Here is a 57,671-nt window from a genome sequence, read left to right as displayed (position 1 = left end):
TCAGTCACTAATACCCTAGTTAATGGCGTATACAGGGTTACACCTAAGCACAGTGCTAAATCACTTGATGTAGCTAATTGTGCAAATAGCAATGGTGCTAACATATCGCAATGGTCATGGTTAAATAACGATTGTCAAAAATTCAATATATCAACGGTCGATGGTATTTGGCATAGAATTTCACCAGTTAATGCTCCATCAAAGGGCCTTGATGTAGCCGCTAATTCAACGGTTAATGGTGCAAACATTGCTCTGTACACATATACCGGTAGTTATAATCAACAATTTAGATTCCAAGCCGCTGGTACAGGAAAATGGCGGATAATAAATCGTAATAGTGAACTTTGTTTTGATGTTGAGGGAAATAAAGCAAATGACGGGGCAAATCTATTGCAATGGACTTGCAGCGCTGGATCTGAAAATCAAATGTTTGAACTAACGCGACAGTAAACTTTAAATAATAAAAAACCACCTTCGATTTCTCTAAGGTGGTTTTTTTAATTAAGAAGCCGTTATCTTACAATACCGCGCTCAGAACCTTTAACAAAGTCGATCATCAACTGCACTGCAGGATACTTTGCAGCATCTTCACTAAGCGACTCAATAGCTTCTTCAACACCTAGGCTCTTACGATAAAATGCTTTATATGCACGGCGTACAGCCATAATTTCGTCACTTTCAAAACCACGGCGTTTCATGCCTTCTTTATTGATAGCTGCAGGGCCTGCTGGCATACCAATGGTAGTAACAAATGGTGGTACATCTTTGTTAACACCAGAATACATGCCAATAAATGCATGTGCGCCGATTTTACAAAACTGATGAACTCCCGAATTACCACCTAAGATAACCCAATCGCCTACATGTACATGACCAGCCACACTTGCATTGTTAGCAAAAATTACGTTATCGCCAATTACCGCGTCATGTGCAACGTGTGTATAAGCCATAAACAAATTATTACTACCAATTTTAGTAACGCCTTGGTCTTGAATCGTACCACGGTGAATAGTGGCACATTCACGGATAACGTTGTTATCACCCATGATTAATGTGGTTGGCTCGTTGTTGTATTTTTTGTCTTGGCAGGCTTCGCCTACAGACGCAAATTGAAAAATATGATTGCCAGCGCCAATAGTTGATGGCCCTTTAACAACAACGTGAGACTCAATAATACAGTTATCACCGATAACAACATCATTGCCAATATAACTATACGGACCAACTGAGACATTGTTGCCTAGTTTAGCGCCAGGTTCGATTATTGCTGTAGAATGGATCACTATTAAAACTCTCTTCTAGCACACATAATTTCGGCACTACATACTATTTTGCCGTCGACTCTTGCTTCTGCCGAAAATTTCCAAATGTTGCGACGTTCCTTTAAGAACTCAACATGAAGATGCATTGTATCACCAGGAATTACCGGTTGCTTAAAACGCGCATTATCGACTGCTGCAAACAAGTAAAGCTCGTTTTCGCTACGATTTTCAACCGTTTTAAAACCAAGTAAGCCCGTTGCCTGAGCCATTGCTTCTAAAATTAACACACCTGGAAAAATAGGCTGATTTGGAAAGTGCCCAGTAAAAATAGGTTCGTTTATAGAAACATTTTTAATAGCATGTAAAGATTTACCAGGAGTAAAGTCAATAACACGATCTATTAATAGCATCGGATAACGGTGCGGTAATAAAGCTAAAATTTCTTGAATATCAAGGCTATTTAATTCGTTTGCCAAAATAGCATCCTTATTAGTGTTCAACGTTTATGACTTAGCCAATGCTTCAAGCGCTTTAAGACGAGATTTCATATCTGAAAGGTTACGCAAGTGAGCTATTGATTTACGCCATTCTTTGTTTGTTGTATGGGGCATACCAGATGAGTAAATACCTGGTTCGGTGATTGATTTTGTCACCATACTCATGCCGGTAATTATAACACCATCACATACAGACATGTGACCATTAATTGCAACCATGCCACCAATTTGACAGTTTTTGCCAATGGTAACGCTTCCAGCAAGTACAGTGCAGCCCGCAATTGCGGTGCCTGAATTAACTTCAACGTTGTGCGCTATTTGACATTGATTATCGATAATAACATTGCTATGGATGATGGTGTTGTCCAGTGCGCCACGATCAATTGTTGTGCTAGCACCCACTTCAACTTTGTCACCTATGATCACAGAACCTAGCTGGGGTATTTTAACCCACTGCCCGCGTTCGTTCGCATAACCAAACCCATCGCTACCTATAACACTATTTGCTTGAAACAAACAATCTGTACCAATTTCGACATCGTGATAAATAGTCACACTAGGCCAAAGCTTAGTGCCAGAACCAATTTTAACACGTTCCCCGATAAAACTGTTCGGACCAATTTGCGCATTGTCACCTATCACTGCACCAGCTTCAATGACTGCGTTAGCACCAATAGCCGCGCTGTCACTAACGATCGCTGTTGAATGGACAGTGGCACTTGGATGAATACCCGTCGAGGCTGAGCGTGGAGTGGTATCCATAAATTGCGCTAATTTAGCGTAACTTACATACGGATTAGCAACAATAATTTTACTGCCATTAAAGTACTGTGCATCGGCTTGGCTTACTATTACAGCACTAGCTTGAGTCGTCTCAAGTTGCGATCGATATTTTGAGTTCGCTAAAAATGCAATATGCCCAGAATGGGCATTTGCAAGTGTCGCTATTTTTTTTATTTCTAAAGCGCCATCACCCTGAAGTTCGGCGCCTAGAAGTTCCGCAATTTGCGAAAGCGTATAATTTTGCATGGAGTGATTATTTCTTACTAACAGCGGCTACAACTTTAGATGAAAGATCGGTAACTTCTTTAGGGTTAAAGTAAATTGTCGTGTCTTTTACTTTAACTTCATCAAAGTCGCCATCTTTAGCAATTTCTTCAATTGTTTTAATAATAACACCCTGAACTTTAGCAAGTTCTTGGTTTTGGCGTGCTTTAATTTCTTGCTCTAAAGGACGACCTTGTTCCGCAAGGTTTTTTTGCATACCTTGAATTTTGTCACGTAGTGCATCTTTTTGAACTTGGCTCATCGTTGTGCTTTCACGCTTAAACTTTTCAGCCTCAAAGCGAATATCACCTTGTAACTTTTCAAGTTCTTGACGGCGCTCAGCAAACTCTGTTTGTAAAGACTGTTCGATTTTTGCCATTTGAGGAATTTGTTTATAAATTTCCTGCATATCTACGATACCGACTTTATGTGCAAGTGCACTCGCAGAAGTTCCCATAATAAGTGTTGCTAAAACAGCTACTGCTGTTGATTTAAATAATTTTTTCATAAAAAGCTCCTTTAAAAAGTGTTACTAATATTAAAACTGATGGTTTTCGTATCGTCATCTTCTTCTTTTTGCAATGGATACGCAAAACTTATCAGCATAGGACCCATTGGAGAGATCCACTGTAATGATAAACCGGTTGAAATCCTAAAACGCAGCGGATCTGAATAATCATCTAATTTGGCACGCTCATCAACACCTAAGTTTTGAAAGCGATCTACATTAAATTCAGTATCCCAAACGTTTGCCGCATCAACAAAGAAACTCGTACGGACAGAACTGGTATTTTCTTCATCTAAGAATGGCGTAGGAACAATTAGTTCCATTCCAGCTACCGCTTTAGCATTACCACCAATTCGACCTTGAGGGATTAATACATCAAACTCAGACGCACCGCCTATTGTGCCTGTTGTAGCACCGTCTGTGCCCGGTGTACCCGGAATAGACTGCGGTATACGCGATACAGCACGTGGTAATATTGTATTACGGTCAAAGCCACGAAGTTCCATTTCAGTTATACGAAAGTATTCTTGAAATGGTAATGTTTGATCATAACCATTTGTTGAACCGTAACCGTTACCATAACCAAGCGCTGCACGCGTTGAAAATACCCAACGGTGGTCATTTGATATAGGCCAATAAAAACGTGAATCGTAATTCAGTTTAAAGTACTGAAGATCAGAATTTGGCGTTGTCGCAGTTAGGTTAAGTGTTTGACGTGAGCCCGCTGTTGGAAATAAACCACGGTTAACAGTAACGCGCGACCAACCTACACTTAGCTCATATTTATTAAAATCGAAACCAGCATCTGGGTTTTCCGGATCTAAGAATGTTTCACGCAATACGCGTGTTTGCTCATACTCAGCAATATCCGATAGCTCTTCTTTGATCCAGCGCACACCAAAGTTAATACGATTAATCGCATCAATTGGGAAACCTATATTTGTACCGATACCGTAACTTTTCGATTTGTAGTCAATAAGACTAAAGGCACTCGCATCATAGTTACTGTAAAAAATACTACTACCTTGTGATACACCATCAGGCGTAAAGTAAGGGTCAGTGTACGATAAACTTACACGTTCAGAACCCTTAGAGGTATTAATATTGAATCCAATTTGGTTACCAGTACCTAAAAAGTTAGATTCTGTCACACCAATATTAAATTGTAAGCCTTGGTAAGAACCATATGCCAGACCGGCATTAAAGCTACCGGCTGATTGCTCTTTTACTGTAAAATCAACATCTACTTGGTCATCCACACCAGGGACTGGCACTACATTAAAATCAACTTTTTCCATGTAGGCCAAACGTTGAATTTGTAGTTTTGAACGCTCTAGGTTCTGATTAGATAACCAAGCACCTTCAAGTTGTGTCATTTCGCGGCGCAATACTTCATCAGCCGTATTTTGGTTACCACCAACAATAATACGACGCACATAAACACGTTTACCCGGATTAACCGACAACGTTAATTGCACTTCTTGCTTTTCGTCGTCAATCTCTGGAATAGTACGTACTTCAGCATTTGCGTAGCCAAAACGTGCTAAGTAACTTTTAATAAACTCTTCAGAAGACGTTACTACTGAACCGTTATATAACTCGCCTGCACGAAGTGGAATAACACTTTTTATTAAGTCTTCGCGGCCAAGTAAGTCACCAATAAAATCAAAACCCTTAACTTTGTATTTTACGCCTTCAGTTAAGTTGGCTGTAACATATACTGACTCACGTTCAGGACTTACTGACACTTGTGTTGAATCGATATTAAATCGTAGGTAACCACGGTCTAAATAAAAGCTGCGAATTTTTTCTAAATCGCCTTCAACCGTTTGCTTTTGGTAACGGTCGCTGCCCATAAATTGCCACCACGGTAAATCTTGTTGTGACTCGGCAAGCTTTAATAAGTCTTCATTAGAAAAAAGTTCGTTACCAACCAAGTTTATTTGGCGGATGGAGGCGGCATCACCTTCATCAAACTCTAATTTAAGCTTAACGCGGTTACGTGGTAATTTAGTTACACTAATATCAACTTTAGCGTTGTATTTACCAATACTGTGGAAGAACTCAACTAACCCTTTTTCGATATTATCGATAACAGTTTTATCAAGCGGTTCACCTTGGCGAATATCTTGTTGTTCAAGCGACTCATTAAGTTGCTCGTCTTTTATATCTTTATTGCCTTCAAACTCAATAAAGCTAATCGTAGGACGTTCTGTTACTTTAAAAATAACATTATTGCCATCACGAAGTGCTTTTATGTTGTCAAAGTGACCAGAGCGGTAAAGTGACTTTATTGTTTTTGAAATCGTATAGTCGTCAACATTATCGCCCACATTGATAGGAATATGCGTTAATGCAGCACCCAGTGCTACGCGCTGTAAGCCTTCAACTTTAAGATCTTCAACAATAAAGGAAGTTTGGCCCAGTGCTGCAAAGCTTGCACCCAATAAACTTGAAACTGCCAAATGTTTTTTTATAGCCATTTTATTATCTTTATCCTATACAACTGTATTACCGCTTAGCACCTAAAATTAATGATGCTTTACAATCGTGTTCTAATTAGTAATTGTCACGCTGTAGCTACAAACGTGATACATCATTGAACAAAGCGAAACATGTTAGAAAAATGAGTAGCAAGGCTCCCACTTTAAAACCAAACTCTTGTGTCTTTTCAGAGACTGGCTTTTTACGAAAAAGTTCAATTATGTAATACATTAAGTGTCCACCATCAAGCACTGGCAAGGGTAATAAATTAAATACACCCAAGTTAACGCTAATCAAGGCTAAGAAGCTTAAAAATGCAACTAAGCCATAGCTTACGCTAGTTCCAGCACCGACTGCAATGCCCACGGGACCACTTAAATTTTTAACAGAAACTTGGCCTGTAATTAAATTACCTATCATGTCAAAGCTAAGAGTAATCAAGCGCCATGTTTCTTTTGTTCCTCGGACAATGCTGTCAAGAGGGCCGTATTGTCTAGTCTCTACATACCCTTCTGGCCATTGTTGAACAACCGGTGCTACGCCCAAAAAGCCCTGTTCAATACCGCTATTATCAAGGCGGCTTTGCGGGGTTACTGTAATGCTTTTTATACTATCTTGTCTTTTTACACTAAATTGTAAAGATTTGTTAGCCGATTGCGTAATAAGATTAACTAATTGCTGCCAACTGCTTATTGTTTCGCCATTTACAGCCAAAATAGTGTCATTAACCTTCAAATCTGCTTGTTTTGCTGCTGAATTTTCAGTCACAGCGGCAATAGTCAGTGTTGCCTGAGGTCTAAATGGAACAATACCTAACGAACTCAGTGGCGGAACATCTTGCTGATCAAGTTTCCAACCATCTAAATTAAGCGTTTTAATACGTGGTTGTAGATTTTTATCACGAACCGTAACCTCAACGCTTTCCTCACCTAAGCTCGACATTAGTGCAAATGTAGCATCTTGCCACGTTGTTATATCGTCATCGCCAATTTTAATAATATGCTGGCTTGGCATTATGCCCGCCTGCTCCGCTCGACTCCCTTCAGTAACGCTGCCAACAACTGGCTTAACCGATTGCACACCCACCATATACATGGCAGCAAGTGCAAAAATAGCAAACAAAAAGTTTGCCATAGGACCCGCTGCAACAATAGCAATACGCGCTTGAACCGATTTAGCATTAAACGATAAGTGACGTTGGTTTTGTGGTACTTCATCAACGCGCTCATCAAGCATTTTTACATAACCGCCTAGTGGTATTGCTGCAATTACGTATTCAGTATTATATTTATCGTGCCATTTTATAAGTGGTTTACCAAAACCAATTGAAAAACGCAGCACTTTAACGCCCATTTTGCGCGCAACCCAAAAATGGCCGTACTCATGTATGGCCACTAAAATACCAAGCGCTAAAATAAATGAGCCTAGGTTCCAAAAAAAATCAAACATATTAATGCGCCACTTTTGTTATAAATTGCAAAGCGCTAATCCGCGCTAATTTATCGCACTCTAAAATTTCATCTAAGCTTTGCACATTGGTGTACGTTGCAGCTTCAAGTGTTTGTGCATTTATTTTGTATATATCGGTAAAACCAATTTTACCATTTAAGAACGCGTTTACTGTTATTTCATTCGCTGCATTTACTGTCGTTGTAGCACCTTGCCCTGCACTACATGCATCAACCGCAAGTTGTAAATTAGGATAACGGGCGTAATCAGGCTTGGTAAATGAAAAGTCTGTAATATCAGAGAAATTGAGAGGCTTTACACCCGCATTAATTCGCTCAGGATATGCAAGTGCATGGGCAATAGGAGTGCGCATATCAGGGTTACCCATTTGCGCTAAAATAGAACCGTCGTGGTACTGCACCATTGAATGAATAATGCTTTGCGGATGAATAACTACATCAATATCACTGGTGTCACAATTGAATAACCACTTGGCTTCGATAAACTCCAAGCCTTTGTTCATCATAGTGGCCGAATCTACTGATATTTTTTGACCCATAGACCAATTAGGGTGAGCGACTGCTTCGCTAACAGTGACATCTTTTAACGTATTTATATCACGGGTTAAAAATGGGCCACCAGAACCGGTAAGTAAAATTTTACTTACGCCATGTTGCTGTAAATTTTGATCGCCTTTGGCATTTTGTAACGAAGAAGGTAGACATTGAAAAATAGCATTATGTTCGCTATCAATTGGTAGTAAAGTTGCTTTATGTTGTTTAACTTTGTCAATAAACAACTGGCCAGACATCACAAGTGATTCTTTATTGGCAAGCAGTACTTTTTTACCTGCTTCTACTGCACTTAATGTTGGCAATAAACCAGCTGCACCTACAATTGCCGACATAACAACATCAACATTAGGATAAGCACACACGTCACTCATAGCTTGCTCGCCATGCCTTACTTTAGTTTTACACTGAGTATTAGTTAAATACGATGACAACTGCTCAGCAGCCGTTTGCGAAGCCATAACTGCATATACAGGTTCATGCTCTATGCATAACGCAGCCATTTTTTTTGCATTTTGTCCGGCGGTTAAAGCAAAAACATCAAATAGTTCTTTATTTAGCGATACAACATCTAATGTGCTTAAGCCAATAGACCCTGTTGCACCTAAAATAACCAGTTGTTGCTTTGGGCTCATAAACTCAGCGTCCATGCATAACACATAACAAACATTGGAGCCGCAGCGGTTAAGCTATCAATTCTATCTAAAATCCCACCGTGACCAGGTAAACAATTACCACTGTCTTTTAAGCCAGCTTCGCGTTTAAACATGCTTTCGAGTAAGTCACCTACAGCAGAAAACAACGCAATCAAAGCGGTCATAATGGCGTATACAGGCCAAACAACTAAATCAACATCGGTGAAATGACAAAATATTAAGACAAAAATAACAGCAGCAACGACACCACCGGCGAGCCCTTCAATTGTTTTATTTGGGCTCACTTTAGGCATCAATTTATGCTTACCAAAACTTTTCCCGGTAAAGTAGGCACCCACATCAGCGCTCCACACAATACCTAAAACGACTAAAATCAGCATAGAACCAAAATGAGCCGATTCAGCATACTGCGCACTGCGTAAGGTATTAAGTGCAAGCCACAATGGCACAAGCGTTAGTAAACCAGCGATGCCTCGCATCACAAGGCCTTCATTCCAAGCTTTCGCCATAGCGGGATAACGCCATACTAAATAACTGGCAACAATCCACCAAGCAAATGCAAGTGTAAATAAATAATTTGCATCACCCACTAATTTACCATTTTGCCATAAAGCTTCAATTGGCCAATGTAAGTTGAGCACTGCGAGTAAAGCCGCAACTAAAAGCACAAAAGCACTTCTTTTGAGTTTGTCACACAGGCCCATAAATGCAGACCATTCCCATGCACCTAATAATACTATTGCACCTGCAAAATAACTAAATAAAGTAAGCGGTGTATAAAAAACCAATGCTAATGCTAAAGGCGCTAGCACGAGCGAGGTTAAAATGCGTTGTTTTAACAAAATTGTGACCCTTATTCTATTTAGGTTTGAGCGAGTAATTGTTTTATTTGTTCGCCCGTACAACCAAAACGTCGCTCTCTGGCAACGTAACACGCAATGGCCTCAGCAAATGCTGCTTCATTAAAATCAGGCCAAAGTGTGTCGGTAAAGTAAAGTTCTGCGTAAGCGGCTTGCCATAATAAAAAGTTACTAATACGAACATCGCCACCAGTGCGAATAAGTAAATCAGGTTCTGCCTGATCTGCCATGCTCATATGCTGCGCTAAACGCTCTTCGGTAATATCTTCGGCGTTAAGTGTGCCTTTTTCTACTTGCAACGCAAGTTGCTTAGCTGCATTAGCCATATCCCAACGACCACCATAATTAGCTGCAACATTTAAGTGCAGCCCGGTGTTATTCTCAGTCAACGCTTGTGCGGAATATACTTTACTACGCAAGCTCTCCGAGAATCGTGATAAGTCTCCAATAATGGTCAGTTTTACATTGTTTTTGTGAAGCTTTTTAACTTCTTTTGTTAAAACAAACAAAAAAAGCTCCATTAACGTATTCACTTCATCCTCAGGTCGGCGCCAGTTTTCACTGCTAAAAGCAAATAAAGTTAACGATTGTATCCCTAACTTAGTGCAAAACTGAACAGACTGACGAACGGCATCCACGCCTTTTTTATGCCCGTATACACGAGGTCTATTTCTAGCTTGCGCCCAACGTCCATTACCATCCATTATGATGGCAACATGTTTAGGTAAACATTGCTGTGAAATTGTGTCAGCGTCTAGAACCATAAATATTGAATATTCCATAAAAAAACGCCGCCTAGTATACCCCAGACGGCGTTTCAAAACTAATAATTTTAGTTGCCTAGATTTCCATCAATTCAGTTTCTTTGGCAGCTAATAGCGTATCCATTTCTTTAATAAACTTATCAGTAAGTTTTTGAATCGCATCATCTGATTGACGCGCTTCATCTTCTGATATGTCTTTATCTTTTAATAACGCTTTCACATCGCCATTAGCATCGCGACGAATATTACGAATAGCAACACGACCGCCTTCAACTTCAGCGCGTACAATTTTGATTAAGTCTTTACGACGCTCTTCTGTAAGTGGAGGAAGTGGTACACGAATAACAGTACCTGCTGACATAGGGTTTAAGCCTAAGTCAGACGCCATAATCGCTTTTTCAACAGCTTGCGCCAAAGACTTATCAAATACACCAATAGCAAGTGTACGAGAATCTTCAATTGTCACGTTAGCAACTTGGTTTAAAGGCGTTGGTGCGCCATAGTACGACACCATAATGCCATCTAAGATAGCTGGATGTGCACGGCCAGTACGAATTTTAGATAATTGGCTACCTAGTGCAGTTACACTTTTTTGCATGCGCGCTTGCGCGTCTTTTTGAATATCGTTAATCACGGTTTAATCCTAATTATTTGATTATTTCATCTGAGGCTTGTGAAGAAATAAGTGTTCCTTCTTCTTCACCCATAATTACGCGTTTTAGCGCGCCTGATTTATTCATGTTAAATACGCTCAACGGCATATTGTGATCGCGGGCTAGAGTAAATGCCGCTAAATCCATAACTTTTAATTCTTTATCGATGATTTCATTGTAGCTTAAGTGGCGATAAAGCGTCGCTTCTGGGTTTTTTACAGGGTCATCACTGTACACGCCATCCACTTTCGTTGCTTTAATTACAGTATCCGCTTCAATTTCGATACCGCGTAAACACGCTGCAGAATCAGTCGTGAAGAATGGATTACCCGTACCCGCTGCAAAAATAACAACGCGGCCCGTTTTTAATAAGCTAATTGCTTCAGCCCAGTTATATGCATCACACACACCATTTAATGGGATAGCCGACATTAAACGACAATTTACAAATGCACGATGCAGCGCGTCACGCATTGCAAGGCCATTCATAACTGTTGCAAGCATACCCATATGGTCACCAACAACGCGATTCATACCTGCTTCTGCAAGCGATCCACCGCGTAAAAAGTTACCTCCACCAATAACTAAACCCACTTCTACGTCGAGCTCTACTAGCTCTTTAATTTCTTGTGCCATACGGTCTAAAACTTTAGGATCGATGCCGAAGCCTTCGTCTCCCATTAAAGCTTCACCACTTAATTTGAGAAGAACACGTCTAAAAATAGGTTTACGATTGATAGTCATAGTATTGGGGCCAACTTTTATTGAATTATGGATAAAAAATAACCGCGCTTATGTTAAACATAAAAGCGCGGTTATTTTAAAGAATTTCTAGCTGTGAAGCAAAACCAAATAGTACTTTAATTGCATCTAATTTCCTTTTGCATCACAAATAGTTAATCTTACTGACCTTTAGCTGCAGCAATTTGAGCAGCAACTTCAGCAGCAAAATCTTCTTCTTTCTTCTCGATACCTTCACCAACTTCTACACGTACGAAGCTAGTAACTGTTGCGTTTTTCTCTTTAAGAATATCGCCAACAGATTTTTTAGGTTCCATGATGAAAGCTTGACCAGTAAGAGAAACCTCACCAGTAAATTTCTTCATACGACCAACAACCATCTTCTCAGCGATTTCAGCAGGCTTGCCTTCATTCATCGCGATTTCGATTTGTACTTGCTTTTCTTTTTCAACAACATCAGCAGGCACATCAGAAGGTGTTAAGTATTCAGGGCTAGATGCAGCAACGTGCATTGCAACGTGCTTAAGTGTTTCTTCATCAGCAACACCAGCAACAACAACGCCGATACGATCGCCATGACGGTACTCAACTAGGTTTTCACCAGTTACGTACTGTATACGACGTACGTTGATGTTTTCGCCAATTTTAGTAACTAGCTCAACACGGTCTTCTTCAAACTTAGCTTGTAAGTCTTCGATAGAGATTGTGTCAGCAATTGCAGCGTCAGCAACTTTGTTAGCAAATGCTAAGAAGCTTACGTCTTTTGCAACGAAGTCAGTTTGACAGTTAACTTCTACTAGTACTGCAACACCCGCATTTTGCTTGATGATGATAGTACCTTCAGCAGCAATGTTACCTGCTTTTTTAGCAGCTTTAGCAGCGCCACTTTTACGCATGTTTTCAATCGCTAACTCGATGTCGCCATCAGTCTCAGTTAACGCTTTTTTACAATCCATCATGCCAGCGCCTGTGCGCTCGCGTAATTCTTTAACTAGGGCAGTAGTTACAGCCATTAGTAAATCCTCAAATCTGAAATCTGGTTTAGATAAGCGGGTTACCCGCTCTACAAGAATAGCAAGTCTTCACCTTAAAAAGATGAAGACTTGATGACAGCTAATTACTCAGCTTCAACGAAATCGTCTTTCTCAGCTTGAGCAACGATGTTATTCTCGCGACCTTCAGTGATAGCAGCTGCAACAGCGCTAGTGTAAAGGCTTACAGCACGGATAGCATCATCGTTACCAGGAACGATGAAATCAACGCCGTCTGGATTAGAGTTAGTATCAACGATTGCAACAACTGGAATACCTAGGTTGTTAGCTTCACGGATAGCAATGTGCTCGTGGTCAGCATCGATAACGAAAAGCGCGTCTGGAAGACCGCCCATGTTTTTGATACCACCAAGGCTTTTTTCAAGCTTGTCCATTTCGCGGTTAAGCATTAACGTTTCTTTCTTAGTTAATTTCTCGAAAGTACCGTCTTGGCTTTGTACTTCAAGGTCTTTAAGACGCTTGATTGATTGACGAACTGTTTTCCAGTTAGTCAACATACCACCTAACCAACGGTGATTAACGTAATACTGGTCGCTTGCAATAGCTGCTTCTTTAACTGCTTCGCTTGCTGCGCGCTTAGTACCAACGAAAAGAACTTTACCTTTGTTTGAAGCAGCACCAGTTAAAAACTTAAGTGCGTTATTGAACATTGGTACTGTTTGCTCAAGGTTGATGATATGAACACGGTTACGTGTACCGAAGATGAAAGGCTTCATCTTAGGGTTCCAGTAACGTGCTTGGTGACCAAAGTGAACACCAGCTTGAAGCATATCGCGCATTGAAACATTTGCCATTTTATAGATCCTCTATAGTTGTTTAGGGTTAGGCCTCCACATATCCCATAGCACCAACACCGAAGTAATTAAACTTCAAATGCACCCAAGTGTATGTGACGATACGTGTGTGTGTTAAAATCAAATTGTGTTTGCCTTAAATACAAAAAATCATTTAAGAATTTATTTGTAAAAAGACGGCGCGCTTTATACCATATTAAAATTAAATACTCAACGTCGCGTGCAAAATTTGTTCGACGATAAATGTTAAAAACTCAACTTTGGAGCCTCAATGAGCGCTATTATCAAGACCCCTGAAGAAATAGAGAAAATGCGCGTAGCTGGGCGCTTAGCGGCCGATGTACTTGAAATGATCGGCCCTCATGTAGTGCCAGGTGTTACCACCGATGAGCTAAATACACTTTGTCATGATTATATTGTTAATGTGCAACAAGCAATCCCTGCTCCATTAAATTATCATGGCTTTCCAAAATCAGTTTGTACGTCAGTTAATCACGTTATTTGTCACGGAATTCCAAATGACAAAGCATTAAAAGAAGGCGACAGCGTAAATATTGACGTAACTGTCATTAAAGACGGTTACCACGGCGACACATCTAAAATGTTCCACGTTGGTACACCAAACATTCAAGCTAAGCGTCTTGCAGAAGTAACACAAGAAAGCTTATACCTTGCTATTAAAATGGTAAAACCAGGTGTGCGCTTAGGCGATATTGGCTCAGCGATTCAAAAATATGCAGAAAGCTTTAACTACTCAATCGTACGTGAATATTGCGGTCACGGTATTGGCGCAGGGTTTCATGAAGAACCACAAATAATGCATTATGGTAAAGCCGGCACTGGCGAAGCCTTAAAAGCAGGTATGTGTTTAACTATTGAACCTATGGTTAATGCGGGTAAACGCCAATGTAAGCTTCTTAAAGATGATTGGACTGTAGTAACACGCGACCGTAGTTTGTCTGCACAGTGGGAACATACTTTATTAGTGACCGAAAATGGTGTTGAAATTTTAACGCTACGATCGGATGATACTATCGACAGGATAATAGAACACTAATAAAACCGAAACACTTGATAAGACAAACCTTATCCGTGTGAAAGGTTCAACAAGGAGCCAGCCCACGTGGCATTACCCAACAAAGTAAAAAAGTTGCTTAGCGATGCTGAGCAACTTAGTGATTATCGCGATTGTTCTAGCTATTTTTATAAATGGCTACATAACGAATTTTCTAAGCAACCGGTTGGGAATTTAATTAATGCCCGGGCTGAGTTTATTGACCGCCTATTAATTAAGCTCTTTCATGTTTATGAGTTATCGCACGAACCTGATTTAGCGCTAATTGCTGTGGGCGGATATGGACGCGGCGAACTTCATCCTTATTCCGATATTGATTTTCTACTTTTAGTCACTGAACAACCCAGTGAAGAAATATGCGAAAAAATAGGCCAGTTTGTCACTATGCTGTGGGATCTCAACTTAGAGATTGGCCATAGCGTGCGTACCATTGAGCAAGCTATTGAGCAAAAACGTGAAGACGTCACCTTTGCCACCAGCTTGCTCGAAAGTCGGCTTATTTTTGGCAACCATATCGAGTTCGAAAAACTTAAAACCTTTGTACTAGAAACCCCTGTTTGGGGTTCTAGCGACTTTTTTGTTGCCAAAGTACAAGAGCAAAACTTACGTCACAGAAAGTGCCACGGCACTGCGTATAACCTTGAACCAAACATTAAAGAAAACCCCGGTGGCCTTCGCGACTTACAAACCATCATTTGGGTTGCTAAAAAACACTTTAGAGCCGAAACACTGCAAGAGCTAATTAGCCACGGTTATCTAACTCACGAAGAGTTTCAAGAGCTATCAGAGTGCCTAGAAAACCTATGGAACATTCGTTTTGCTCTTCATTTGGCTGCAGGGCGTTCAGAAAACCGTTTATTGTTTGATCATCAACCCCAAGCCGCCGAAATTTTAGGTTTTGGCAGCGATGGTAAAGCCTCGGTTGAGCGTATGATGAAACGCTTATTTAGAATAATGAGCCGCGTACGCGAGCTTAACCAAATGCTGCTTTCGTATTTTGAGCAAAGCATTTCACCACAAAATAGTGAAAATGTTGTAGAAGTACTCGACAGAAATTTTGAACGTGTTGGCCATCAAATACGCGTAAAAGATCCATCCGTATTTTTTAGACGTGACCAGCTCTTTGTATTGTTTGAGCACATCGCCGACAACCCCGAAATCACCCATATTTACCCAAGTACTATTCGTACTATTCGACAAGTACGCCGTCGTTTATTGGGTGATTTACAAGATTATGCAGCCTGTCGTGAAGCATTTTTACGCTTAGTCAAACACCCTAACGGTATGGGACGCGCATTTACGTTAATGCACAAACACGGCATGCTTGCCGCCTACTTACCACAGTGGCGTAATATATTTGGGCAAATGCAGTTCGATTTGTTTCATGCTTATACCGTAGATGAGCACACTCACAAATTAATCAAAAACATTTACGAATATTTTGATAAAACAGGCATTAGCGAGTTTCCTATTTGCAGTGAAATAGTCACTCGCATGGATAAACCGGAGCTACTTTATTTAGCCGGTATATTTCACGACATCGCTAAAGGCCGAGGGGGCGATCACTCAGAGCTTGGCGCTGTTGATGCTATAGCCTTTGCTAAATTACATGGTTTTTCATCGGCTGATGCAAAATTAGTAGCATGGCTTGTAAGTAACCATTTACTTATGTCGGTTACCGCGCAGCGTAAAGACATTAACGACCCTGCTGTAATAAAAGACTTTGCAACACGTATTAAAACAGAGCGCCAACTCGACTATTTATATTGTTTAACCGTTGCCGACATACGTGCAACCAACGACAACTTATGGAACGATTGGAAAAACACCCTACTGCGTGAATTGTACTTACACACGCAACGCGCGTTGCGCTTAGGGCTCGAAAACCCAATGGATCAACGCGACCAAATTCGCGATAAAAAGCACCAAGCTAAACAACGTCTACTTAACTTGGGCTATCAAGAGGAAAAAATTGATTTAATTTGGAGTCGCTTTAAAGCCAATTACTTTACCGCCTTTAGCGAACAGCAAATATCGTGGCAAAGTGAGCATTTATTAAGTAGCACCGATTTAAGCCAACCCAGTGTAATTGTATCTAACAAAGCCATGCATGGTGGTACACAAGTATTTGTATATAGCCCTTACTCTGGTGCACTATTTGCGAGATTAGTGAGTGTCATTGGCTCTAAAAAAGCACAAATACAGCACGCGCAAGTACTGACCACCAAAGACGGTTACGTCCTGTTTAGCTTTGTCATACTTGAAGTAAGTGGCGACCCAATAGCGAGCGGTCGAGCGCAATCAATTAAACGCGGGCTTGAGCAAGCATTGAGCGATCCGCGTAAAAAAATTCGCTTTAAGAAGAGCCGTTCTCAACGCTTTAAAGATTTTAATATTAAACCTAAAATTGTGTTGCGCCCACATGCACGAAAAGACCGTAGCTTAATAGAAATTCAAGCCGTCGATATACAAGGTTTACTAACCAAAATAGCCGAAGTTTTCCAAGCGCATTTACTGCACATTCACGCTGCCCGTATTACCACGGTGGGTGAACGTGCAGAGGATTTCTTTGTTGTATCTAATAACGAATACCAAGCGCTGACTGATGAAGAGCAAGCAAAAATTCATCAGGCATTACGTAAAAAATTCAACGCCGAAACAGAATAGAGGACACACATGTCAGATTTAAAAACGATGATCGAAAACGCATGGGACAACCGCGATAGCATTAGCCCAAGCACAGTATCAAGCGACGTAAAACAAGCCATTATTGACGCACTTGATTTACTTGATAGCGGCGCAGCACGCGTTGCTGAAAAAATATCGGGTGAATGGGTTGTACACCAGTGGCTTAAAAAAGCAGTATTACTGTCGTTTCGTATTCGCGACAACCAACCAATGAACGACGGCGTAAACCAGTTTTACGACAAAGTACCGCTTAAATTTAGCGACTACACGCCAGAGCAATTTCAGCAAGGCGGTATGCGCGTAGTACCAAACGCTGTAGCACGTAAAGGCAGCTTTGTAGGTAAAAACGTCGTACTTATGCCATCGTACGTAAATATTGGCGCATACGTTGACGACGGCACCATGGTTGATACATGGGCGACTGTAGGCTCATGTGCACAAATTGGTAAGAATGTACATTTATCAGGTGGCGTAGGCATAGGCGGCGTTTTAGAGCCTCTACAAGCTAACCCAACCATCATTGAAGACAACTGTTTTATTGGCGCACGTTCTGAAATTGTTGAAGGCGTAATCGTTGAAGAAGGCGCAGTAATTTCAATGGGTGTTTACATCAGCCAAAGCACTCGTATTTATGACCGCGAAACTGGCGAAATTCACTATGGCCGCGTACCAGCAGGCGCCGTAGTTGTACCAGGCGCACTACCGTCAAAAAATGGCACCCACAGCCTGTACGCTGCAATCATCGTGAAGAAAGTAGATAAGCAAACACGTGAAAAAGTAGGCATCAACGCCCTACTACGCTCAATTGATGAGTAACAGTCGGTTGGGTTGAGTGAAACGAAACCCAACGATACGTTGAAGTGAAGTATTTTAGCTAAACTTTAATTGTATATAGAAAGCTCTAAGCCGTTGGTTTGGAGCTTTTTTGTTTAATGTACGTTTTCTATTATTATATCTATAAAGTTTGAATCGGTTTAAATGGAGAGTTGATCATATGGATACTGAAGAAAGTAACGAGCTAGTCTATCACTACACATCTTTGGATGCTTTTATCTCTATTGTGAATAGCAGAACTTTTAGGTTTGGCGACGCAAGAACAATGAATGACTATACAGAGATAGAGCATAATATTAATCTTCTTTTAAATTTAGAAAAACAAAAACCTGAGTTAATGGAAAAATTAAATATTTCAAATGAAGGGTTTAATAAAGGCATCGAAAATATTCAGTTTTTCAAAAAATATATTGAAAATCACTACATACATATAATGAGCTTTAGTAATAATCCTGATACTTTAAGCCAGTGGCGGGGATATGCAGATAGCGGTAAAGGAATATGCTTTGGTATGAATTTATCTGCATTACGGCACTGCTGTCTAAATAGTATTTACCGCATTGCTGGGAATTGCATTTATATACAAGAACAATTAAACAAAGAAGCTCAAAACTTGTTAAAATTAGCCTCTACTTTTGATAGTAATGATTGTGAATTTGAGGCTAGAAGTAACTTTCTTGATGACTTTATCGCATTTATAACAACAGGTAAAAATGAGGCTTTCATAGACGAAGGTGAAGTAAGGTTAGTTTCTTTCATTGAAAAACTGCCACCACCTCAAGATGTGAAATTCATAAACTCTAATGGCTTTATTAAAAGCTATCTTGAAGTAAGTTTTCCAATAAATATAATTGACACAATTATACTTGGACCGTGTTGTAAATTTACTACTGAAGACCCCGTCTTTAATGATATGTTAGACAATTTATTTTTTAATAAAAAACTCTACGAGTTAGGAGTTGATACTAACCCATATAAGCCTAAAGTTTTAAGTTCAAAGGCAACTTTCAGATAACCATAGGACCTCATTTCACTCAACCCAACCTACGCCGATAAAATTAATACCGAGCTGCTGCTCATTGTTAGCAACAACCTCCCAAAACCAAAAAAGCACTTATAAAATAAGTGCTTTTGGGTTTGCTCAATTAATTTTTAATTACAGCGCGTTAAATACGTCGTCTGTTTTAGCTGCGCAAATAAAATCGTTTTTGTGAAGGCCTTTAATTGAATGACTCCACCATGTAACGGTTACTTTGCCCCACTCGGTTAATAAACCTGGGTGGTGGCCTTCGTCTTCTGCCATGTCGCCTACTTTGTTAGTAAACGCGATAGCCTGTTTGAAGTTTTTAAATTTATAAACACGCTCAAGCTGCATAATGCCGTCGCGTACTTCTGGTACCCAGTCTGGGATTTTAGTAATTAATTGCGCTAACTCTTCGTCAGATACTTTTGGCGCATCTACATGACAGGCTTCGCATTTTTGTGCACTTAATGAAGACATTCTAAATCCTTACTTTTAGCTTTTTTAGCATTAATATTTAACTGGCTAATTTTTCTTTTGGTGGAAATTTTGGGTCGTGCAAACCAAGCTCTTTAGCTCGCTCAACCAAAGTCATAATATCCATTTGCGATATATCAAACAGATCATGAATCGAATTTATGGTGTAGTACTGTGGTTGCATAATATCAATACGGTACGGCGTACGCAGTACATCAAGCACATTCATTGGGCTGATTTCTGGCGTGTTTGAGTATACGTACTGAGTCTCCCCTGGGCTTGATAAAATACCGCCGCCGTAAATACGCAGACCGTCTTCGGTTTGCATTAAACCAAATTCAACCGTAAACCAGTATATACGCGCAAGGTATACACGGTCCTTTTTCTGCGCTGCGTAACCTAATTGCCCGTACTTATGCGTAAACTCGGCAAAGTCAGGGTTAGTTAGCATGGCGCAATGGCCAAATATTTCATGAAAAATATCTGGCTCTTGTAGGTAGTCAAATTCTTCGCGGCTACGAATAAATGTAGCTACCGGAAACTGCTTGTTTGCCAGTAATCTAAAAAACTCATCAAAGTCGATAAGCGCAGGTACTGGTGCAACTTGCCAACCGGTAGTGGCTAGTAACACTTCGTTTAGCTCGCTTAACTGCGGAATACGGTCGTGCGGCAGGTTAATCTTTTTTAACCCTTGCATGTACTCGTTGCAGGCTTTGCCTTCAATGCATGCAAGTTGGCGTGCTACAAGCTCAGACCAAATTTTATTTTCTTCATCACTCCAGTGTATAACACCATTTTCGTCTGGTGTTTTGGATGTGTATTTACTTGCTTTAGCCATAAGTACCTTCTTGGGTGTGAGCCCTAAATCGGTGTCAGTGTGATACTCAAACCTATTGAATATCGAATGACCCCATACTATGCAAAAGTGAAGGAAAGTTTAATAGATAGGCTAACATCAGTATTTAGCGTGATCACCTAGATCGTAAAGTTAAAATTACACTCATGGCAAATTAAAAATACAGACCTTTAAATAAAGGCCTGCAGCTCATTCTTGAGTGTATACAATTAAATACATCTAACCAATTTTAGTAAAAGCTTGGTCTAAATCACTAATAATGTCGTTAACATCTTCAAGCCCAACCGAGAGTCTGATCAGCCCATCACTTATCCCAGCGGCAGCTCGCTCCTCTGGCGTATAAGGCGAGTGAGTCATAGATGCAGGATGCTGAATCAGTGTTTCAGCATCGCCGAGGCTTACTGCAAGTGTACAAAGTTTCATACTATCAATAAATTGTGCGCCATCATGTAGCGTGCCTTTTATTTCAAACGCAATAACACCACCAGCGGCTTTCATTTGGTTACCAATAAACCTATAACCTGGGTGCGATTTAAGCCCCGGGTAATATACGGTGCTTACTTGTGGATGCGCTTCTAGATATTGCGCTATTGTTTGTGCGCTTTGACAATGGCGCTCTATTCTAATAGCGAGTGTTTTTAGGCCTCGATTAATTAGCCATGCATCGTGCGGGCTTATGGTTGCACCAATGTCTTTTAGTACGGTCATTTTAATGTGTGTTATGTGCTCAAGCGATCCACATACAATACCGGCGACTACGTCTCCGTGGCCGTTTAAGTACTTGGTCGCACTGTGCATTATAATGTCGATACCGTATTTTTTGGGTGATTGCAGTAACGGCGTTAAAAAGGTGTTGTCGACCACACTAATTAAATTGTGCTCTTTAGCAACTGCGCCAATGAGTGCCAAATCAATAACCGCCATAGTGGGGTTGATTGGCGTTTCTACAAATATCATTTTTGAATTAGGTTTGATGGCAGCGCGTAGCTCGTCCTCGTTGGTCATATCAACAAAAGTGACTTCGATTCCCCAGCGCGGCAACATATGCGAGAAAAACGCAAAGGTACAACCATATAAAGCACTTGAGGCAACAAGATGATCTCCTTGCGATAAAAAGCTCAGTACTGAGGCAGATACAGCCCCCATACCTGTTGCGGTTGCAGCAGCTGCTTCACTGCTCTCTAGTTGAGCAACTTTTTGTTCAAGCTCTGTGGTTGTAGGGTTTCCTAAGCGCGTATAAATATAGCCAGGTTCGTCGCCTGCAAAACGCGCAGCACCTTGTGCGGCATTTTCAAAATGAAAGGTAGAGGTTTGATACAAAGGAGAAGTGAGTGCGCCGTGCGGGTCGTTTGCTTTTTGTGGTCCGTGAATACACTGGGTGTTTATATGATGCTTGCTCATTGTAGGCTCATTTTTTTGATTATTATGTTTTTGCGATTCAACAATCAAAACGTATGCGCTTACAAACAGCAAGCATGCCGGATGCTCAGATGGCTATTTGTGTAAAAACCATGCAGCGCACGTTTGTACACAAATATTGCCACTGCTAATCTAGTGTGTTGGTTCCGCCTTTTTACGGCTCATAATTTTACCTGCGATGCTTTGCACAGTGCCTTTTAGTAAGCTGCGCTTGTTTTCAAGCCTTGGTAATGGGCGACTAAGCTCCATTGCTTTGTAACCAATACGCGCTGTAAAAATACCAGCACTGACCCCTTGCGCTGCCCGCCCCGAAAGCTTACCTAAAAGCTCAGCACTTAGTGCAGTTGCAGCAAGGTCAGATACAAGCTCTGCACTGCCTACAAACATTACTTGTTTTATCAGCATACGGTACAGTTTTATACGGCTCGCGTAGCCAAAACCAATGCCGTAAATTTTACCAATTTGTTCTATTAACTTAGTACCGCGCCAAAGCACAGCCATCATATCCACCAGCGCAAGTGGGCTTAGGGCAACTAGTAGAGCTGATTCAGTCGCAAAACGATTTATAAGCTTTTTAGCTTTGGTGTCTTGGGTTATTAATAAACTGTTGGCGTACAGCGTCATTATTTCTTTGTCGCTGTGATGCGTCGCTACTTGGTTTTTAAAGGTTTCAAAGTTATCAAGCTCCTGATGTTTATTAAGCTTTTCGAGCCAAGGTAATGCACCGCCTACTTGCTCGCTGTTTAAAAGCCTGTCGGCTTCCACTCGGTGCAATTGGTTACGCTTTAAACTGCGCAGCATTCGGTACTCTCGCCACAATAAGCGCCCAATTAGCAGCACGCCACTTACAACTGCGGTTAAATAAACACTGCCTAAAATAATTGACTGCTCGAAAGCAAATACCAACGAGTACGCAAATTCTAAAAGCACCAGTACTATAAAACTAATAGCAAAAACACCTTTGAGCGTTTGCCACTTTGACTTTTTGTACACAGGCTCCAGATCTATTTCTGGCTCTAGTGCTTCATCTTCAAGTTCTTCGTAATCACTTTGTCCGTGCTGAATAATTTTTGCAGGTGCTAAAACGGGTTCGTTTTGCTCAATGCTTTGCGTATCTATGCGACGCCCTGCTTGAAATGGTTGGTTTGACTCATTCATGTTAATTTGTCTCCTAGCAGGTACTGCATGACATGATCTAATCGAATATGTTTTAGTTGTTTATCGGGGCTCGGCATTGGGGAAAACGATAAAAACTCAAATCCCTGTGCTGGCCACTCATTTTTATTAAGCATCCGCGAGGGAGGTTGCGGCGGTAAATACGTAAGCCAATCAGGTTCGTGTAATGGTTTGCCATAAATGCAGTCAAGCGTTTGGCCTTTGTCGGTAACTTGGCGCGGCTGCGTTGCTGTAATTGACGACATAGCCATGGTTTCTATTTTTACACCATCAAACTTTAAATGATTACTTTGCTCATGCACGAGCGAATCAAGTAGCAGTGCTAAATCTTTATGGTGCTTAGCACTTATATGATCTGACTTATTGGCTGCAAATAATATTTTGTCTATGTTTGGCTTAAATAAACGTTTAAAAAAGCCCGACTCACCGTAATTAAAGTGTGTGAGTAATTGGTTTATTACACTGCTTTGCTCTTGGAGTGTTTCGTGCCCTTCGTTTAGCGCACTAAGTACATCTACAAGTACGATTTGGCGATCGAAGTGTCTAAAATGCTCATTATAAAATGGTTTTACAACTTCTTTTATATAAGCGTTAAAGCGCTTAATTAAATGCGCTAAATTAGAACCCGCAACGACATCGTCACTGTTTATTTCACCCGATACCGGAAAAAACAATAACAATGGCGCGCCTTGTAGGTCGCCAGGCATAAGCATGCGTCCAGGTTGCAACATGGCAAGTTTGGTGTCTTTTTTAAGCCCTACTAACATGCTTTGATAAAGCTGAGCAATATGGGCAAGTGCGTTTTCATCAACGGGAGCGTTTAAGTCAAGTTGCTCAACAGCCATTAAAAAATCACTTGATGTGTTTACGCGCGAAGGCTGAGTTAATAATGGATATTGCTGCTCGCACCATTGAGCATAGCTTTGCTCAAGCATAGGTAAATCAAGGAGCCATTCACCCGGGTAGTCAATAATATCTAAATAAAGCGTTGATTGCGGCGAAAAGTGGCCGCGCAGCCCTGCATTACTTTGATACTTTATTGCCAAGCGCAGCGTATTAATCCGCTCGGTAGATGCAGGCCATGTAGGCATCCCATCGCTTGGAAATAATGAATTTAGTGCGCGCGTATAATTAAACGTAGGAACTTTTAACGCCTCTTGCGGCACAACTTTAGTGGCCACATGGCGGTGCTCGCGCATTACATCAAAAAAAGGTAAGTTTTTATCGTCAGCTTGGGTTGTTAAGTGTTTAACAAGCGCGGTAATAAAGGCTGTTTTACCACTGCCACTTAGGCCTGTTACGGCAAGTTTTACGTGTTGGTCTAAACTGCGATGAAGGGCTTTTTGTGCTTTGCCTTTAATACTTTTAAAGGTCTTTTTTGCAAATGATTGGCTCATAAAGTGTCTTGCACCTAATTTGCCGTAATTTATCACGCTGCAAATAAGGTGCTATTAAATCCTTTAAAGTTTGTTAATTTCACGGCTCACCGTAAACTCGCTTGAAGTTACATGGCGCTCCATATCTTGAAGGCGAGTATCTACACGCGTTAAACGCTCTTTTAAATCTTGCAATGCGCGGCGCGGTGGCTCGCCTTTTTGCCATACTTTAAATTTTACTTCTAGCGGATCGTCAGTTTTAGTTGAGCTTTTTGTTTGCGCCGCTGCGGGCTCTTTTTTATCTAAAATGAACCAGGCTGCAATATACGCTACCACAAATAATGGGCCACCCGTTAGCAGTACCGCACTAACAAATATAATGCGAACTAACCATAACTCCATATTAAAGTAGTCACTTAATCCCGCACATACACCGGCTATTTTACCGCGTTGTGGGTCTCTTAATAATTCGCGTTTGGCACTCATACTTTGCGTCTCCATTGTGGTGACTCTTGATCAAGCAATGCTTCAAGTGTTTCTAATCGTTCAGCCATTTTTTCAGCTTTGTGTGCAAGCTCAAGTAATTGGCGATGTTCGTGTTCACTTAAACCTTGGTTGACTTGTTTTTTGCTGCGGTAGTGTAAAATTAGCCACAGCGGAGCAACAAAAATCATAAACAAAATAAATGGTGCAACTAATATCTCTGGATCAAACATAATCCTCTCCTGACAATCCGTTTTGATGTTTTTAAGCAGTGGGGCACTTTAAGTGCCCCTTTATAAATTATTTATCAGCTAACTTCTTTTTAAGTTCGGCTAGCTCATCATCTATCTTTTCATTTTTTTGTAGGTTAGCAATTTCATCCGCTAACGTCTTTTTACCTAAATCGTACGACTCAATTTGAGATTCTAGTCCATCAATTTTGGTTTCGTAACGTTCAAAGCGGTTAAGTGCTTCTTCTACTTTTGAGCTATCAAGTGTCTTTTTCACTTCAAGGCGCGACTCAGCCGAACGTTGGCGAAGTATAATCGCTTTTTGACGAGATTTAGCATCTGCTAGCTTTTCTTGTAGCGTCGTTACTTCTTGCTGTAATTTCTCAATATGAGACTCTACATGTTCAAGCTCACTCGCTACTGAAGCAACTGCATCTGCCGACTTTTGCTTTTCAAGTAAGGCTGAACGCGCTAAATCGTCGCGGTCTTTACTTAAAGCCAGTTCGGCTTTATCTTGCCAATCACTTACCTGCGCTTTAAGTGTATCTAAGCGGCGTACAATTTCTTTTTTCTCAGCCAATGTTTTAGCTGATGTAGAACGTACTTCAACAAGCGTATCTTCCATTTCTTGAATAATCAGACGAACCATTTTTTCTGGGTCTTCTGCTTTATCTAAAATGGCGTTGATATTAGAATTAACAATATCTGCAAAACGTGAAAAAATTCCCATAACATTTACCTCTGTAATTAAAACTTAGTTAGTCTGCTATAACTAGTATCAATATGCTTGCCAACTTTTTAAAAGTTAAAATACACTTTATTTTCATTACGTTAAACTAAATATACAAATTTCTTTAGTTATCCCTAATTATGAAATACACTAACTGTTAGTAAAAATGACTAAGAGTTAGGAAATATGAGCCAATATCGCCAACAGGATAATTTACTCGGCCAATCAGATAGCTTTCTGTCTGTATTAGATCAGGTATCGCAACTGGCTAATTTAGATAAACCGGTACTTATTATTGGTGAACGCGGCACAGGTAAAGAGCTAATAGCAGCACGCTTACACTTTTTATCAAAACGCTGGGATCAAAACTACGTAAAGCTTAACTGTGCAGCGCTTAACGAGAACCTACTCGAAAGTGAATTATTTGGCCACGAAAGCGGTGCTTTTACGGGGGCAAGCAAACGCCACGAAGGTCGTTTTGAACGCGCTAACAGCGGCACACTGTTTTTAGATGAATTAGCTAATACCTCAGCTATGGTACAAGAAAAACTGCTGCGCGTTATAGAATACGGTGAGTTTGAACGTGTTGGCGGCAAGCAAACTGTAAAAGTAGATACCCGCTTAGTGTGTGCGACAAACGAAGATCTTCCTTATTTGGCCGAGCAAGGTGAATTTAGAAGTGATTTACTCGATCGCCTTGCCTTTGATGTAATTACCCTGCCACCACTGCGCGAACGCCAAGACGATATTATGCTTCTTGCTGAGCAGTTTGCGATGAATATGGCGCGCGATTTAGAGTGGGAACTGTTTAGCGGTTTTACCCGAAGCGCAACAGAAACACTGCTTAGTTATGATTGGCCCGGCAATATTCGTGAACTTAAAAATGTGGTTGAACGTAGTTTGTATCGCCATGGCAGTGAACATATCCCCGTTCACCAGATTATTTTAGACCCATTCGATAGCCCATTTAGACCAAAAGCGCGCATTAAAGCACCTATAGCGGCCCAAACTGTTAATGTCGAGCCTATTGTTGTTGCGCCGCCGATTGCTCAAGCAAGCAGTAATACAGCCGTTGATATTCAATTTCCGTGTAGTTTAAAAGAGCGTTCAAACGACTTTGAAATAAACATGATTAATAAAGCACTCGAACATAGCCAATTTAATCAAAAGAAAACTGCAGAAGTACTTGGTTTAACGTATCATCAATTACGTGGTTATCTTAAAAAATACAATTTGTTGGATCAACAATAGTTAGAGGTTATGCGGGTGCATAAATTATTACTTACTTTACTAGCGGTCACCTTAGTAGGTTGCATTGATAACAAAGAAGAAATCATAGAAGAAAAAAACCAAGGCTTAGTTTATTGCGCTGAAGCTAACCCTGTGTCGTTTAATCCACAAGTTACGACCACCGGTTCTACTATTGATATTATTGCCAACCAGCTATACGACCGCCTAATTAGCATTGACCCTGTTACGGCAGAGTTTCAAAGTGAGCTGGCAACCGATTGGAAAATAAGTAAAGACGGTAAATCTATTACCTTCACATTGCGCAAAGGTGTGAAATTTCATACAACCGCTTATTTTACCCCTACTCGGGATTTTAACGCCGACGACGTTATATTTACCTTTAGCCGACTATTTGATGTCTATAATCCATATCACTTTGTGGGCGATGCCAATTACCCGTATTTTCAAAGTGTGGGGATTGATCAACTTATTCGTAAAATTGTGCGTGTTACTGATCATCAAGTTCGTTTTGAATTGTTTAATCCTGAAAGCAGCTTTTTAGCTAATATGGCCACCGACTTTGCCGTGGTGCTTTCAGAAGAATACGCCATGAAACTTAAGAAAAATAATCAAGAAAACTTATTTGATCAGTACCCTATTGGCACCGGCCCATATATTTATAAAGAATATCGCCGAGATCACCTCGTACGCTTTTACCGAAACCCACTTTATTGGAAGCACCACGTCGCACTTGAACAATTGGTTTACGACATAACGCCTAACGGCACTACGCGTATAGCAAAAATGCTGACTAAAGAGTGCGATGTAACGGCTCATCCAAGTAGTGCGCAATTGAGTATTTTAGCGCAACGCGACGATATAAACGTTGAAAAAGAAACAAATTTAAATATTGGTTACTGGGCTTTTAATACGGAGCGCGCCCCGTTTGACGACTTACGTGTACGCCAAGCACTTGCTCACGCCATTGATATCGATAAAATTATGCAAGCTGTATATTATGGTAATGGTACACGTGCACAATCTATTTTACCGCCAACCTCATGGGCATTTGAGCCACAAGCAAACATGCCAAGTTTTGATCCAGAACTTGCTAAAAAGTTATTAATTGAAGCTGGGTTACCAGATGGTTTTGATATGACTATTTGGGCGATGCCCGTAAGCCGTATTTATAACCCGAATGCGCGAAAAATGGCAGAACTAATGCAAAGTGACTTACGTAAAATAGGCGTTAATGTCAGTATTGTAGAGTATGAATGGAATACGTTTATTCAACGTATTGGCGAGCACAGGCATGATAGTGTATTGCTTGGTTGGGCCGCTGATACACCTGACCCGGATAACTTTTTTAGCCCTCTTTTAAGTTGCACTGCAACCTTTACCGGTAAAAATCCTGCTAACTGGTGCAATCCGCAATTTGATTTATTACTTACAAAAGCGCTCGATACGACTGATTTAAACATGCGAAAAAAATACTACGATGATGCACAAAGCTTAATTGTTGACGAGTTGCCATTGCTGCCTATTGCACATGGCTTACGTTTTCAAGCCAGTAGCGCAGACGTTGAAGGTATAACGCTTGGCCCATTTGGTGCAATTTCACTAGCTAATGCGAGGAAAAAATAATGATCTTAGATTATATTTTACGTCGTTTAGGTTTATTGCTTTTTATGACCCTAATGCTGAGTGTTTTTACATTTTCAATTAGTTATTTGTTCCCAGGCGATCCATTAAGTAATTTAAGTGGTGTACCAAGTAGTAACTTTGCTCAACACAGTGAGCTTGAAGATAAATATTTATATAACAGTAACTATTTTGTTCAATATATAGCCTTTTTAGGACGAATATTCCAAGGCGATTGGGGGCTTTCTTTTGCATCAGGTGACAATGTATTTAGCCATATTGTTGATTTATTACCCGCTACACTGGAACTAAGTGTTTATGCATTAATTGTATCGATTGTCGTTGGCGTACCCGCTGGCATTTTAGGTTCTGCGTACTATAAACGTTGGCCTGATAAACTTATAAATTCAACCACTATGGTTGGTTATTCCATGCCCGTATTTTGGTTAGCACTATTGCTTATTATGGTTTTTTCTCTCAAACTGGGCTGGTTTCCGATGTCGGGAAGAATGGGGTTACTTTATGAGATCCCCGCCAATACAGGCTTTATTTTAATTGATATTGCACTGGCTGGATTTCCATATAAAGGAATGGCATTTTTAGACGCCCTGCGCCATTTAACACTACCCACAATTGTGCTCGCCATGTATCCGACCACCGTATTAGTGCGCTTTACTCGTGAGTCTATGCTTAAAGTTATGGACCAAAGTTTTATTAAAACCGCAAGGGCTAAAGGCCTTAACCGCAGACAACTTATAATTCATCATGCACTGCGTAATGCGCTATTACCGGTAATTAAACAAATTGGTTTGCAATTTAGTACGCTAATAACGCTTGCGATGATTACTGAAGTTATTTTTTCGTGGCCCGGCATTGGCCGCTGGCTTATCGATAGTATTTATCAACGCGATTATCCAGCTATACAAGGCGGCTTAATGGCAGTGTCACTATTTGTTATATTAGCCACTATTATTGCAGAGCTTACTTATACGCTATTCGATCCACTCTCGCGGAATCAAGCCCATGGCAAAGTTTAATATATTTTCTGAAGAGTCGAATAAATCGCCACTTGCACGATTTTGGCGTAAATTTAAAAATAATCACCCTGCGTTAGTTGGCTTGTGGATATTTGTAGCATTTGCTTTACTTGCCGCCAGTGCTCCACTTTTAGCACCGTACGGTGTTAACCAACAGCATAGTGATGCATTACTTATTCCGCCTTCGTGGCGGGAAATGGGTGATGTACGCTTTATTTTAGGTACTGATGACTTAGGTCGCGATGTACTTTCGCGTTTAATGAATGGTGCAACTTACACATTTGGCCTCTCTGTTGTCGCCGCGCTTATTACAACTATTATTGGTGTATTAGTAGGTACATTTGCAGGTATCAGCCGAGGTATTCGCTCAAGTTTTTTAAATCACTTACTTGATATAACGCTCTCTATACCTTCTTTGTTACTGGCTATTATTATCATAGCAATTTTAGGCCCAGGCTTAATGAACACGGTATGGGCAATTATTTTAGCGCTATTACCACAATTTATTCATTCAATCAGAAACCTAATTGTTGATGAACTAAACAAAGATTATATTACCGCGTTTAGGCTCGATGGTGCGTCTAACTGGCATATTATATCACGCGGTATCTTTCCTAATATTTATGAGCACATTGTAGTTATATTTACGATGGCGCTCTCCACTGCAATTTTAGATATTTCTGCATTAGGTTTTTTAAAGCTTGGTGCTCAGCCACCTACCACTGAATGGGGAGCTATTTTAGCCGAAAATTTAGGGCTAATTTATTTGGCACCATGGACTGTTGCGCTGCCAGGCGTACTGTTATTTTTAGCTGTGTTATCGACTAATTTAGTAGGCGATGGCCTGCGACAAGTGTTAAAAGCACGTAAGGCTGATTAAATGCAATTACTTGATGTTCGAAATTTAACCATTGAGCTGCGTACCTCAGAAACGATAATTAGAGCCGTTGACAAGGTAAGCTTTAGCTTAAAAGAAGGCGAAGTACATGCCCTTGTAGGTGAGTCTGGTTCTGGTAAAAGCTTAATTGCAAAAGCAATTGTGGGTGTACTAAACGAACGCTGGAATATTACTGCCGACCGTATGCATTGGCGTGGTGTTGATTTAATGCGCTTAACACCCGAACAACGCCGTAAAACGGTAAGCCAAGATATTGCCATGATCTATCAAGACCCTAGTCGTTGTCTTGACCCTACAGCAAAAATGTTTGATCAAATAGCCGAAACCTTGCCTGAAAACCCAACAAAGGGGTTTTTCTTAAAACGTAACCGCGAGCGAAAAGACAGAGTAAAAGCGCTTATTCATAAAGTGGGCATTAAAAATCATGAAGCCGTGCTGGATAGCTATCCACATGAGCTCTCAGAAGGCGTATGTCAAAAAGTAATGATTGCAATGGCCATAGCCCGCACACCAAAGCTTTTAATCGCTGATGAGCCCACTACGGCACTAGAAAGTACCACTCGCGCACAGGTATTTAGGTTGTTGAAAAGTTTAAACCAACTAAAAAACATGTCGATTTTGATGATTTCTCATGAACTCGAAGAAATTGCACATTGGTCACATGGGATCCATGTTTTATATTGCGGGCAAATGGTTGAAGCTGGCCCAACTCACAAAATTTTTAGTCAGCCTCGCCACCCTTATACACAAGCTTTATTAAAAAGCCTACCTGATTACGAACAAGGCCTAGCTCATAAAGAGCCTTTTTACGCATTAAAAGGCACCATACCTACATTACAGCATTTACCGATAGGTTGCCGATTAGGGCCACGCTGCCCACAGGCTCAAAAAGCCTGCGTAGTTACACCTAAGCTTACAAAGCACAACGGGCACAGCTACGCGTGTCATTTCCCGCTGATTAAGGATATGAGATAATGCAACCAGTATTGAAAGTACAAGCTTTGTCTAAAACATTTAATATTCGTGCAGGCTTATTTAGTCGTAAAAAATTTGCGGTACTTAAAAATATTTCATTTTGCATTGGCAAAGGTGAAACTATTGCTGTTATAGGCGAAACGGGAGCGGGTAAAAGCACACTTGCCAAACTGCTTTCAGGCGCTGACAGCGCAGACTGCGGACAGATCTTATTAGAAGGCAATATTATTGAAGATAACGGTATTCGTGATAATCAGTGTCGCTATATTCGTATGATTTTTCAAGATTCAGCGGCCTCTCTTAATCCAGGTTTAACCATTGGTGATACGCTTGATGACTGCCTACAATACAATACTGACTTTGATAAAGCTGAACGGACTGAAAAAATTAGCGCTACGCTGTCAAAAGTTGGATTATTAGTCGATCACCAACATTACTATCCACACATGTTTAGTGTGGGGCAATTACAGCGTGTAGCACTTGCTCGTGCGTTAATTTTAGATCCAAAGGTTGTTGTACTTGATGAGGCACTATCATCACTAGACCCTTCTGTTCGTGCACAAATAGTTAATCTACTTCTCAAATTACAACAAGAAACAGGCCTGACATATGTGATGATCACTCATCATTTAAGCTTAGTTCGTCATATTAGCGACCAAGTTCTTGTACTTGATAAGGGAGAAGTCGTTGAATATGGCGCCACTGAAGTTGTTTTCCAAACACCTCAATCGAAAATCACCCAACGTTTATTAAGCTGTTAAAACAGCATTTTTTTCGTATCTAACCTGAACTCTGGTTAAGAGATTTACTATCATATTGAATCATGGTGATATTTAAATTTAATTTCTCTAGCCAGAAATTTCCAGTGAAAACAAGGCGAATTTACGCGTCAATAGCTGCTCGAGATAGATTTACTATCCAGCGTTCAGGTTATCTATTCTGCTTTGTAATATAACCTCGTTTATTAAGGTCTCTTGTTAAATACACTGCATTTAACAGTTATACCAATTCGCTTAATTAAGTGATCTATTTTGAAGTAAGAAAATCGTGTCGATAACAAAGCAAAAATTTCGTTATTTAGTTGTTCTATATCAGAAATTTTTAACGCTGTTAACGCCAGATTTAATCCCTCAAACTGATTAAGTATTATTGCGAATTGGTATTAATACTACAAAGAGGATTTATGTTAAAAAAGACACTACTCGCTAGCATTTCATCGCTATTACTTTTATCAACAACGGTTATCGCCGATGTAGCACCTAGTTCAAATGTTAAAAACTGGGTTGGCGGAGTTGACCACTTAGGATTAACCGTGTCAGACCTTGATGCGTCTAAAGTTTTTTTTACTGACGTACTTGGTTTTAAAGTGCTCGGGAGTGACCCAAGTTACCCAGCTTACTTTTTGTCAAACGATAAAATAACGATTACGTTGTGGCGTGTTAAAAATGATGAAAAACGTGTGGAGTTTAATCGAGCAGAAAATGTGGGGTTACACCACTTAGCACTCAGTGTTGAGAGTATTGAAAAGTTAGCGCAGCTACACGATCATTTAAAAACGCAAAATAATATTAAAATAGAGTTTGCACCCGAAAATCTAGGTAAAGGTCCAACAAAACACATGATGATTAGAGAGCCTAGCGGTAATCGCATAGAGTTTATTGCAAGAGGCAAATAATACCAACTATATTGAAGACAATAAAAAAGGCGCTTTAAAAGCGCCTTTTTTTATGAGCTAAATTAATTACTCAACGGGTTGTGCAACCGTTGGTAAGTTAAGCTCAGCATTCGCTTTTAACGCTTCAATAAATACCATGTAGTTTTTATTAGCTTGCGCCATAGTGATACTTTGCTTTGCTTGTGGGTCAATATTAGCTGTAACTTGTGCATCTGTTACCGACTTAAGTGCAACAATTGCAGCATCACCATTATTTAAATCAACTACTTCAAACACTGCAGAACCTGCAGGATGAGCCATTTTAAATGCTTTAGTTACAATTGCTGGCGAAACAGTATAGCTTTGACGTGTTAATTGCGCTTCTTGGCGAAGTGTTAAGCTTTGCTCATTGGCTACATCACTTAAACTCTTACCTGCTTTTACTTCTGCAAATAAGCTACGTGCTTTATCTTTAGCAAGCTCAGATGATTTTTCATTAACTAAACGTGCTTTAATTTGCTCGCTTACTTCACTTAGTGGCTTAGTGGCAGCTGGTTTGTGTTCATTTACACGAACAATAATCGCATGCTCATCGCCAAGCTCAATAACTTCAGAGTTAACTTTATCTTCCAGTAAATCAACTGACGATAACGCAGCAATTACAGATGGCGTATTTAACGGCTCTGGTAATGCGTTAATTGCTAAAAGCGGCGTTGATTTAATCTCTACCTCTGCAACTTCGGCAGCATCGTCTAAGCGATCTGAAATTTCAAATGCTAGTGCACCCATTTCAGTTTGCTTTTCGTAAAAGGCATCTATTTTTTCAGCTTGTTCAAGCTCCGCACGTAAATCAGCTTTAACATCATCATATGCTTTAACTTGTTGCGGCTGAATATCAGTAAGTTTAATTATGTGGTAACCAAACTCTGATGCTACAACCTCTGAAAAGTCACCTTTATTTTTAAGCGCAAATGTCGCGTCTTCAAATGCAGGGTCCATTACATCGCGTTCAATCCATTCAAGGTCGCCGCCCATTTCACCACTAACAATATCATCAGATGATGACTCTGCTAATTCAGCAAAATCTGCACCTTGCTCTAATTGTGCGTGAAGTGCATTGGCTTTTTCTTTTGCTGCATCATCGTCTTCGCTGTTATCGATTAAGATATGTGAAACACGGCGTTTTTCTGGCTCAACGTATTGTGCCTTATTTTGATCGTAATACGCTTTAACATCATCTTCAGTAACTGACTCAACCGTAATATCTGTGGCTTTAAGCTCAATATAATTAACTGAGATAAGTTCTGGCGATAAAAACTGTGATGCATTTAGCTCGTAGTAATCAGATACTTCTTGCTCTGATACTTCAACACTTGCTGCTAGCGCTTCTTTGTTTACAACTAAGTAATCAATGCTGCGCGTTTGCTGCTGTAGAGAAATAGCGCTTTTAAGCTCGCTCTCAAGAGCAAAGTCAGTACCGGCTACGGCAGTAACAAGTTGACTGCGCGTCATATCTTTACGAAGGTATTCACGAAATGCATCTGGTTGAAAATTCATTTGACGAATAACTTGTAGGTAACGGTCGTTATTAAACTGCTCACCTACTTGAAAATACGGTAATTCTAAGATTGTTTTACGTACACTTTCGTCGCTTACGCGAAGGCCTAAATCAGCCGCTAGCTGTGATTGCAATTCTTGTTGTACTAAGCGGTCAACTACACCTTGACGTATTTGTGCCATGTAATTTGGATCTGCAGAAATTTGTGCAAAATATTCACCAAATTGTTGTTCTAATCGACTACGCTCATTTTGGAACGCACGATTAAATTCAGTTTGGCTAATTTTAATTCCATTTACTTCAGCAACAGGTTGTTCCGTGGTTTGACCTAGGTAACTACCAATCCCAGCTAAAGCAAAAGATAAAATCACCGCGCCTAAAATTATTTTGGCTACAGGTCCTTGTGAACCTTCTCTGATTTTCTCAAGCATTTGTTTATCTCTTTTTGATCAAGGTTTTTACCTTGTCACATGTAAAAAAAGCGTATCTTACCAGATACGCTTTTTCACTTGAAGTAATTGGCGGTAAAGTTACTTAATTCATCATTTAGATTGATTAAGTAAATTTACATTCGCCATAACTAAACTGTATGAAAACAGTGATTAGTTTACTGCGTCTTTAAGCGCTTTACCGGCTTTAAAAGCAGGAATATTTGCAGCAGCAATTTGAATAGCTTCACCAGTTTGCGGGTTACGACCTGCACGTGCAGCACGCTCACGTACTGAGAAAGTACCAAAGCCAACAAGTGCAACTGAGTCACCATCTTTTAGCGCACCAGATACAGATTCGATGAATGAATCTAGAGCACGACCTGCAGCCGCTTTAGAAATGTCAGCATCAGCTGCGATTTGATCGATCAATTGAGATTTATTCACAATATCATCCTCTTTCATTGTTATTATCAAGAGCGATGGTTTTTTAAACTAACATCACTTTTTTGAAAATTTTAGAGCAAACTAATTATGCTCACATGATTATATTTTTCTTAAGCCTAGGCCCCGTAAGGGCTAGGCTTGAAAACCAGTGCTTAACTTATCATATCGTTTAGATTTGAAAAGCCCTAAAAAGCACTTTTTTCGGTTTTTTACTGTTTTTTTGGTGTTTCGACTGAAAAACTCTCAACCGGATGCACTAAAGCCAGTTTTAAAACTTCGTCAATCCATGTAACTGGGTGAATATCTAAGCCCGCCAGCACATTGTCTGGGATCTCTTTTAAATCACGTTCATTAATTTTTGGAATGATGACTGTTTTAATCCCACCACGATGCGCCGCGAGTAATTTTTCTTTTAAACCACCAATTGGTAATACTTCACCACGTAGTGTAATTTCGCCGGTCATTGCAACATCCGCACGTACAGGGTTACCCGTTAAACTAGACACTAAACCAGTCACCATAGCAGCACCTGCGCTCGGACCATCTTTAGGTGTTGCACCTTCAGGCACATGCACGTGAATATCACGTTTTTCATAAAAGTCGCTATTAATACGAAATGTATCTGCACGATTACGCACGACCGTCATGGCCGCCTGAATCGACTCTTGCATTACATCGCCCAGTGAACCTGTATAAGTAAGCTTACCTTTACCTGGTACCGCTGCGCATTCAATAGTAAGTAAGTCACCGCCTACTTCAGTCCATGCAAGACCAGTTACTTGGCCAATACGGTCGCCATCTTCCGCTTTACCGTAATCGAAACGCTGTACACCTAAAAAGTCTTCTAAATTATCTTGATTGATAGTCACGGTTTTAGTGTCTTTTTCAATTAAGATATTTTTAACTGCTTTACGACATAGTTTTGAAATTTCACGCTCAAGATTACGTACACCCGCTTCACGTGTGTAGTAGCGAATAATGCCAATAATTGCACTATCAGCAATCTCAATCTCATGCTCTTTCAGGCCATTACGTTTCACTTGTTTAGTAATTAAGTGCTCTTTTGCGATGTTTAGTTTTTCATCTTCGGTGTAACCCGATAAACGAATAACTTCCATACGGTCCAGTAATGGACCAGGAATGTTAAAGCTGTTTGATGTCGCTACAAACATAACGTCAGATAAATCGTAATCTACTTCAAGGTAATGATCGGCAAAATGGCTGTTTTGTTCAGGATCAAGCACTTCTAATAGCGCTGATGCTGGGTCGCCACGCATGTCTGATGACATTTTATCGATTTCATCTAGCAAGAATAATGGATTTTTAACACCCACTTTAGTCATGTTTTGAATTAACTTACCTGGCATTGAACCAATATAAGTACGGCGATGGCCACGAATTTCAGCTTCATCACGCACACCGCCTAGCGCCATACGGATATATTTACGACCTGTAGAGCGTGCGATAGATTGCCCAAGTGATGTTTTACCCACACCCGGAGGGCCAACTAAACATAAGATTGGACCTTTTAGTTTATTAGTACGCTGTTGCACCGCAAGGTACTCCAGAATACGTTCTTTAACTTTATCAAGGCCATGGTGATCACTATCAAGAATTTTTTGCGCGCCTGCTAAGTCTTTTTTAACTTTAGAGCGCTTTTTCCACGGCACATTAATTAATGTATCTATGTATGAACGCACTACGGTCGCTTCTGCTGACATTGGCGACATCATTTTAAGTTTATTAAGCTCTGTGGTCGCTTTATCTTGTGCTTCTGCTGGCATACCAGACTCTTCAATGCGCTTTTTAAGTGCTTCAAATTCATCCGGTACATCATCAAGCTCACCCAGCTCTTTTTGGATGGCTTTCATTTGCTCATTTAGATAATACTCACGCTGAGATTTTTCCATCTGCTTTTTAACGCGAGTACGAATCTTTTTCTCAACTTGCAGTAAGTCTATCTCGCCTTCCATAAGCGCCATTAAATATTCAAGACGCTCTGTAACGCTTGAAATTTCTAGCACTTTTTGCTTTTCAGGTACCTTTAATGGCATATGAGCAGCCATTGTATCGGCTAGCCGCGCAGGATCATCAATACCTGAAACTGACGTTAGTACTTCTGGTGGGATTTTTTTATTTAGCTTTACATAGCCTTCAAATTGGCTAATTGCGCTGCGAATAAATACATCTTGCTCTTGCTCATCAATTAAGTCAGATTCAATAAATTGAGCATTAGCAACAAAAAAGTCTTCGCTATCAACGAAGTCTTCAATTTGTGCACGTTGCGTCCCTTCTACTAAAACTTTAACGGTGCCGTCTGGTAACTTTAATAACTGAAGTACAGTAGCAATAGTACCAATACGATAAATATCATCTTGTTCTGGCTCATCTACAGTTGCATCTTTTTGTGCAACTAAGAAAATTTGTTTATCTTTGTCCATTGCCGCTTCAAGGCATTTTATTGATTTTTCACGGCCTACAAAAAGCGGGATCACCATGTGTGGATACACCACAACATCGCGCAGTGCTAGCACTGGGATTTCGACTCGGTCGGTTCTCTCAAGCGTCATTATAATTTCTCTTCGCACTTCATTTATTTTAAAGATTACTCAAGTATATGGGGATAACCTAATTAAAGTTCAACAATTTTCCCATACTCGATTAAATTAATTATAAAAAAAGGAGCCTAAGGCTCCTTTTTTCATTCAAATAGCTTAAAAACTATTCTGATGCAGCTTTATCTTGTTTATTATTTTCATAAATCAAGATTGGGTCAGATTCACCTTTAATAACGGTTTCATCAATAACCACTTTACTTACATCATCCATTGAAGGAAGCTCATACATTGTATCAAGCAATACACCTTCAACGATTGAACGAAGACCACGCGCACCTGTTTTACGCTCCATTGCTTTGTGGGCAATTGCAGCTAAGGCATCATCGCGGAACTCAAGTTCAACGTCTTCCATGCCAAACAACACTGAAAACTGTTTAGTAATCGCGTTTTTAGGCTCACTCAAGATTTGTACAAGTGCTGCTTCATCAAGCTCAGTTAACGTTGCAACTACTGGCAAACGGCCTATAAATTCAGGGATTAAGCCGTATTTAACTAAATCTTCTGGTTCTACGTCTTTAAATGTTTCACTTAAAGAACGACTCGCCGCAGATTCTTTTACGCTAACGCCAAAACCGATACCGGTATTTTTATGACTACGTTGTTCAATTACTTTATCTAAACCTGAAAACGCACCACCACAAATAAATAAGATTTTAGATGTATCTACTTGTAAAAACTCTTGCTGTGGATGTTTACGACCACCTTGCGGTGGAACTGAGGCAATTGTACCTTCGATCAGTTTAAGTAGCGCCTGTTGAACGCCCTCACCCGATACGTCACGCGTAATTGATGGGTTATCTGATTTACGAGAAATCTTGTCAATTTCATCGATGTATACAATACCACGTTGTGCTTTTTCAACATCGTAATCGCACTTTTGTAAAAGCTTTTGAATGATGTTTTCAACATCTTCACCTACATAACCCGCTTCGGTTAATGTAGTGGCATCGGCCATAGTAAACGGCACATCAAGTAGACGCGCTAACGTTTCTGCAAGTAATGTTTTACCACTACCAGTTGGGCCGATAAGCAAAATATTACTTTTACTTAATTCAATATCTTGCTTAGTCGATTGATTGCGCAGTCGTTTATAGTGGTTATAAACTGCAACAGACAATACTTTTTTAGCATGATCTTGACCAATAACATAATCGTCTAAGTGTTTACGAATTTCTTTTGGTACAGGTAGTTTATCAGACGTGTCATGCTTAGGAGCAATGTCTTTAATTTCTTCCCTGATAATATCGTTACACAACTCTACACATTCATCACAAACGTATACTGATGGGCCTGCAATTAATTTACGTACTTCATGCTGGCTTTTGCCGCAAAAAGAGCAGTATAACAATTTATTACTTTTGTCGCCGTCTGTAGGAGTGTCAGACATTCAGCTACCTCATTTTATTACGTTGGCCACCAAAACTGTTGGTGGCTATTTCAATACGCTTTAACTATACCAAAATTTATTGGTTTTCGCATAGTAACTCTAAGTGGTAAGCAGATAACCTGCTCACCAAGCGCTTACTTTTTATCGCGATTTGTAAACACTGAATCAACCAAGCCGTAATCTACAGCCTGCGAAGCACTCATAAAGTTATCACGATCAGTATCTTTGGAAATCACATCTAACGGTTGGCCTGTATGCTCAGCCATTAAGCGATTTAGTTTGTCTTTAATAGACAGAATTTCTTTCGCATGAATTTCAAAGTCAGATGCTTGACCTTGGAAACCACCTAATGGTTGGTGAATCATCACGCGTGAGTTAGGTAGGCAAAAACGCTTACCTTTAGCACCAGCAGTAAGTAAAAAAGCACCCATGCTTGCAGCCTGACCTACACATATTGTACTTACATCAGGTTTGATGAAGTTCATAGTGTCATATATAGCCATACCTGCAGTTACTGAGCCACCTGGTGAGTTAATGTATAAAAAGATATCTTTATCAGGGTTTTCTGATTCTAAAAATAGCATTTGCGCTAAAATCAGATTTGCCATGTTGTCTTCAACTTGACCTGTTAAAAAGATAATACGCTCTTTTAATAATCTCGAATAAATATCATACGAGCGCTCGCCTTTAGGTGTTTGTTCAACAACCATAGGGACCAATGCATTTAGGGGATCTGTAATACCAGTATTCATACTTATTTAATTCCTTATGCGCTTATACTTATCCTTACTATAAGAAAAGCATAATTATCGTTTTTCGCAAATTAAAGGCCAAAAACTAAAATGGCCCGGGCACGCTGTATAAACAGAGTAGCACGAGCCATTTAATCGTTAGCGAGAGCTTAAGTCAATGACTTATTAAGCACCTTGCTGTGGATTCATGATGTCATCAAATGCTTTTTCAACGTCAGTTACAACTGCTTTAGCTAAAATAGCTTCAACAGCTTGCTCTTCCATTGCTACATTACGCATTTGCTGCATAAGTTGATCATTTGCTTTGTAGTATTCTACTACTTCAGTTGGATCTTCGTATGCAGAAGCAACTGTTGCGATTAATGCTTCAACTTTAGAATCATCAACTTTAATCTCGTTAGCTTTGATCACTTCACCTAATAAAAGGCCAGTTTTAACACGTGTTACAGCTTGCTCATGGAACAATTCAGCTGGAAGCTCAGGCATATTTTTAGCATCACCACCAAAACGTTGAGCCGCTTGCTGACGTAGTGCATCAACTTCTTGATCAACAAGCGCTTTAGGCACTTCAATTTCGTTGTTAGCTAAAAGACCTTTGATTGCTTGGTCTTTAACACTTGCTTTAACCGCTTGGTCTAGTTCACGTGTCATGTTCTTTTTAACTTCTTCTTTAAGCGCGTCTACGCCGCCTTCGGTAACACCGAATTTAGTTGCAAACTCTTCGCTTAATTCTGGTAATTCTTGCGCTTCAACTTTTTTCACTGTGATAGTGAATTGAGCCGCTTTACCTTTTAAGTTTTCAGCGTGGTAATCATCAGGGAACGTTACATCAGCAACTACTTCTTCGCCTGCTTTTTTACCTACGATGTTATCTTCAAAACCTGGGATCATACGACCTTGACCAAGTTCTAATGGGAAGTCTTCAGCTTTGCCGCCTTCAAATACTTCACCGTCGATAGTACCTACGAAATCAACTGTTACACGGTCGTTTTCGCCAGCAGCTGCATCAACATCAGCCCACGCTGCATGTTGCTTACGAAGTGTTTCTAGCATGTTAGCTAAATCTTCGTCAGTTACTGTTACCGCTGGTTTCTCAACAGTAATCTTATCTAAACCTTGAACTTCAACTTCAGGGTAAACTTCAAACGTTGCTGAAAACTCTAAATCTTTACCTGCTTCAAGTGATTTAGGAGCGAATGTAGGCGCGCCAGCTGGATTGATTTTTTCAGAAACGATTGCTTCGTAAAAATTACGTTGCATTACTTCGCCAGCAACTTCTTGACGAACTGCAGGGCCAAAACGCTTGTTAATTACAGATACTGGAACTTTACCAGCACGGAAACCATCTATACGCTGTGTTTTTGACAGTTGTTGTAGGCGTTTTTTTACTTCGGTCTCAACGTTCTCTGAAGGAACGGTGATAGTTATACGGCGCTCAAGGCCTTGGGTCGTCTCAACAGAAACTTGCATGATTTACCTCAATATTCAATTTTGGCGATTGTTCGCCTTCCTTACAAACAAAGTGATCTGCATGAGTCTTGATAAAGTTTAAGCGGTTTTTCACACTTAAAAGCATCCGTCGCTACCATGAGATACCATTGCTGCTTTGCCCTTCGGGCACTATGTTAAACAATAGACGCGGCATTATAACCTAATATTTATGATAGTCGAGTATAGGGCGCAATTATTTGGACTAGATATGGGACTATAGAAGCTAACTGAATAAAAAACAGACTAACTAAGCGTTAGATGAAATGAAATACAAATTATTTAATATAATTATAGGATAACGTGTATTGATTTATAATATTAGAGGATTTTATTTACTAATCTTACTAGATAAGAAATGGTCGGCGATGCAGGATTTGAACCTGCGACCCCTTGGACCCAAACCAAGTGCGCTACCAAACTGCGCTAATCGCCGACATTGAAGAATTAACTTCTTTTTCATACTGAACACTTAAACTGAGAGCTTAAGACCATTTTAAGAAATGGTCGGCGATGCAGGATTTGAACCTGCGACCCCTTGGACCCAAACCAAGTGCGCTACCAAACTGCGCTAATCGCCGATATTCGTTGTAAATGGGGTGACTGATGGGGCTCGAACCCACGACAACCGGAATCACAATCCGGGGCTCTACCAACTGAGCTACAATCACCGCTATATTTACATGTTTTCAAATGGTGCACCCAGAAGGATTCGAACCTTCGACCCACGCCTTAGAAGGGCGTTGCTCTATCCAGCTGAGCTATGGGCGCATCGAAAACTTCGTAGTTTACCAATAAGCTATTCGATTATAATAAATTATAAAAAAATGGTCGGCGATGCAGGATTTGAACCTGCGACCCCTTGGACCCAAACCAAGTGCGCTACCAAACTGCGCTAATCGCCGATACTTACTATTGTTTGCGAGTGACCTCGTTGACAACGGGGTGCATAATAGTGATTTGACGGGGTTAGGTCAAACGTTTTTTTTATTAAATCAATCAAGTGTTCATTTTTAGTGCACAATGGTTAAATATTATAATAGAAGACTGAATTTTAAACTATTTAACCACTCAAGTACTATATAACTTAAAAGCAACTTGGCGCTGCAATGCTTTTCTGCGAAAATAGTAGGCACATTATAAAACGAGTTAAATAAAGACTGTATTTTCTTTATTAGCATTTTTACCCCTATTTTATTATGCATTCGTTTTTAGAGTATCGGTATCTAGTTAATTAACCCCAATTAAAGGTCACCCATGACGGCAAACATCATTGATGGTAAGGCAATCGCAAAACAAGTACGTAGCGCTGTAGCAGAACGCGTAAGTGAGCGTGTAGCAAATGGTTTACGTGCACCAGGACTTGCAGTAGTACTTGTAGGACTTGATCCAGCAAGCCAAGTTTACGTTGGTTCAAAACGTAAAGCCTGTGAAGAAGTAGGTTTTATTTCTAAATCATTTGATTTACCTGCGGACACACAAGAGCAAACTCTTTTAGATTTAATTGACGAGCTAAATAATGATGCCGAAGTTGATGGAATTTTAGTGCAGTTACCACTGCCCAAAGGTCTTGATGCTGAAAAAATTTTAGAACGTATTACCCCACATAAAGATGTTGATGGATTTCATCCATATAACATTGGCCGATTAGCACAACGTATGCCTGCTCTTCGCCCATGTACGCCAAAAGGTATTATTACATTACTTGATTCTACGGGCGTACGTTATAAAGGTATGCATGCAGTTGTCGTTGGCGCATCAAATATTGTGGGTCGTCCAATGTCGTTAGAGCTTTTATTAGCCGGTTGTACAACCACAGTATGCCATAAGTTTACTCAAGACTTAGAAACGCATGTTCGCCGCGCTGACTTATTAGTTGTGGCTGTCGGTAAACCTGAATTTATACCTGGAGATTGGATAAAAGAAGGCGCTATAGTCATCGATGTAGGCATTAACCGTTTAGATACGGGTAAATTAGTCGGTGATGTTCAATACAGTGTGGCTGAACAAAAAGCGCATTTTATTACACCTGTACCAGGTGGCGTTGGCCCGATGACGGTCGCAAGCTTAATTGAAAACACACTTGAAGCGTGTGAGAAATATCACAGCTAAGCTGTTAAAAAATCAAAAAAGGGTTGCCATTTGGCAACCCTTTTTTAGTTGAACGTGAATTACTTTAAACGCTTACGCTTTACGCCACGTTGTTTTACCGGCTGAATCTTCAAGTATTACACCTAACGCATTAAGTGCATCACGAGCTTCATCAGCAGCAGCCCAATCTTTACTAGTACGCGCTTCATTACGTTTTACAATTAATGCTTCAATTGTCGCAACTTCGCCATCATCTTGCCCGCCTTGTAAAAAGGCTTCCGGTGCTTGTTGAGCAACACCCAAAACGTTACCAATACTGCGTAATATAAACGCAAATTGCCCAGCTTGAACTACGTCACTTTCTTTTACGCGGTTTAACTCTTTAGCAAGTTCGAACAACACAGGTAGTGCTTCTGGTGTATTAAAGTCGTCATCCATCGCTTTTCTAAATTTAGCAACAAACTCATTGCCTTCTAAATCGCATTCTACTGGCTCAACATCACGAAGCGCTGTATAAATACGTTCAAGTGATGAACGCGCTTGGTCTAAATTTTCTTGTGAGTAATTTAATTGGCTACGGTAATGACCTGAAATTAAAAAGTAACGAACAGATTCAGCATCGTATGCTTTTAAAACTTCACGCACTGTAAAGAAATTATCTAACGACTTAGACATTTTTTCTTTATTTACTTGTACCATGCCAGTATGTATCCATGTATTTACATACTTGCCGTTGTTTGCACAGCACGACTGGGCAATTTCGTTTTCATGATGTGGAAACTGTAAATCAGACCCCCCACCGTGAATATCAAAATGCTCACCTAAATGCTTTGAGCTCATTGCCGAACATTCAATATGCCAACCAGGACGCCCTTCTCCCCACGGTGATGACCATGATGGTTCACCTGCTTTTGCTTTTTTCCATAACACAAAATCAAGTGGATCGTCTTTATCTTGCGCCACTTCAACGCGAGAACCTGATTGCAACATTGTTAAATCTTGCTGAGAAAGCGCGCCATATTGCTCAAACGTTGATACATCAAACAATACATCGCCATCAGCTGCGACATAGGCATGGCCTTTTTCAATCAAGCGCTTAACCATAACGATAATTTCATCCATATGGCTTGTAACTGTTGGTTCAATATCTGGGCGTAGCATATTTAGGCTATCAAAATCTTCATGCATCGCTTTAGTCATGCGAACAGTTAAGTCGTTTATTGACTCACCATTTTCGTTCGCACGTTTAATTATTTTATCGTCGATATCTGTAATGTTACGAACATATTTTAAATCGTAACCAATATGGCGTAAGTAGCGCACAATAACGTCAAAACCAACAAAAGTACGAGCGTGTCCAATATGGCAGTAATCATAAATGGTGATACCACACACATACATGTCGATTTTTCCTTCGACCATCGGTTTAAATTGCTCTTTTTGTCGCGTGAGTGTGTTGTATATATTTACCATTTACTTTGAGTCCTTGACTATTTACTTGAACAGTTATGTTACCACTTGAAAAGCCCCTGCTCTAGCGCTTTATAACAAACCAAACATCTACTTTGTTAATCTTAGCCAACTACGATAAAATAGCGCCAATATTTAAACCGGATATAGGAAAACACATGGTTGTTCTACACACTAATTTTGGTGACATCACCATTAAAATGTTTGAGCAAGAAGCTCCAAACACAGTTAAAAACTTTTTAGAGTATGCAAATGCTGATTTTTTCAACGGCACTATCTTTCATCGCGTAATCGATGGTTTTATGGTTCAAGGCGGTGGTTTTGTTCCAGGTATGGAACAAAAAGAAGTAAACGACCCAATTCAGAATGAAGCTAATAACGGCCTGTCTAATAAAATAGGCACTTTAGCTATGGCACGTACACCTGATCCTCATTCAGCTACAGCACAGTTTTTCATTAACGTGAACAACAACGACTTTTTAAACCACAGCAGCGAAACATCGCAAGGTTGGGGTTATTGTGTTTTTGCTGAAGTTGTAGAGGGCATGGACGTAGTCAATAAGATTAAAGCAGTTGCAACAGGTAGTACTGGTTTTCACCAAGACGTACCTCTTGAAGATGTGATCATCGAAAGCGTTACTGTTAGCTAATAGTACGTTTACCCACGTAATGTGGAGTATCAGCGGGCATTTACGCAATGTGTATACGCCCGCTTTATTTATATCGAAAAGATTGTTCTATGACTCACCAAACTTACTTTATTGCAGATTTACATCTAAGCGAAAACCGCCCCGACATTAGCGCTGCATTTTTTGACTTTTTAAATACACATATACTAAATAAAGATGTAGATGCACTTTATATTTTAGGTGATTTTTTTGAAGTTTGGGTCGGGGATGACTACATTACTGCACTGAGTGCCGATGTAGCAAAGCACCTTAAAGCAGTCAGTGATAGTGGCACTCCGGTGTATTTCATTCATGGCAATCGTGACTTCATTATGCGCAAGCAATATGCAGACATGGCCGGTATGACATTACTTGCTGAACAAACGGTCATTGATTTATATGGTACGCCAACAGTCATTTTACATGGCGACGAAATGTGCACTCAAGATACTGAGTATCAAAACTTTAGAAAAAAGAGCCGTGGTTGGTGGTGGCCAAAACTAATGCTTGCAATGCCGCTTTGGTATCGTAAAAAAATAGCGCGCAACGCCCGCGAAAAAAGTAAGTTAAGTCAAGCTGATAAACCTATCGAAATTTTAGACGTTGTCGATGACGCTGTACTTGCAACCTTTGCCAAACATAACGTTACTAATATGATTCATGGTCATACTCACCGCCCTAATGTTCATACATATAAAATTAATGAACAAACACTTACTCGCACAGTGCTAGGTGACTGGTATACCCAAGGTTCTTATTTAGTGGTCACCCCCAAATCACAAGAGTTAATCAACACGCCTTTCGCATAATTTCGAATTCTGACTACTCTTGTTCAGTAAAGTTTAATAAAAGTGAGGGGCTAAATGATAAAGCTGATAATTTTCATCCTAGTGACTGTTATTCCAACAAAGGCATTATGCGAGCAAACATGGCAAATTGTTACTGAGAACTTTCCCCCATACTTTAGTAATGACTTACCTAAAAACGGCTGGCTCTATGAGATAACCCGCGCGGCCCTTATAACACAAGGTATTAATAGTGAAATAGAATTTACCACATGGGATCGCGCTTTAAAATTATTAGAAAAAAAGAGAAAAACAGCTATTTTAGGCGCTTTTTATTCTGCAAAGCGGAATGAGGTTTTTTATTATTCTCGTCCACTTGCACGTGCCCACACTGGAATTTTTAAACGAAAAGAAAGTACAATTAATTTTGATGGCACCACTCAATCATTAGTACCTTATAGTATTGGTAAAGAAGATAGCGCTTTTATAAGCCAAGAATTCACTAGAAACACCGAATTGGCAATCACGTCCACTAAAAGCCTCCCTACTAGCTTATACTTACTGCAACAAGGGCGTATTGATCTGGTCGCAGGCACTAAAGAGGTTGGCAAGTATTGGCTTGAGTATAGTACAGAAGTTAATTTAGATAAGAATAAAATTGAGTACTTGTTACCCGATCTTGCTACTCACAAGTTATATTTAGTTGTTTCTCAATCAAACTATAGAGCTAAAGAATATTTACAAAAGTTTAATAGGGGGATTGATGCAATAGTAGAAAACGGAAGTATTGCTGATATTATGAAAAAACATAATTTCAGCAATGAAAAAATTACTGAATACATTAATTTTTTAAAAGAAAATTAACTAGTTTGACACTGTAGGTACGCCACTATGAAACTTAAAGTCAGTGTCAGTTGTAGAAATTAGTTCTTTTTCTTTTTCACCAAAAAAGTTCACGCGTTCGGTAATATCAAAATCAGCTATTTCTTGCGCTAAAGTTAAATAATCTTGGTAATGACGCGCTTCTGAGCGTAATAACGAAATATAAAAATCACCTAAACGTTTATCAACATGTGGCGCAAGCTTTGCAAAACGCTCACACGAACGTGCCTCAATATAAGCGCCTACTATTAGCTTATCGACTAATGCATCAGGCTCGAATGTTTTAACATGACGAAGCATACCTTTTGCATAACGACACGGTGTAATGCTTTGATACTCTACACCGTACTCGTCCATAATTTCGAGCACTTGATAAAAGTGATGCAGCTCTTCTTTTATTAATAAAACCATTTTATCGATTAGGCCTTGCCCGTATTGTGAGCTAGATTTAGGTATTATTGATTTAGTGAGTTTATTTTTAGCCGCCAGATCGCGCCAGTTACCTTCACGCTTATAAATAAGTGCTTCAAATGGCTTTAGCCATTCAAGTAAGGCATCACTTCCCTCTTTATCAACAGCATATTTACGTATTAAAAACATCGCACTTTGAGCCGCTTTTAATTCACAAATTAAGTGATCTATTAAAATGACTGATAGGTTTTCTTTTTTAATTGCTTGCTCCACCCATTGCTCTGGGGTGGTACACAATAAAAAGTTATTAATCGGCTCTAAAAGTTGGCTGTGTGGCACGTTGACTGCTCATTACTAAATAAATTTGATAGACCATTATTTTAACACGAAATTTTGCTTGGGATAAATCAAAGCCCTAACTTGCGTAAAAGTGTTAATAGCGAGTTAACTTGACTTTGCAAAATAAGTGAACCATAACTGTACATAGACTGTATAAAAATAAACCAACCAAAACAATAATACGTTCCTTTATGGAGTAAATACTATGATACTAAACCATCTTTGGGGAATCTATGCTCATCCCCTAGAAGAGTGGCAAACAATCGATAACCGCCACGAAAGTTTAACCTACAGCTTGTCACATATTTTATTAATTGCTCTGTTCCCCTCAATAATGGGCTACTACTCCTCTGTTTATTTAGGATGGAGTATAGGCGCAGGTGATGCGGTATTTTTAACACACGATAGTGCACTGCTAATTGCAGGCGCGATGTATTTTGCTTTAATAGCGGGCGTATTCGCATTGGCGTATTTAGCCCATTGGATGGCGGTTACATTTGGCTCTAAGCCTACATTTACACAAACACTTGAACTTGCAGCATATACTGCAACTCCAGTGTTTATGTCGGCACTCGCCGCTTTTTGGCCTGTACTTTGGTTTGTAGTGTGTGTTGGAATTATTGCACTGGCTTACTCGGTTTATTTACTCTACACCGGCGTACCAATACTTATGCATATCCCAGAAGAGCGTGGCTTTATTTACGCCAGCTCGGTAGTAACATGTGGATTAATATTACTGGTTATTATTTTAGCTGTAACAGCTATGCTTTGGACAAATGGGATTGTTAGTCCAATGTTTACTTAATAAAGTTTACCTAATAGAGAGTCGTGTTTGATAGAAATGTTCCCTTTCTTTCCTTCGCAAAAAAGGAGCTAATTAGCTCCTTTTTTTATGTGTAACGACTTTTTATTAACTAACTATTAATCAGCTTCGTTTTCGTCTTGGTTGTGTATTTCTAAACCTGAAGACATCGCACTTTCGCGGGTGCTTTTTGCAGAATCGTTACGTAGCTTATCAATACGATTTAAATAGTTTTGATCAATATCGCCTGTAATATATTGGCCATCAAATACTGACGTTTCAAACTTAGTAATTTCAGGGTTTTCTTGGCTAACCGCAGCAATTAAATCTTTTAGCGATTGAAAGATTAAACCGTCAGAACCAATACTTGCATTAATATCTTCTACTTCACGTCCGTGAGCAATAAGCTCAGCTGCTGAAGGCATATCAATACCGTACACATTAGGGAAGCGTATTTCAGGCGCTGCTGATGCAAAGTAAACGTTTTTAGCGCCAGACTCTCGGGCCATTTCAACAATTTGTGCTGATGTTGTACCACGCACAATTGAGTCATCAACCAATAATACGTTTTTACCTTTAAACTCACGATCAATTGCATTTAGCTTTTGACGTACTGACTTTTTACGCATCTCTTGGCCAGGCATGATAAACGTACGACCAATATAACGGTTTTTAACAAAGCCTTGGCGGTATGGTAAATCAAGCACACGTGCGATTTCCAGTGCTACATCACATGACGTTTCTGGGATTGGGATAACGACATCAATATCTTTGTCAGCCCATTCACGTGCAATTTTTTCGCCGAGTTTAGTCCCCATGTTTACGCGTGTTGCATACACAGACATACGGTCTATTGTTGAATCAGGACGTGCAAAATAAACGAATTCAAAAATACATGGCGAGTAAGATGCCTTATCAGCACAACTAAGCGAATGAAATTCACCTTCTTCTGTAACATATATAGCTTCGCCAGGCGCAACATCACGAATAAACTCAAAGCCATCAGGCTTTAACGCAACGCTCTCTGAGGCAAACATGTATTCCGTACCCTTTTCGGTTTCGCGTTTACCAAATACAAGTGGGCGAATACCATTGGGGTCGCGAAAAGCAACAATACCGTGACCGATGATCATAGCAATTGTTGCATAACCACCGCTTACTTTATTATTTACTTCGGTTACCGCAGTAAAAATATCTTCAGGGTCTAAATGCAACTTATCAGATTTGCTTAATTCATGTGCCATAACATTAAGTAAAATTTCAGAGTCTGATGTTGTATTAACATGACGACGTGCTTCTGAGAATAACTGCTCTTTTAAAGTTTCTGCATTAGTAAGGTTACCATTATGGGCAAGCGCTATACCAAACGGTGAGTTAACATAAAAAGGCTGTGCTTCAGATGAACTTGAAGATCCTGCGGTAGGATAACGCACATGGCCAAGACCAATTGTACCTTGTAGTCGTTTCATATGACGAGTGTGAAAGGCATCTTTCACTAAGCCATTTGCTTTGCGTAAGCTAAACGTATTATTCTCAATGGTAATGATACCCGCGGCATCTTGACCACGGTGCTGCAAAACAGTTAAGCCATCATAAATCGCCTGGTTAACAGGAGATGTTCCGACTATTCCAACGATACCACACATGTAATTTATCCTCGCCGATTAACGGTTTACTGAATTTAAAAAGCTCGAGTTGTTTTCTAGGTACGAAAAGAACCATTCAACAACAAAGCCAAATTCTGGAATCAAAATAGAATTGCCCCACCAGTGCGTATTGGGTGCACCAGTAAAAGCATCAAGAAAGAAGAGTAACGCGCTCACGACCAACACGCCTCGTAGAGCACCAAACACTATGCCAAAAACACGGTCGGTACCCGATAAACCAGTACGATGTACAAGCTCACCTAAAATATAGTTTAGTAAACCGCCTAACAGTAGCGTCGCAAAGAATAATATGGCTATGGCCGCAGCATTTCTTAAAAGGGGTTCAGAAATGGTTGTTAGGAAGGAAGCTAAATATTGGTAAAACAAGCTAGAGATGATAAAGGCGCCAGCCCATACCGCTAATGACATTGCTTCTTTTACAAAGCCGCGTATTAAACCGATGATGGTAGACAGTGCAATGATGCCAATAATGGCGTAATCAACCCAGATCATAAGAACCAATTAGTCGCTAATTTGGGGCGCATTCTATACCCAAACATCGTTAGTATGCAAGTTTAAACGGGAGAATTCTAGGTTGTAGTCAATACAAAAAATTAACATTTTAGAATGGGTATTGCAGGCGAGTGATAATGATAAAAACAAATATTAACAAATAAAAAAGGCTTGTTATACAAGCCTTTTTTATAATTATTTTGTTACTTCGTATTGCGTAACTTTACCATTTAATTTAGTAAGCTTTTTAAGCTGGGGGAGCTGCTTTTGTAATTCACTTTTATCAAGTGAAGGGCCAACAAATACTTTGGTTAATGTCCCATTTGGGGTTTTAATCGGTTTAGTAAACGTTTTAAACCCTTCAACCTTTAGTTTAGCTTGTAATGCTTTTACGTTTGCAACATGTGAAAAACTACCTAATTGAATAACATAAGCCATACTCGTTAGGTTTTCATCACTTTTACGCGGTGCAATCGGTTTTGGTTTAGCTTGAACAGGAGTCGTTGGTTTTGCTTTAGGCTCTATGCTTGCTTCAACGACTTTATCCTCTACAGCATAATCACTTTCCACTATTGCATTTTGCTGCTCAAAAGCCTCATCGTCAGCTTGAATATCTTCGATTTCATCTTGCTTTAGTGGCTCTGCGTTAGCAACATTTTCATCAATTGACTCTTGAAGATCGATTGTTTTGAACTCAGGGCGATCAGGAATCGCTTTAAAGCCTTCTTTATAATGCACTTTTTCGCCATCGAGTATATTAGGGATAAACACAATTGCTGCGATCACCACTATACTTGTTCCGACTAAGCGATTAATAAAACTTGAGTTCACCGACATCCTCTCTATTTTTTAAAGTAATTAATAGCGCCGGCCACAGTAAAAAAAGAACCAAATACAATCAACATAGTATCACGTTGTTGTTTTGGTAAAATTACACTTAGTGCCTGTGCCACACTATCATAGCTATTGATAGTATTATGATGAGACAATTCCTGCAGTGCATTTTGTAAATTACTTGCAGTGTCGCCTCGCGGGCTACTTAAGCTCGCTAACGACCACTCATCGACCAGGTTGCTTACTTCTTTAAGTACACCGACTTTGTCTTTATCAGCAAGCATAGCGACTAATGCATGAATTTTAAAGCCTTTATCTTTATAGCTTGATAACTTATTGGCTAAATAACGCGCCGACTCAGGGTTATGTGCCACATCTGTAAAGACTAAAGGCTCAGTACTTAACTGCTGAAACCGCCCTTCTACAACTAAATTAGCTAGGCAATCTCTTATTATCTGCACACTAGGTAATAAGTTTAAAACACTTAGCGCAGTTAGCGCAGTGGCTGCATTTTGACACGGTATTGCTGGCTTATCTATTTCAAGATTATGCTGTTTATATTGCCAATTAAAGCTCTCAGCATTTTCTTTGAAAATAAAGTCACTGCCCGACAACGTCATATTGGCATTAATTTCCTTGCCATAATCAGTCATTGTGTGAGGAATATTTAAATCCCCGATAATAGCGGGCGTATTTTCACGAAAAATACCGGCTTTATCATAAGCCACCAACTCACGGGTATCACCTAAATACTCTTTATGGTCTAAGTCTATAGTGGTAATCACACTTGCATACGGCGTTACTATATTTGTAGCGTCAAAGCGCCCACCTAAACCAACCTCAAGTAATACATAATCGACGTTACAGCGTTTAAAAATTGCCAATGCCCCCAAAGTACCATATTCAAAATAAGTCAGAGAAGTGTCTTTACGGCCTTGCTCAAGCTGGTGAAAAGCATCTATATGAAATTGGTCTGCCAATTCTTCCCCATTAACTCGTACACGCTCGTTATAACGAATTAAATGTGGAGATGCGTAAGTACCCACGCTAAAACCTTGCGCTAGTAATAGCGACTCTAAGCAACGTGCAGTGGTGCCCTTACCATTTGTACCGGCAATAAGAATAATTTTACTTGGAGTGTTTAAAAGGCCAATATTGTTGGCAACATTAGCAACTCGTTCTAAGCCCATTGCAATGTTAGCAGGGTGAACACTTTCTAAATAAAAAAGCCAATCATCAAGGCTTGATGATTGGCTAGGAATTGTTTTTGTCATAGCGTGTAATCAGTAAAGCTGAAATTTACGCTACTCTATGCTCTTGTTCCGTAGAAGGCAAGTTCATAAATTTAGCTAAAATGCGTGCAAGGGTATCGCGCATTTCACGGCGGTCAATAATCATGTCAATTGCACCGTGTTCTAGCAAAAATTCACTACGCTGAAAACCTTCAGGTAATGTTTCGCGAACAGTTTGCTCAATAACACGAGGACCCGCAAAACCAATTAACGCTTTAGGTTCTGCAACGTTAATATCGCCCAGCATAGCAAGTGATGCAGATACACCACCCATTGTTGGGTCAGTCATTACTGAAATAAACGGAAGGCCTTTTTCAGTCATTTTTGCAAGCGCAGCACTTGTTTTAGCCATTTGCATAAGCGACATAAGCGCTTCTTGCATACGTGCTCCGCCTGATGCAGAAAAACAGATAAGCGGCATATTGTGCTCTAAACATTGATCAACAGCATCAACAAAACGAGCACCAACAACCGAAGCCATTGAACCACCCATAAATGAGAACTCAAATGCTACCGCTGCCACTGGAATACCTTTTAATCGGCCTTTCATCGCCACAAGTGCATCTTTTTCACCACTTGCTTTTTGGGCTGCACTGATACGGTCAGAGTACTTTTTAGAATCTTTAAACTTAAGAATGTCTTTAGGCTCATGTTGTGTACCAAGCTCTTGACGATCACCTTCATCTAAAAAGTGCTCTAGGCGCTTACGGCCACTAACACGCATGTGGTGGTCACACTTAGGACATACGTTTAATGACTTTTCTAATTCAGCTTTATATAAAATTGAATCACACGATGTACACTTAGCCCAAACACCTTCTGGGATTTCTTTACGACCTGATGATTTTGTCGTTTTAGGTAAGATTTTTTCTAGCCAACTCATTTGCAACTCTCTTAATACTGTTCTGTGTCGCGAGCCTGCTAATAGCAATTAGCAGACAAATTTTTTCAATTAAAACATGAATTACACTAACGCGGTATAAAAAACTGGTCTTAGTAGTTAAAAGTGCTCATAAAAAGCACTTATACTAACCTTAATTAAACATCTATATCCGGCAAAAATAAAGGGCCTAAAGGTGTTTGAGGAATATCAAATTGCTCAGGGTAGTCAACATCCACTAAATACAAACCAGCAGCCTTAGCGGTAGCACTGGCCTTTGCGCGTTCTTTACAATCAAGTAGCTCTTTTATCCATATAGGTTGGTGTTTATGCAAACCAACATCCATTAAACTGCCTGTGATATTACGCACCATGTGATGTAAAAACGCATTCGCTTTAATATCAATAATAACGTAAGTACCTTGGCGACGTACCGATAAATGATGAATTGTTCTTGTCGGTGTATTCGCTTGACAATGAATGGCCCTAAAAGAAGTAAAGTCATGTTTGCCAATTAAATACTGACACGCTTCCTGCATTTTGGTTTCATCTAGTTGATGATGGAAATGCGTAACGCCTTCATTTAGTACAGCTCCTCGCAAAGGCGAGTTATAAATAATATAACGATAACGACGTGCTGTAGCACTAAAACGAGCGTGAAAATCATCTGCAACGGGTTGAGCAAAACGAATAGCAATATCTTTAGGCATTAAAGTATTCATACCTAGTGTAAATGCAACCATATCGCGATCGGCCTCAGTGTCAAAGTGTATTACTTGGCCTGTACCGTGTACACCCGCATCTGTACGACCTGCACATATAACTTCAACTGGATGATTACAAATGCGCGACAGCGCCTTTTCTACTTCTTGCTGTACGCTATTTACATGAGATTGACGTTGCCAACCACTATAACGTGCGCCGTTGTATTCAACTCCAAGTGCTACTCGCATAATTACTGCTTTACCTACTGTGCTAATGAACGAGGCATTTTATGCTATCTAACGATGCAATAAAAGGAGACCTGTCGTAATCAAACCAATACACATAAAAAAACCCGTATTTAGCTAAGCCAGATACGGGTTCTTATAAACATTTTAATTATTTTAGTTTAGCTTTTAAACTAAGCGCCTCTTCTTGAACTTCTTCAGGACCTTTGTTAATAACATCCTCAATGACTTTAAGCGCAGAATCAAAATCATCAATTTCAATATAAGCACGCGCTAAATCTAATTTAGCTGAGTAGCCACCACTTTCAGCATCAACATCCGTCGGGTTATCACCGGCAAGTAACGCGTCAAATTCACTCAAGCCAACATCCATATTAACGTCGTTGTAAGGTTCGTGTTCAATTTCTGCGTCGTCACTTTCTTCTAATAATGAATCAATATCTACAAATTCATCATTATCAAGTAGCTCAACATTGTTACTTTGAACAAGCGGTTCTTCAACAACTAACGCCTCATCAACTCCTAAGTCTTCTTTTAGCAAACTGTCAAAATCAACGTCAAACTCACTACTATCTTCAACACTTAATTCTTCTGGTTCAGCTAATTCGTTAAGTAATGAATCAAAATCAGTTTCCGTTAGCTCAGCCATAAACTCATCATCAAGCTCATCATCTGATGCTATATCACTGCTATTAAATAACTCAGTTCGGGTTATTTCAGCTTCACGATCGGCATTCGTTTGCTCACCAGCGAGCTCATTAGAAAGCGCTTCATCTGGGTTTTCCGAAATCATAGTTTCAGAGCCTGCGGTGCTTTCTAATTCAGCATCAAGTTCCGTAAAATCATTATCAAGTAACAGCTCGTTGTCAAAATCATCATCCAAGTTATTTAAATCGTTTCCAGCTGAGAGCGCATTCATTAAGTCTTGTTCGGTTTGACTCGGTAATGAATGTGTTGGTTCGTCATCTAAATTTACCGATAATTCATCGCTATCAGCATCATCCTCTACATTAAGAGCTTCATCTATTTCAGCGTTTGAATTATTTTGTGGCTCAGCATCAATTGCTAAATCTGTATCAAGCTGCGCAGAATCATTATCGAGTAATAATTCGTCGTCCGGCTCTGTAGGTTGAGTTTCTTCAAACTCGGGAGTTTCAGATTCATTAACCGTAATAGCATCATCTAAGTTTATCGGTAATTCATCGCTATCTGTATCAAGCTCCGTAAAGTCATTATCAAGCAATAATTCATCGTCAAAATCATCATCTAAGCTATTTAAATCATTTTCAGCTGAGAGCGCATTCATTAAGTCTTGTTCGGTTTGACTCGGTAATGAATGTGTTGGTTCGTCATCTAAATTTACCGATAATTCATCGTTATCCTCTACATTAAGAGCTTCATCTATTTCAGCGTTTGAATTATTTTGTGGCTCAGCATCAATTGCTAAATCTGTATCAAACTGTGCAGAATCATTATCGAGTAATAATTCGTCGTCCGGCTCTGTAGGTTGAGTTTCTTCAAGCTCGGGAGTTTCAGGTTCGTTAACCGAAATATCAGCATCTAAGCTTATCGGTAATTCATCATTATCGAATTCGTCAAGGTTTTCACCTATTTGACTGTTTTGTGGTTCAGCATCAATTGCTAGATCTTTATCAAGTTCAGTAAAGTCATTATCGAGTAACAGCTCATCGTCTAAATCATCCTCGAGGCTATCTAAATCGCTTCCTTGCGCAAGTGCACTCGCTAAATCTTGTTCAGTTTGACTTGCTATAACTTGTTTAGTCTCAGATTTTAAATCAATATCTTGCGTAGACTCAACATCTTGTTCATCAGTAGCACCTGAGTAAGGTTCGTCTATATCTAATTCAGTATATTCGTCTGAATTTTCATCACTCACTACCATATTGGTATCTGAATGTTCAGGTAATCGATTTGTGCTTGCATCATCTGCTAATGGATCATCACCTAAATCAATTTCAACTTCTTCAATATCATTATCTAAATCTTCTAAAGACCACTCTGGCGTTTCAATATAATCATCTTCTACCTGCTGTAACTCATTTAAGAGTTCATCAACACTTTTTAGTTCGTCATCATTGTATTCTTCTAGTGCATCTTCTGGATCAAGTAAGGTCTCTGAAGTATCTGAAAAATCATCTAGGTCTGCCGCAAGTTCAGGCTCTTCTATAAGCGCAGGCTCTTCTAAAAGCGCAGGTTCTTCTGCAAGTTCAGGTTCTTCTGCAAGTTCAGGTTCTTCTGCAAGTTCAGGCTCTTCTACAAGTTCAGGCTCT

Annotated in this window: 53 protein-coding genes and 5 tRNA genes (1 of these 58 running past the window's edge); 17 read left to right on the top strand and 41 right to left on the bottom strand. The window is 39.9% G+C overall.

The window, feature by feature from the left end; translation table 11 throughout:
* Positions 1–450, top strand: partial view of a pectate lyase family protein gene (locus DO88_RS07705; protein ID WP_033028554.1) — the final stretch only. It extends 1,527 nt beyond the left edge of the window; the window shows 450 of its 1,977 coding nt (coding positions 1,528–1,977); the start codon falls outside the window, past its left edge; the stop codon is at positions 448–450.
* 62 nt (positions 451–512) lie between these two features.
* Here DO88_RS07705 and lpxA read toward each other — a convergent pair whose 3' ends face one another.
* The 13 genes from lpxA to rpsB all read right to left on the bottom strand — a co-directional run bounded on the left by lpxA (position 513) and on the right by rpsB (position 13,339).
* A complete protein-coding gene (gene lpxA, locus DO88_RS07710; protein ID WP_033028555.1) occupies positions 513–1,283 on the bottom strand; it encodes an acyl-ACP--UDP-N-acetylglucosamine O-acyltransferase in 771 nt (256 codons plus the stop codon).
* A gap of 2 nt (positions 1,284–1,285) precedes the next feature.
* Positions 1,286–1,738 carry a 3-hydroxyacyl-ACP dehydratase FabZ gene (fabZ, locus tag DO88_RS07715; RefSeq protein WP_007376807.1) on the bottom strand — a complete coding sequence of 151 codons (453 nt, stop codon included), beginning with the start codon at positions 1,736–1,738 and terminating at the stop codon, positions 1,286–1,288.
* A gap of 27 nt (positions 1,739–1,765) precedes the next feature.
* Positions 1,766–2,788 carry a UDP-3-O-(3-hydroxymyristoyl)glucosamine N-acyltransferase gene (gene lpxD / locus DO88_RS07720; protein WP_008133880.1) on the bottom strand — a complete coding sequence of 341 codons (1,023 nt, stop codon included), beginning with the start codon at positions 2,786–2,788 and terminating at the stop codon, positions 1,766–1,768.
* Between the two features lie 7 nt (positions 2,789–2,795).
* Complete coding sequence (locus DO88_RS07725) at positions 2,796–3,314, bottom strand: OmpH family outer membrane protein (protein ID WP_007376809.1); 519 nt, start codon at positions 3,312–3,314, stop codon at positions 2,796–2,798.
* Between the two features lie 11 nt (positions 3,315–3,325).
* Positions 3,326–5,797 (bottom strand): outer membrane protein assembly factor BamA, encoded by a 2,472-nt coding sequence (bamA, locus tag DO88_RS07730; protein ID WP_033028556.1) that lies wholly within the window; start codon positions 5,795–5,797, stop codon positions 3,326–3,328.
* A 97-nt stretch (positions 5,798–5,894) separates the two neighbouring features.
* On the bottom strand, positions 5,895–7,247 hold the full coding sequence (gene rseP / locus DO88_RS07735) for a sigma E protease regulator RseP (RefSeq protein ID WP_033039699.1): 1,353 nt from the start codon (positions 7,245–7,247) through the stop codon (positions 5,895–5,897).
* A gap of 1 nt (position 7,248) precedes the next feature.
* Positions 7,249–8,454, bottom strand: a complete 1,206-nt coding sequence (ispC, locus tag DO88_RS07740; RefSeq protein WP_007376812.1) for a 1-deoxy-D-xylulose-5-phosphate reductoisomerase — start codon at positions 8,452–8,454, stop codon at positions 7,249–7,251.
* On the bottom strand, positions 8,451–9,317 hold the full coding sequence (locus DO88_RS07745) for a phosphatidate cytidylyltransferase (RefSeq protein WP_007376813.1): 867 nt from the start codon (positions 9,315–9,317) through the stop codon (positions 8,451–8,453). Before DO88_RS07745 ends, ispC begins: the two co-directional genes overlap by 4 nt.
* A gap of 20 nt (positions 9,318–9,337) precedes the next feature.
* Positions 9,338–10,117 carry an isoprenyl transferase gene (locus DO88_RS07750; protein WP_007376814.1) on the bottom strand — a complete coding sequence of 260 codons (780 nt, stop codon included), beginning with the start codon at positions 10,115–10,117 and terminating at the stop codon, positions 9,338–9,340.
* A gap of 58 nt (positions 10,118–10,175) precedes the next feature.
* On the bottom strand, positions 10,176–10,697 hold the full coding sequence (frr, locus tag DO88_RS07755; protein ID WP_370587472.1) for a ribosome recycling factor: 522 nt from the start codon (positions 10,695–10,697) through the stop codon (positions 10,176–10,178).
* A gap of 49 nt (positions 10,698–10,746) precedes the next feature.
* Complete coding sequence (pyrH, locus tag DO88_RS07760) at positions 10,747–11,496, bottom strand: UMP kinase (protein ID WP_008133874.1); 750 nt, start codon at positions 11,494–11,496, stop codon at positions 10,747–10,749.
* A 158-nt stretch (positions 11,497–11,654) separates the two neighbouring features.
* Positions 11,655–12,506: a translation elongation factor Ts gene (tsf, locus tag DO88_RS07765; RefSeq protein WP_008133872.1), complete on the bottom strand. Its 852-nt coding sequence runs from the start codon at positions 12,504–12,506 to the stop codon at positions 11,655–11,657.
* A 104-nt stretch (positions 12,507–12,610) separates the two neighbouring features.
* Complete coding sequence (gene rpsB / locus DO88_RS07770) at positions 12,611–13,339, bottom strand: 30S ribosomal protein S2 (protein WP_007376819.1); 729 nt, start codon at positions 13,337–13,339, stop codon at positions 12,611–12,613.
* Between the two features lie 271 nt (positions 13,340–13,610).
* Between rpsB and map the strand changes: the two genes are divergently transcribed.
* The 4 genes from map to DO88_RS07790 all read left to right on the top strand — a co-directional run bounded on the left by map (position 13,611) and on the right by DO88_RS07790 (position 18,951).
* Positions 13,611–14,396 (top strand): type I methionyl aminopeptidase, encoded by a 786-nt coding sequence (gene map / locus DO88_RS07775; RefSeq protein ID WP_007376820.1) that lies wholly within the window; start codon positions 13,611–13,613, stop codon positions 14,394–14,396.
* A gap of 66 nt (positions 14,397–14,462) precedes the next feature.
* On the top strand, positions 14,463–17,081 hold the full coding sequence (gene glnD / locus DO88_RS07780) for a [protein-PII] uridylyltransferase (RefSeq protein ID WP_007376821.1): 2,619 nt from the start codon (positions 14,463–14,465) through the stop codon (positions 17,079–17,081).
* Between the two features lie 9 nt (positions 17,082–17,090).
* Entirely contained in the window at positions 17,091–17,918 is an 828-nt protein-coding gene (gene dapD / locus DO88_RS07785; RefSeq protein ID WP_033039697.1) for a 2,3,4,5-tetrahydropyridine-2,6-dicarboxylate N-succinyltransferase, read from the top strand.
* A gap of 178 nt (positions 17,919–18,096) precedes the next feature.
* Complete coding sequence (locus DO88_RS07790) at positions 18,097–18,951, top strand: DUF2971 domain-containing protein (protein WP_033039695.1); 855 nt, start codon at positions 18,097–18,099, stop codon at positions 18,949–18,951.
* 141 nt (positions 18,952–19,092) lie between these two features.
* Here the strand turns inward: DO88_RS07790 and DO88_RS07795 are convergent, their stop codons facing one another.
* From DO88_RS07795 to pspA, 8 genes are all read right to left on the bottom strand, one after another.
* On the bottom strand, positions 19,093–19,437 hold the full coding sequence (locus DO88_RS07795) for a 4a-hydroxytetrahydrobiopterin dehydratase (RefSeq protein ID WP_002958326.1): 345 nt from the start codon (positions 19,435–19,437) through the stop codon (positions 19,093–19,095).
* 37 nt (positions 19,438–19,474) lie between these two features.
* Positions 19,475–20,272: a phenylalanine 4-monooxygenase gene (gene phhA, locus DO88_RS07800; RefSeq protein ID WP_002958327.1), complete on the bottom strand. Its 798-nt coding sequence runs from the start codon at positions 20,270–20,272 to the stop codon at positions 19,475–19,477.
* A gap of 237 nt (positions 20,273–20,509) precedes the next feature.
* On the bottom strand, positions 20,510–21,691 hold the full coding sequence (megL, locus tag DO88_RS07805) for a methionine gamma-lyase (RefSeq protein ID WP_033039763.1): 1,182 nt from the start codon (positions 21,689–21,691) through the stop codon (positions 20,510–20,512).
* A gap of 150 nt (positions 21,692–21,841) precedes the next feature.
* Positions 21,842–22,867 (bottom strand): TIGR01620 family protein, encoded by a 1,026-nt coding sequence (locus DO88_RS07810; RefSeq protein WP_033028560.1) that lies wholly within the window; start codon positions 22,865–22,867, stop codon positions 21,842–21,844.
* A complete protein-coding gene (locus DO88_RS07815; protein ID WP_033028561.1) occupies positions 22,864–24,282 on the bottom strand; it encodes a YcjX family protein in 1,419 nt (472 codons plus the stop codon). Before DO88_RS07815 ends, DO88_RS07810 begins: the two co-directional genes overlap by 4 nt.
* A 63-nt stretch (positions 24,283–24,345) precedes the next feature.
* Complete coding sequence (gene pspC, locus DO88_RS07820) at positions 24,346–24,747, bottom strand: envelope stress response membrane protein PspC (protein ID WP_007376830.1); 402 nt, start codon at positions 24,745–24,747, stop codon at positions 24,346–24,348.
* Positions 24,744–24,977, bottom strand: a complete 234-nt coding sequence (gene pspB, locus DO88_RS07825; protein ID WP_008134759.1) for an envelope stress response membrane protein PspB — start codon at positions 24,975–24,977, stop codon at positions 24,744–24,746. Before pspB ends, pspC begins: the two co-directional genes overlap by 4 nt.
* A 67-nt stretch (positions 24,978–25,044) precedes the next feature.
* A complete protein-coding gene (pspA, locus tag DO88_RS07830; protein WP_007376832.1) occupies positions 25,045–25,704 on the bottom strand; it encodes a phage shock protein PspA in 660 nt (219 codons plus the stop codon).
* A 186-nt stretch (positions 25,705–25,890) separates the two neighbouring features.
* Between pspA and pspF the strand changes: the two genes are divergently transcribed.
* The 7 genes from pspF (at position 25,891) to DO88_RS07865 (ending at position 33,160) form a co-directional block, all read left to right on the top strand.
* Positions 25,891–26,955, top strand: a complete 1,065-nt coding sequence (pspF, locus tag DO88_RS07835) for a phage shock protein operon transcriptional activator (RefSeq protein WP_008134758.1) — start codon at positions 25,891–25,893, stop codon at positions 26,953–26,955.
* Positions 26,956–26,970: 15 nt separating this feature from the next.
* Positions 26,971–28,578: an ABC transporter substrate-binding protein gene (locus DO88_RS07840; protein WP_007376834.1), complete on the top strand. Its 1,608-nt coding sequence runs from the start codon at positions 26,971–26,973 to the stop codon at positions 28,576–28,578.
* The gene (locus tag DO88_RS07845) at positions 28,578–29,612 is read left to right on the top strand and encodes an ABC transporter permease (protein WP_007376835.1); all 1,035 of its coding nucleotides are present in this window, start codon (positions 28,578–28,580) and stop codon (positions 29,610–29,612) included. Before DO88_RS07840 ends, DO88_RS07845 begins: the two co-directional genes overlap by 1 nt.
* A complete protein-coding gene (locus DO88_RS07850; RefSeq protein ID WP_007376836.1) occupies positions 29,599–30,492 on the top strand; it encodes an ABC transporter permease subunit in 894 nt (297 codons plus the stop codon). The genes DO88_RS07845 and DO88_RS07850 overlap by 14 nt, the downstream gene beginning before the upstream one ends.
* Entirely contained in the window at positions 30,493–31,485 is a 993-nt protein-coding gene (locus tag DO88_RS07855; protein WP_007376837.1) for a peptide ABC transporter ATP-binding protein, read from the top strand.
* Positions 31,485–32,246 (top strand): ATP-binding cassette domain-containing protein, encoded by a 762-nt coding sequence (locus tag DO88_RS07860; RefSeq protein ID WP_007376838.1) that lies wholly within the window; start codon positions 31,485–31,487, stop codon positions 32,244–32,246. Before DO88_RS07855 ends, DO88_RS07860 begins: the two co-directional genes overlap by 1 nt.
* Positions 32,247–32,668: 422 nt before the next feature.
* Entirely contained in the window at positions 32,669–33,160 is a 492-nt protein-coding gene (locus DO88_RS07865) for a VOC family protein (RefSeq protein ID WP_008134750.1), read from the top strand.
* Between the two features lie 66 nt (positions 33,161–33,226).
* Here the strand turns inward: DO88_RS07865 and DO88_RS07870 are convergent, their stop codons facing one another.
* The 11 genes from DO88_RS07870 to DO88_RS07920 form a co-directional block, all read right to left on the bottom strand.
* A complete protein-coding gene (locus tag DO88_RS07870; RefSeq protein ID WP_007376840.1) occupies positions 33,227–35,128 on the bottom strand; it encodes a SurA N-terminal domain-containing protein in 1,902 nt (633 codons plus the stop codon).
* Between the two features lie 171 nt (positions 35,129–35,299).
* Positions 35,300–35,590: an HU family DNA-binding protein gene (locus tag DO88_RS07875; protein ID WP_157847577.1), complete on the bottom strand. Its 291-nt coding sequence runs from the start codon at positions 35,588–35,590 to the stop codon at positions 35,300–35,302.
* 191 nt (positions 35,591–35,781) lie between these two features.
* The gene (gene lon, locus DO88_RS07880; RefSeq protein ID WP_033039693.1) at positions 35,782–38,142 is read right to left on the bottom strand and encodes an endopeptidase La; all 2,361 of its coding nucleotides are present in this window, start codon (positions 38,140–38,142) and stop codon (positions 35,782–35,784) included.
* A gap of 151 nt (positions 38,143–38,293) precedes the next feature.
* Positions 38,294–39,577, bottom strand: a complete 1,284-nt coding sequence (gene clpX, locus DO88_RS07885) for an ATP-dependent protease ATP-binding subunit ClpX (protein WP_007376843.1) — start codon at positions 39,575–39,577, stop codon at positions 38,294–38,296.
* A gap of 134 nt (positions 39,578–39,711) precedes the next feature.
* Complete coding sequence (gene clpP, locus DO88_RS07890; RefSeq protein WP_007376844.1) at positions 39,712–40,329, bottom strand: ATP-dependent Clp endopeptidase proteolytic subunit ClpP; 618 nt, start codon at positions 40,327–40,329, stop codon at positions 39,712–39,714.
* Between the two features lie 165 nt (positions 40,330–40,494).
* Positions 40,495–41,799: a trigger factor gene (gene tig, locus DO88_RS07895; RefSeq protein WP_033039692.1), complete on the bottom strand. Its 1,305-nt coding sequence runs from the start codon at positions 41,797–41,799 to the stop codon at positions 40,495–40,497.
* A gap of 377 nt (positions 41,800–42,176) precedes the next feature.
* Positions 42,177–42,253: transfer RNA gene (locus tag DO88_RS07900), tRNA-Pro, on the bottom strand.
* 68 nt (positions 42,254–42,321) lie between these two features.
* Positions 42,322–42,398, bottom strand: a tRNA-Pro gene (locus DO88_RS07905).
* 14 nt (positions 42,399–42,412) lie between these two features.
* Positions 42,413–42,488: transfer RNA gene (locus DO88_RS07910), tRNA-His, on the bottom strand.
* A 23-nt stretch (positions 42,489–42,511) separates the two neighbouring features.
* Positions 42,512–42,588, bottom strand: a tRNA-Arg gene (locus DO88_RS07915).
* 57 nt (positions 42,589–42,645) lie between these two features.
* A tRNA-Pro gene (locus tag DO88_RS07920) sits at positions 42,646–42,722 on the bottom strand.
* 352 nt (positions 42,723–43,074) lie between these two features.
* Here DO88_RS07920 and folD point away from each other — a divergent pair.
* Positions 43,075–43,929, top strand: coding sequence for a bifunctional methylenetetrahydrofolate dehydrogenase/methenyltetrahydrofolate cyclohydrolase FolD (folD, locus tag DO88_RS07925; RefSeq protein WP_002958348.1), 855 nt, complete (start codon positions 43,075–43,077; stop codon positions 43,927–43,929).
* Between the two features lie 72 nt (positions 43,930–44,001).
* Here folD and cysS read toward each other — a convergent pair whose 3' ends face one another.
* Positions 44,002–45,381 (bottom strand): cysteine--tRNA ligase, encoded by a 1,380-nt coding sequence (gene cysS, locus DO88_RS07930; RefSeq protein ID WP_033039689.1) that lies wholly within the window; start codon positions 45,379–45,381, stop codon positions 44,002–44,004.
* A 155-nt stretch (positions 45,382–45,536) separates the two neighbouring features.
* Between cysS and DO88_RS07935 the strand changes: the two genes are divergently transcribed.
* From DO88_RS07935 to DO88_RS07945, 3 genes are all read left to right on the top strand, one after another.
* The gene (locus DO88_RS07935) at positions 45,537–46,028 is read left to right on the top strand and encodes a peptidylprolyl isomerase (RefSeq protein WP_007376847.1); all 492 of its coding nucleotides are present in this window, start codon (positions 45,537–45,539) and stop codon (positions 46,026–46,028) included.
* Positions 46,029–46,117: 89 nt separating this feature from the next.
* Positions 46,118–46,855: a UDP-2,3-diacylglucosamine diphosphatase gene (locus tag DO88_RS07940; RefSeq protein ID WP_033039686.1), complete on the top strand. Its 738-nt coding sequence runs from the start codon at positions 46,118–46,120 to the stop codon at positions 46,853–46,855.
* Between the two features lie 54 nt (positions 46,856–46,909).
* Positions 46,910–47,695 carry a substrate-binding periplasmic protein gene (locus DO88_RS07945; protein WP_007376849.1) on the top strand — a complete coding sequence of 262 codons (786 nt, stop codon included), beginning with the start codon at positions 46,910–46,912 and terminating at the stop codon, positions 47,693–47,695.
* Here the strand turns inward: DO88_RS07945 and miaE are convergent, their stop codons facing one another.
* Positions 47,696–48,463, bottom strand: a complete 768-nt coding sequence (gene miaE, locus DO88_RS07950) for a tRNA isopentenyl-2-thiomethyl-A-37 hydroxylase MiaE (protein ID WP_007376850.1) — start codon at positions 48,461–48,463, stop codon at positions 47,696–47,698. It lies immediately after the preceding gene.
* Positions 48,464–48,668: 205 nt separating this feature from the next.
* Between miaE and DO88_RS07955 the strand changes: the two genes are divergently transcribed.
* Complete coding sequence (locus DO88_RS07955) at positions 48,669–49,268, top strand: Yip1 family protein (protein ID WP_007376851.1); 600 nt, start codon at positions 48,669–48,671, stop codon at positions 49,266–49,268.
* A gap of 116 nt (positions 49,269–49,384) precedes the next feature.
* Here DO88_RS07955 and purF read toward each other — a convergent pair whose 3' ends face one another.
* The 7 genes from purF to DO88_RS07990 all read right to left on the bottom strand — a co-directional run.
* Entirely contained in the window at positions 49,385–50,911 is a 1,527-nt protein-coding gene (gene purF, locus DO88_RS07960) for an amidophosphoribosyltransferase (RefSeq protein WP_007376852.1), read from the bottom strand.
* Positions 50,912–50,929: 18 nt separating this feature from the next.
* On the bottom strand, positions 50,930–51,424 hold the full coding sequence (locus DO88_RS07965; protein WP_007376853.1) for a CvpA family protein: 495 nt from the start codon (positions 51,422–51,424) through the stop codon (positions 50,930–50,932).
* 195 nt (positions 51,425–51,619) lie between these two features.
* Positions 51,620–52,255 carry an SPOR domain-containing protein gene (locus tag DO88_RS07970; protein ID WP_007376854.1) on the bottom strand — a complete coding sequence of 212 codons (636 nt, stop codon included), beginning with the start codon at positions 52,253–52,255 and terminating at the stop codon, positions 51,620–51,622.
* Between the two features lie 11 nt (positions 52,256–52,266).
* Positions 52,267–53,532, bottom strand: a complete 1,266-nt coding sequence (gene folC / locus DO88_RS07975; RefSeq protein ID WP_033039683.1) for a bifunctional tetrahydrofolate synthase/dihydrofolate synthase — start codon at positions 53,530–53,532, stop codon at positions 52,267–52,269.
* A 25-nt stretch (positions 53,533–53,557) separates the two neighbouring features.
* Positions 53,558–54,433: an acetyl-CoA carboxylase, carboxyltransferase subunit beta gene (accD, locus tag DO88_RS07980; RefSeq protein ID WP_007376856.1), complete on the bottom strand. Its 876-nt coding sequence runs from the start codon at positions 54,431–54,433 to the stop codon at positions 53,558–53,560.
* A 155-nt stretch (positions 54,434–54,588) separates the two neighbouring features.
* The gene (truA, locus tag DO88_RS07985; protein ID WP_007376857.1) at positions 54,589–55,383 is read right to left on the bottom strand and encodes a tRNA pseudouridine(38-40) synthase TruA; all 795 of its coding nucleotides are present in this window, start codon (positions 55,381–55,383) and stop codon (positions 54,589–54,591) included.
* A gap of 148 nt (positions 55,384–55,531) precedes the next feature.
* Positions 55,532–57,671, bottom strand: a 2,140-nt coding sequence (locus tag DO88_RS07990; protein ID WP_033039680.1) for a FimV/HubP family polar landmark protein, incomplete at its 5' end; no start/stop codon positions are given.

The sequence above is a fragment of the Pseudoalteromonas sp. S3431 genome (assembly GCF_000690035.1).
Classification (GTDB): Bacteria; Pseudomonadota; Gammaproteobacteria; order Enterobacterales; family Alteromonadaceae; genus Pseudoalteromonas; species Pseudoalteromonas fuliginea.
The sequence above is the reverse complement of the archived record's forward strand: the minus strand, read 5'-3'. Positions and strand labels throughout refer to the sequence as shown.

Coding starts and splice junctions, on each gene's coding strand:
- DO88_RS07935 (WP_007376847.1), top strand. CDS start 45,537: ATGGTTGTTCTACACACTAATTTTGGTGACATCACCATTAAAATGTTT.
- lon (WP_033039693.1), bottom strand. CDS start 38,142: ATGACGCTTGAGAGAACCGACCGAGTCGAAATCCCAGTGCTAGCACTG.
- ispC (WP_007376812.1), bottom strand. CDS start 8,454: ATGAGCCCAAAGCAACAACTGGTTATTTTAGGTGCAACAGGGTCTATT.
- clpP (WP_007376844.1), bottom strand. CDS start 40,329: ATGAATACTGGTATTACAGATCCCCTAAATGCATTGGTCCCTATGGTT.
- DO88_RS07850 (WP_007376836.1), top strand. CDS start 29,599: ATGGCAAAGTTTAATATATTTTCTGAAGAGTCGAATAAATCGCCACTT.
- DO88_RS07865 (WP_008134750.1), top strand. CDS start 32,669: ATGTTAAAAAAGACACTACTCGCTAGCATTTCATCGCTATTACTTTTA.
- DO88_RS07725 (WP_007376809.1), bottom strand. CDS start 3,314: ATGAAAAAATTATTTAAATCAACAGCAGTAGCTGTTTTAGCAACACTT.
- DO88_RS07945 (WP_007376849.1), top strand. CDS start 46,910: ATGATAAAGCTGATAATTTTCATCCTAGTGACTGTTATTCCAACAAAG.
- DO88_RS07855 (WP_007376837.1), top strand. CDS start 30,493: ATGCAATTACTTGATGTTCGAAATTTAACCATTGAGCTGCGTACCTCA.
- tsf (WP_008133872.1), bottom strand. CDS start 12,506: ATGGCTGTAACTACTGCCCTAGTTAAAGAATTACGCGAGCGCACAGGC.
- purF (WP_007376852.1), bottom strand. CDS start 50,911: ATGTGTGGTATCGTTGGAATAGTCGGAACATCTCCTGTTAACCAGGCG.
- DO88_RS07940 (WP_033039686.1), top strand. CDS start 46,118: ATGACTCACCAAACTTACTTTATTGCAGATTTACATCTAAGCGAAAAC.
- folC (WP_033039683.1), bottom strand. CDS start 53,532: ATGACAAAAACAATTCCTAGCCAATCATCAAGCCTTGATGATTGGCTT.
- phhA (WP_002958327.1), bottom strand. CDS start 20,272: ATGGCTAAAGCAAGTAAATACACATCCAAAACACCAGACGAAAATGGT.
- DO88_RS07815 (WP_033028561.1), bottom strand. CDS start 24,282: ATGAGCCAATCATTTGCAAAAAAGACCTTTAAAAGTATTAAAGGCAAA.
- cysS (WP_033039689.1), bottom strand. CDS start 45,381: ATGGTAAATATATACAACACACTCACGCGACAAAAAGAGCAATTTAAA.
- rpsB (WP_007376819.1), bottom strand. CDS start 13,339: ATGGCAAATGTTTCAATGCGCGATATGCTTCAAGCTGGTGTTCACTTT.
- DO88_RS07790 (WP_033039695.1), top strand. CDS start 18,097: ATGGATACTGAAGAAAGTAACGAGCTAGTCTATCACTACACATCTTTG.
- DO88_RS07860 (WP_007376838.1), top strand. CDS start 31,485: ATGCAACCAGTATTGAAAGTACAAGCTTTGTCTAAAACATTTAATATT.
- DO88_RS07750 (WP_007376814.1), bottom strand. CDS start 10,117: ATGGAATATTCAATATTTATGGTTCTAGACGCTGACACAATTTCACAG.
- tig (WP_033039692.1), bottom strand. CDS start 41,799: ATGCAAGTTTCTGTTGAGACGACCCAAGGCCTTGAGCGCCGTATAACT.
- folD (WP_002958348.1), top strand. CDS start 43,075: ATGACGGCAAACATCATTGATGGTAAGGCAATCGCAAAACAAGTACGT.
- frr (WP_370587472.1), bottom strand. CDS start 10,697: ATGCAAAAAAGTGTAACTGCACTAGGTAGCCAATTATCTAAAATTCGT.
- map (WP_007376820.1), top strand. CDS start 13,611: ATGAGCGCTATTATCAAGACCCCTGAAGAAATAGAGAAAATGCGCGTA.
- pspA (WP_007376832.1), bottom strand. CDS start 25,704: ATGGGAATTTTTTCACGTTTTGCAGATATTGTTAATTCTAATATCAAC.
- rseP (WP_033039699.1), bottom strand. CDS start 7,247: ATGTTTGATTTTTTTTGGAACCTAGGCTCATTTATTTTAGCGCTTGGT.
- bamA (WP_033028556.1), bottom strand. CDS start 5,797: ATGGCTATAAAAAAACATTTGGCAGTTTCAAGTTTATTGGGTGCAAGC.
- DO88_RS07845 (WP_007376835.1), top strand. CDS start 28,578: ATGATCTTAGATTATATTTTACGTCGTTTAGGTTTATTGCTTTTTATG.
- DO88_RS07955 (WP_007376851.1), top strand. CDS start 48,669: ATGATACTAAACCATCTTTGGGGAATCTATGCTCATCCCCTAGAAGAG.
- lpxD (WP_008133880.1), bottom strand. CDS start 2,788: ATGCAAAATTATACGCTTTCGCAAATTGCGGAACTTCTAGGCGCCGAA.
- pyrH (WP_008133874.1), bottom strand. CDS start 11,496: ATGACTATCAATCGTAAACCTATTTTTAGACGTGTTCTTCTCAAATTA.
- DO88_RS07875 (WP_157847577.1), bottom strand. CDS start 35,590: ATGAAAGAGGATGATATTGTGAATAAATCTCAATTGATCGATCAAATC.
- truA (WP_007376857.1), bottom strand. CDS start 55,383: ATGCGAGTAGCACTTGGAGTTGAATACAACGGCGCACGTTATAGTGGT.
- megL (WP_033039763.1), bottom strand. CDS start 21,691: ATGAGCAAGCATCATATAAACACCCAGTGTATTCACGGACCACAAAAA.
- DO88_RS07870 (WP_007376840.1), bottom strand. CDS start 35,128: ATGCTTGAGAAAATCAGAGAAGGTTCACAAGGACCTGTAGCCAAAATA.
- pspF (WP_008134758.1), top strand. CDS start 25,891: ATGAGCCAATATCGCCAACAGGATAATTTACTCGGCCAATCAGATAGC.
- accD (WP_007376856.1), bottom strand. CDS start 54,433: ATGAGTTGGCTAGAAAAAATCTTACCTAAAACGACAAAATCATCAGGT.
- dapD (WP_033039697.1), top strand. CDS start 17,091: ATGTCAGATTTAAAAACGATGATCGAAAACGCATGGGACAACCGCGAT.
- pspC (WP_007376830.1), bottom strand. CDS start 24,747: ATGAGTGCCAAACGCGAATTATTAAGAGACCCACAACGCGGTAAAATA.
- DO88_RS07965 (WP_007376853.1), bottom strand. CDS start 51,424: ATGATCTGGGTTGATTACGCCATTATTGGCATCATTGCACTGTCTACC.
- DO88_RS07810 (WP_033028560.1), bottom strand. CDS start 22,867: ATGAATGAGTCAAACCAACCATTTCAAGCAGGGCGTCGCATAGATACG.
- DO88_RS07795 (WP_002958326.1), bottom strand. CDS start 19,437: ATGTCTTCATTAAGTGCACAAAAATGCGAAGCCTGTCATGTAGATGCG.
- clpX (WP_007376843.1), bottom strand. CDS start 39,577: ATGTCTGACACTCCTACAGACGGCGACAAAAGTAATAAATTGTTATAC.
- pspB (WP_008134759.1), bottom strand. CDS start 24,977: ATGTTTGATCCAGAGATATTAGTTGCACCATTTATTTTGTTTATGATT.